Below are 57,671 nucleotides of genomic sequence, written 5' to 3'. Positions count from 1 at the left end.
GATGGAAAACAATATGTTTCATTCAAAGTGAAAGATAGTACTTCTATTAAAAGTTTACAAGTAGAAAAAAATGGTCAATTCGTAGAAGCTACTGTGTTAAGTGAAAATACAAAAGAGAATACTAGAGTTGTAGAATTTGAAGTTGCTGACTTGTCAAAAAAACTAAATGGCAAGGTGAAAATTAATATCCCAATTATTAATTATAATGCTTCATATGATATTCGTTTTGTATTTGATGGGAACAGTATTAAATAATTAAAAAATTTTCAAAAGGGAGAGTCGTTCCATTGAACAGGTATGTAAAAATTATTGTTGCTATGTTTTTAATGGTATTTACATTCGTATCAACATTACAACCACTTGCAGTTCAAGCAGCAAGCCAACTAGCTGACGGTGAATATTCAATCGGTTTCAAAGTTCTTAAGGACACATCAGATGAAGAATCTATGATGAATCAATACTCTGTAAGTCCAGGGACTTTAAAAGTGAAGGATGGGAAGAAGAAGGTATCCTTTACGTTAACGAATAGTTCATGGATTACGAAATTTGAAACAGAAAAAGCAGGTCAGCTCGTTGAGACAAATGTAATTAGTGAAGATAAAGAACAAAATACAAGAGTAGTAGAATTTGATGTGGAAGATGTAGAGAAGATATTAAATGCAAAAGTAAAAGTTGATATTGACGCGTTTAATTATCATCATTACTATGACATTCGTATTTCATTCGACCAAAATAGTATTACACCGATTCATGTAGAAAAACCAAATGAAAAAGAGGATCCAGCAAATAAGCCAGATCCAAATGAAAAACCGGATCCAAGTCAGAAGCCCGACCAAAAGCCTGACCCAGATCAACAACCCAATTCTAACACAATTAACGATGGGAATTATAGTATTCCATTTAAAGTGTTAAAAGATCAAACAGATGAAGAATCTAAGATGAATACTTACATGGTAAATCCAGGAGTATTAAAAGTAGAAAACGGTAAGAAAAAGGCAATTGTAACACTAACAAGTAGCTCATTAATTAAAAATTTCCAAACGGAAAAAGATGGCGCATTTGTTGATGCAAAAGTAGTGAGTGAAGATAAAGAAAAAGATACAAGAGTAGTAGAGTTTGAAGTGGACGATTTATCTAAAAAAATAAATACAAAAGTATTTATTGAAGTGGCATCACAAGGTTACAAGCAAACACATAATGTACAACTTTTATTTGAACAAGATAAACTTGAACAAATTAAAAATGAAGAAAAACAACCGGATGGAGATAAAAAGCCGGAAGTAGAAAAACCAGAAGTTGAAACAATGAAAGATGGAGAGTACAGCATTCCATTTAAAGTATTAAAAGATAAGACAGATGAAGAATCTAGAATGAAAGACAAGCTAATAAGTCCAGCAGTATTAAAAGTAGAAAACGGTAAGAAAAAAGCGACTGTAACATTAACAGATAACGCATCAATTAAAAATTTACAAACAGAAAAAGATGGTTCATTTGTTGATTCGAAAGTAGTAAGTGAAGATAAAGAGAAAAATACAAGAGTAGTAGAATTTGAAGTAGACAGTTTATCTAAAAAGTTGAATGCAAAAGTATTTATTGAAGTGGCATCACAAAATTATAAACAAACGCATGAATTACAACTTCAATTTAATCAAGATAAACTTGAGCCAATTAAGAACGAAGAAAAGCAACCAGATGGAGATAAAAAGCCAGAGGTAGAGAAACCAGAAGTAGAGAAGCCGAATGTTGAAACAATGAAAGATGGCGAATACAGCATCAGTTTCAAAGCTTTAAAAGATCAAACAGAAGAAATTTCAATGATGAACACGTATACGAAGAGTCCGGGCGTGTTAAAGGTGAAAGATGGTAAAAAATATGTATCATTCACATTAACGAATAGTGCATGGATTACAAAGTTTGAATTTGAGAAAAATGGTTCGTTCGTTGATACGAGTGTATTAAGTGAAGATAAAAAAGCTGATACACGCGTAGTGGAAGTAGAAGTAGATGATTTATCTAAAAAGTTAAATGCAAAAGTAAAAGTAGATATCGATTCAATGAATTATCATCATTTCTACGACATTCAATTTGCATTTGATAAAGATAGCGTTAAACCGTTAGACAACCAAGGCGGAAACGATAACCAAGGCGGAAACGACAACCAAGGCGGAAACGATAACCAAGGCGGAAACGACAACCAAGGCGGAAACGATAACCAAGGCGGAAACGATAACCAAGGCGGAAACGATAACCAAGGCGGAAACGATAACCAAGGCGGAAACAATAACCAAGGCGGGAACAATAACCAAGGCGGAAACGATAACCAAGGCGGAAACAACAACCAAGGTAACAACACAACCATTGATCCAAAAGCCCTTAAAGATGGTGAATACAGTATTGGCTTTAAAGTTTTAAAAGATAAAACAGAAGAAATTTCAATGATGAACACATATACAAAGAGTCCAGCTGTACTAAAAGTGAAAGATGGCAAGAAGTATGTATCGTTTACATTAACGAATAGTGCATGGATTACAAAATTTGAGTTTGAGAAGAATGGTTCTTTTGTTAACGCAAAAGTCTTAAGTGAGAATAAAGAGAAAAATACAAAAGTAGTAGAGTTAGAAGTAGATGATTTATCGAAAAAATTAAATGCAAAAGTAAAAGTAGATATTGATGCAATGAATTATCACCATTTCTACGATGTTCAATTTGTATTTGATGAAAATAGTATTAAAGCTTTAGGTAATCAAGGCGGAAATGATAACCAAGGTGGAAACGACAACCAAGGTGGAAACGACAACCAAGGCGGAAACGATAACCAAGGTGGAAACGACAACCAAGGCGGAAGTGACAACCAAGGCGGAAATAATCAACCAAAAGTAATAGTTGATCCCAAAAATTTAGTAGATGGTGAATATGATATTCCATTTAAAGTGTTAAAAGATAAAACAAATGAGCTTTCAAAGATGCATGACTATACTGTACATCCAGCAAAATTAATCGTTAAAGATGGTAAAAAGTACATTGAGATGACGTTAAAAAATAGTGCATGGATTACAAAATTCCAAACGGAAAATAACAGTCTTTTTGCTGATGCGAAAGTAGTAAGCGAAGATACAAATGCAAATACGAGAGTAGTGCAATTTGAAGTAAGTGATTTATTTGCAAAATTAAATGCAAAAGTAAAAGTTGATATCAACGAAATGAACTACCATCATTTCTACGATGTCCAAATTCAATTTGATACAAATAATATTGGTGCGTTAGGAACGATTAAAGAGGATCCAAAAAAAGATCCGAAAAAAGATCCGAACAATCCAGTAATTACACCGAAAGTAGATAATGTGAAAAAAGTAGATAATCCTGATTTTAACCGAAATGCAGATGATAAGAAGAAAAAAGAAGATCAAAAAAATGATTCAAAAAAAGAGAAAAACTCAAAAACGGCAGATACAGCACAACTAGGTTTATACATGGTGCTATTGCTTGGGTCACTTGCTTTACTAGTTCGTAAATATAGAGCAGGAAGATTGTAATTTTTGGAGTCTTGATGCATGTTCGCATGCATCAAGACTTGTTTCATATTATTTGGAAAGGAGTGGTGATTGAGAGTGAAGAAAATTGCTAGTGTACTAATGGCTATCATTCTATTAGTGAGTATAGCTGGATGCTCGGCGCCTAAAAAAGAAGCAGCAAAACAGGTAAAGAGTGAGAGAATTGTTGCAACGACAGTTGCTGTTACTGAAATTATGGATGCGTTAGAAGTAGATTTAGTTGGTATTCCAACAAGTACGAAAGATTTACCAAAGAGATATAAAGGTTTACCTGAAGTCGGGAATCCGATGAGTCCTGATATGGAAAAGGTAAAATCGTTAAAGCCGTCAGAAGTATTATCCGTGACAACACTTGAATATGAATTAAAGCCAGTTTTTGATGGTGTGGGCATGAAAGCAAACTTTTTAGATTTAACAAGCTTGAAAAATATGCAAAATTCCATTAGCGATTTAGGTAAGCAATATGGACGTGAAAAGCAGGCTGAAGCAGTTGTAACGAAGTTAGATAACAAGGTTACAGAGATTAAAACAGCAGTAAAGGGAAAGAAAGAACCGACAGTGCTTATTTTATTAGGTGTACCAGGGAGTTATTTAGTAGCAACAGAGCATTCTTATATTGGAGATTTAGTGAAACAACTAGGTGGTAAAAATATTGTGCAAGGTGAACAAGTAGAGTATTTAGCTTCTAATACAGAGTATTTGAAAAAAGCTGATCCGGATATTATTTTACGAGCAGCTCATGGTATGCCTGAAGAAGTTGTGAAAATGTTTGATAAAGAATTTAAAACAAATGATATTTGGAAGCACTTCGCTGCAGTTAAAAATAACCGTGTTTACGATTTAGAAGAGCGTTTATTTGGAACAACAGGTAATTTAGCAGCAATGAAAGCTTTAGATGAATTGAAAAAAATGATGTATCCGTGATGCATTTTAATATAAAGGAAGAGTGGAATGAATAAAAAAACTTGGAGTTTCCTCATTGTTACTGCATTACTTATTGTTATGACATCATTGTCAGCGATGAAAGGGAGTTTAGAAATAGGTATTGCTGAGCTTGTGCAAGGGATATTTACAGGGGGGAATGAAGATGTTGAAGTGATTAAAGATTTACGTTTCCCACGTATTATTATTGCACTATTTACTGGAGCAGCTCTGGCCGTTTCAGGTGTGCTTTTTCAAGCTGTTATGAAAAATCCACTTGCTGATGCTGGGGTAATCGGGATATCTTCTGGGGCAAGTTTTATGACACTTGTTATTATTACGTTATTCCCGCAATTCTTTTTCTGGACACCCGTATTCGCCTTTTTAGGTGGTGCGTTTGCATGTTATCTCGTTTATGCATTTTCATGGAAGTCAGGGTTAAGTCCGCTTCGCATTATTTTAGTTGGTATAGCTATTAATGCAATGTTCACTGGATTAAATGAATCGTTCATTACGATTTGCGGATACTTCATTAAGAGTATTAAGCAAACGACGACTTCTAACATAACGATGAAGACGTGGGGCGATGTAGAAATAATGGTTACATATGGAACAATTGGTCTTATTCTTGCTCTGTTTGTAGGAGCTTGGTGTAACTTATTATCGCTACAAGATAAGACTGCGAAAAACTTAGGTTTGCACGTGACGAGAGTTCGTCTTATTATTTCTGCTATTGCAGTACTTTTAGCAGCAGTATCAACAGCAATTGCAGGTGTTATTGCTTTCGTAGGATTACTCGTTCCGCACATTTCAAGACAACTAGTCGGTTCGGATCATAAAGTATTAATTCCATTTTCTGCTCTTGCAGGAGCGTTATTAATTTTGACGGCGGATACGATTGGAAGGTTAATTGTGCCACCTAACGAAATTCCAGCGGCGACGATTATGGCAGTGATTGGTGGCCCATTCTTAATATTCTTGCTTAGAAAGAGTGATAAAGTTCATGGAAATTAAAAATGTAACCTTTTCGTATGATAATGTAACGGATCGATTAAAGTCGGTTAGTAGTGAAATAGAAATTGGTAAAATTACAACAATTATTGGTCCAAACGGTTGCGGGAAATCGACATTACTTGGCGTCATGTCAAGAAATCACGACCCTCGTAGCGGAGAGATAATACTGGATGGAAAGGCGATTAGTCAATATAAACCGAAAGAGTTTGCTAGAAAGTTAGCCGTTGTCCATCAACAAAATGAAGCACCGGCAGATATGACGGTAGAGAAATTAACAAGTTATGGTCGTATGCCTCATAAAAATATTTTTTCCTCGCAAACTGATGAAGATAGAGAAGCAATCGAAGGGGCTTTAGCATGTACGAATTTACTAAGTAAACGTGATAAAGAGATTCATGCTTTATCTGGTGGAGAAAGACAACGTGTTTGGATTGCTATGACGTTAGCTCAGAAAACACCAATGCTCTTTTTAGATGAACCGACCACCTATTTAGATATTTATTATCAACTTGAAATATTAGAGCTAGTAAAAGAGTTAAATGAAGTACATGGATTGACAATCGTTATGGTATTACATGATATCAATCAGGCGATTCGCTATAGTGATCATATCATCGTTATGAAAGACGGCGAAATTGTTACGAAAGGTAAGCCGAATGATGTTGTGACAGAAAGTATGATAAAGACGATATACGGTGTAGATGTCGTTGTAAAGCAAGATGAAGATACAGGGTTGTATATGGTCCCAATGGGCATTTAAATATGCGAACAATCCGTTTTGAGGTGATGATTTGAGTAGTAAAAAAGAACGGAAGAAGAATTCTTTTTTTCAACGAATACTTACAGTTGTTTTTTTAGGTACCTTTTTCTATTCAGTATATGAATTAGGTGATATTTTCATGGATTACTATGAAAATCGTAAAGTAATGGCCGAAGCACAAAACATTTATGAAAAGAGTCCGATGGAAGAGCAATCACAAGACGGGGAAGTACGTAAACAGTTCAAAGCTCTGCAGCAAATTAACCAAGAAATAGTTGGATGGATTACGATGGATGATACACAAATTAATTATCCAATCGTTCAGGCGAAAGACAATGATTACTATTTATTTCGTAATTATAAAGGTGAAGATATGAGAGCAGGAAGTATTTTTATGGACTATCGTAATGATGTGAAATCTCAAAATCGAAATACTATTTTATATGGTCACCGTATGAAAGATGGTTCTATGTTTGGAAGTTTAAAGAAAATGTTAGATGAAGAGTTCTTCATGTCGCATCGTAAATTATATTACGATACATTATTTGAAGGATATGATCTTGAAGTGTTCTCGGTGTATACAACAACAGCTGATTTTTATTACATTGAAACGGATTTTAGCAATGATACGGAATACACATCATTTTTGGAGAAAATTCAAGAAAAATCGCTGTACAAAACGGATACAAAATTGACAGCGAGTGATCAAATCGTAACACTTTCGACGTGTGACTATGCACTTGATCCGGAAGCAGGAAGGTTAGTCGTGCATGCGAAACTAGTAAAGAGACAGTAAAAAAAGTATAGAATATGAGAAGTGGTAACGCTTCTCATATTCTATACTTTAAAAAAGAAATATGTTTACTGTGCTGCAGCCATTGGCATACGTACAACTTCAACATTGTAGTAAGTGATCTTATTATCAAGAATATATTCTGGCATCCCGCCTTGATGTGAGTGAGCATCTTTAAATGCTGAGCTCTTCGTCCAACCTTGGAAATCTTCTTTTGCATTCCAGCGTGTGCTAATTGTTACTTCATCATAATCAACTGTATTTTGCGTTAAAAGAACTTCTAATCCTAAAAAGCCTGGCATCGTTTCGACTTGACCTACTTTATTAAAACGCTCAATTAATTTATGTCCATTTCCCTTTGTAATTTTAGCTGTATTTGTAACAATAATCATGTTTTATTCCTCCTATAAATGTAGCCTTTATTTTCGAGAACTCACATACATTAAATGATAATGAAAATCATTATCATTGTCAATGGTAAATGTGAAATAAATAAGTTTTTTTATTATTTTGGACAGTAAGATTTCCATTTCAAAATGTAGTACATATGTGGCGGTTAAGCGAGTTGTACTAGCAAAGCGATAATATGGTATAGTGAAACGAGGTTATTTTTTAGCCTCGTTTTTTATATGCTTCCTACGAATTAGAAAGCATGCAAATGGAAAGGAAGTTATTATATGCGATCAGAAGTAACTGTAAAAATAAAACCGAAATTTATAAAAGAAATTAAAAGTGGATATCCGCTTATTTTAAAAGATGCAATTCAAAATTTAAATGATGTTCAGGAAGAAGGAACAATCATTAAAGTAGTAGATGAGAAGAACAATTTTATCGGAAAAGGTTATTATGGAAAACAAAATAAAGGATACGGCTGGATTTTAACGAGAAAAGAGAGTGAACAAATTAATCAATCTTTCTTTGAAAGTAAAATAAAATCTGCCTTACATAAACGAAAGCAATTTTACAAATCAAGTGATACGACAGCATTCCGTGTCCTAAATGGTGAAGGTGATGGCCTTGGAGGCTTAATTATCGATTATTATGACGGCTATTATGTAGTAAGTTGGTATAGTGAAGGGATTTATACTTTCAGAGATGAGATTATAGCAGCTCTTCAGAAAGTAGCAAACTTTAAAGGGATTTATGAGAAAAAGCGTTTTGATACGAAAGGGAAATACATTGAAGGCGATGATTTCGTAGCAGGAGAGCGCGGCGAGTTCCCACTTATCGTAAAAGAAAATGGTGTGAACTTTGCGGTGTATTTAAACGACGGAGCGATGGTTGGTGTATTTTTAGATCAGCGTAACGTTCGAAAACAAATTCGTGATAAATATGCGACAGGGAGAACAGTGTTGAATATGTTCTCTTATACAGGTGCTTTCTCTGTATTTGCAGCGCTTGGCGGAGCGAGCAAAACGACGAGTGTGGACCTGGCAAATCGTAGTTTAAGTAAAACGATTGAGCAGTTTAGTGTAAATGAAATAGATTATGAAGCACAAGACATTATTGTAGAAGATGTATTTCTTTACTTCAAATATGCAGCTAAGAAAAAGATGAAATTTGATATGGTTGTACTTGATCCTCCAAGCTTTGCACGCTCAAAAAAATATACATTTAGTGCAGCGAAAGATTATAAAAACTTATTAAAAGAAACAATTGCGATTACAGAAAATAATGGAATTATTGTTGCCTCTACAAATTGTAGCGCATTTGATATGAAAAAGTTTAAAGGATTTATCGATACGGCATTTAAAGAAATGAATGGCAAATATAAAATATTAGAAGAACATTCTTTACCAGAAGATTTTCGTACCATTGATCAATTCAAAGAAGGAGACTATTTAAAAGTAGTTTTCATTGAGAAAATTAAAGGGTAATAAAGAAAAAGGAGCTCGAGTTTACTTGAGCTCCTTTTCTTATTGAACGATATTTTGTACTCTACCGACTTGCCCGTCCTGCAATCGCACTTTAATGCCATGAGGATGGGAAGGGGAGTTTGTTAAAATATCTTTTACAATTCCACGTGTTAATTTGCCTGTTCGTTGATCTTGTTTTAATACAATATCAACTTCAAGACCGGGTGCGATATTAGAACGTTTTTGTCCGTTCATTTATACACCTGTACGTCTACGCTGATTGTTTGTTTTCTTCGTTTGTTGGTTTTGTAATTTTTTCGTTGCTTGGCTTTGATTTGTATTATTTGCACCATTTCCATTTCCTTGCTTTTTCTTTGCAAGTTGTTCACGCATTAAATCAGCTAAGCTTACTTTTTTGTTTTCTGACATGATAAGTCTCCTTTATATAAAGTTAATTATGAACAATAGTAGTGAATTTTATCATATCATTGTTATGGAAGGAAGGGAAGTTGGTTTGAAAATTCATATAATTGTTTCCAGTCTGTAGTAGTTACGATACAATTGAATTGTTAACGTTTGTAAAAAGGGGATAGACATATGTCACATCATATTTTATTAGTTGAAGACGATATTTCAATTCAAGAGATGGTGGAAAAGTATTTAATAAAAGAGGGCTTTCAAGTTACAATCGCATCTGATGGAGAAGAAGGCGTGAACACATATTTAAAAGGTTCATTTGATTTGATTATCCTCGACATTATGATGCCAAAGCTAGATGGCTTAGAGGTTGTGCGAATCATTCGGGAAAAAAGTGCAGTTCCGATTTTAATGATGTCGGCAAAAGATACAGATGTTGATAAAGCTGTTGGATTAGGACTGGGAGCAGATGATTACATTTGTAAGCCATTTTCTATGATTGAATTGGCTGCACGTGTAAAAGCGGGTATTCGGAGGTCTACGAAATATTCGGCTACAGAAACAACAGAAAAGATGATTCAAATTGGTGATTTAGCAATTGATCCAATTAATTTTACGGTTGAAAAAAACGGAAAGCCCCTCAAACTTACTTTAAAAGAATTTGAGATTTTAAAGCTATTCGTAAAGAATCAAAATCGTGTATTTACGAAAGCGCAAATATATACGTTAGTTTGGAACGAAGAGTATTACGGTGACGATAACGTTATTAATGTTCATATGAGAAGATTGCGTGAGAAAATCGAAAGTGATCCATCTAATCCAGAATATATTAAAACTTTATGGGGCATCGGCTATAAATTGGAAGTGATGTAATATGGTCAATTTGTTAATAGGTATTATTTTCATATTGTTATGTATCATTTACATACAATATAAAATGAGAAAAAATAGTAGTAAAAATTTACGATACACATATGAAAAGTTAGAAAGTATTGTAAATGGACAAACAGGTGAGAAGTTACTCGTTATGACAGATGATCTACAATTACAAAAATTATTAGTAGCAATTAATCAACTATTAGATGCAAAACAAAAAACGAATGCAGATCATGCAAAAGTAGAAATTTCGATGAGAAAAATGCTTTCAAATATTTCACATGATTTAAAGACGCCACTAACAGTTATTCTTGGATATACAGAAATGTTAAATAAGGATAAAACGATGAATAAAGAAGAACAGCAAATATTACTTGAAAAGGTGCATGTGAAAACACTAGAAGTAATGGAACTGATTCATAAGTTTTTTGATTTAGCAAAATTAGAATCTGGTGACAAAGCAATTGAGATGACGAAAGTAAATATGAATGAAGTTTGCCGCGAGAAGATTTTATCTTTTTATGATTTAGTGACTGCGAAAGGATTTCAAGTTCATATTGATATACCAGAAAGAAATATATATGCACTTGGAAATGTAGAAGTATTAGGTAGAGTATTGAATAATTTAATATCAAATGCAATTACATATGGAGACGATGGAAAGACACTTGGTGTGACGTTAAGAGATGATGAAACGAGTGTGTATATAGATGTATGGGATACAGGGAAAGGAATTGATGAATCTCATATTGATAAAGTGTTTGAGCGTATGTACACACTTGAAGATTCCAGAAATAGATTGTACCAAGGAAGCGGTTTAGGGTTAACGATTACGAAAAGGCTTGTGGAAGCGATGGATGGAAAAATACATCTTTCTAGTAAGCCATATGAAAAAACGATTTTTACAGTTGTATTAAAAAAGATGCTGTTTTAGCTTGTAGAGAATTAGATTCTACAAGCTTTTTTTCAGCGTAAGGAATTTGTAAGGAATGGGTAAGAAAAAAGAGATTTCCATTGTCTATTATAGAAATATAAAGTATTGCGAAAGGGGAAAATGACATGACATATATATTAAAAACGAATCAGTTAACGAAAGTGTTTAAAGGAAAAGAAGTTATTTCTAGCGTTAACATGCATGTGAAAAAAGGAGAGATATACGGTTTCTTAGGACCAAATGGTGCAGGTAAAACAACGATTATGAAAATGATCACAAATTTAATAAAACCGACGAGCGGTGATATTGAAATTTTCGGTGAGAAGTTAACAGATACATCTTATGAATTGTTAAAGCGTATGGGGACCATTATCGAATATCCAATCTTTTATGATAAATTAACGGCGAAGGAAAACTTAGAATTACATTGTGAATATATGGGGTATTACGACAAGAACGCAATTGATCATGCTTTACATTTAGTAAAACTGCACGGTATAGATGATAAAAAAGTAAAAGATTTTTCATTAGGGATGAAGCAACGACTTGGTATTGCAAGGGCGATCATGACAAAGCCAGAACTACTCATTTTAGATGAGCCAATTAACGGTTTAGATCCAATAGGTATTAAAGAATTACGAGACTTATTTAAAATGCTTTGCAAAGAATATGGCATTACGTTATTAGTCTCTAGTCATATTTTAGGTGAGATGGAACTAATGGCGGATACAATTGGTGTAATTCAAAATGGAAAACTAATAAAAGAAGTTTCAATGAAGAGCATTAACGGAAAACAAACAGAGTACATTGAAATTACTGTTCCTGATGTGAAGCGTGCAGCTTATATTTTAGAAGATAAACTCGGTATAAAAAATTACAAAATAATGAGTGGAAACATGATTCGTGTGTATGATACGTCAGCGACGCAACAAGCTATTTCAAAAGCACTTATTATGAACGATGTAGAAATTGAAAGTATTAATAAGAAACATAGTTCCTTAGAAGAATATTTCTTAAATGTAATGGATGGAGAGGGCATTCATGCTTAATGGATTGTTAGTGAATCTAGTAAGTGGGTTAATTGTAATGTTCATAAGTGGGATTTTATATTATAGAAAACCTGAGCGGAAATGGTCGTTAATTTTACTAGTGATAGGGATGTTAAGCGTAGTTACGGCTGGAATTAGAATGTTAGTAGCATAGAGATAGTTATGTCAGTAATGGAGGCGTGGTTTATATGTTTAAATTAATGAAACTTGAATGGAGAAAACATCAATTATCTAGTTACTTTAAAGGGGTAGCCATTTGTATTATAGCAATTTTTGCTGCGGTAAGCCTTATGGGGTTGGGAGCGAAAGGTGAAGCAGATGCGGCGCTCACTGATTTCACAAAATATATGACTTTAGCAAATATTTTTATAAGGATAACATTTCTTATTTTTAGTGCGGTCATTTTATCGCGTTTAGTAATTGATGAGTATAAGAATAAAACAATACAACTACTATTTATGTACCCATTGCAAAGGAAAAAGTTAATGAGAGCGAAATTAACAATTGTTTTTAGTTTTTGTTTTATTAGCATGATTGTCGCTACGTTCACTATTAGTTTGCTCATATTTTTTATGAACCCAATGATAGGGCTAATTGAAACACCTATTACGATTGGTGAAATAATAGCTACTGTTCCAGCTACCTTTATAAGTGCATTTATGATATCTGGTATTAGTTTAATTCCTTTATTTTTTGGGATGAGAAAGAAATCTACACCGACAACGATTACTTCTGCAGTAATAATTGGGATGCTAATGAATAGTAACGTTGGTCCTGGAAACGGTCAAGTAAGTATGTATGATTTTATATTTATCCCAATTGTACTCTGTTTATTAGGAATTTTTATTAGTTATCTTTCGTATCGTAAAATCGACAAGATTGATGTGGCATGAAGCAAGCCTAAAACAAAAACGAACTGGGGTATGAATGTTGAAAAAAATAATAGTAATTGCAATTTTATTTCTGACAATTGCTAGTGTGGTTTTTGGCTTTAAGGTATTTCAGGGGAAAGATTTTAAGAAAGAAAAGTCTTTTGAGATAGATCATATAAAAGAAATAGAAGTGGACAATGAAGACTGGGATATTGAATTTAAAGGTACAGATGCTAACAAAATAGTGATTTTGGCTCAAGGTAAACGAGTAGATAAAGAGATAGATCCTGTCGAAATAGAACATGAAGGGAATAAAGTTATAGTTAAGCAAAAACAAAAGGCGACCAGATTTTTTAATGGTTTTACGTTTAGGAAGAAAAATAGTATATCTATAGCTATTCCGAAGAAAGAAATAGATAAAATTGTATTAAATAATAAATCGGGTGATGTAAAAATAAGCGATATAGAAGTGAAAAATATCGTGACAAAAGGCAAGTCTGGAGATGAAATGATTACAGGACTATCGGCAGAGAAGGGTGAATTTACATCCGAAAGCGGAGATTTAATGTTAAAAGATAGTTCATTACAAGAAGTAAATATAACTTCTACTACTGGCGATAATTATGTGAAAAATATAAAAAACGAAAATATGAACATCACTTCAACATCTGGGGAAGTATTACTGAAAGATATGAAAGAAGGAAAATCGTTATTTGTAGAAACAAAATCAGGAGATATTGGCGTACGGTATAAAGGTGTTCCGACATCTTTAAAACTTACGGCTAAAAGTAATTCGTCTGACGTAATGGTGAATGTAAATGGACTTAAGAAAGATAAAAATACAGAAAAAATAAAAGCGGGAACCATTGGTGATGCAAAAAACGAAGCGAAGTTTTCAAGTGAAACAGGAGTCATTTATATTGATTAAGTCTTATGAGAAAGGAGGACACTATCATGCTACGTCTTATGAAGCTAGAAATGAAGAAGTTTAAGCTTGGATGGTATGTAAGGGGAGTGATTATTGCAAATATCGCTATACTGGCATTATTGATCTCTATGAGCATCATTTCTCAAATAGAAGGAGATCCAGAAATAAGAGATCCACAGATGATTTTGTTAGCGGCTAGTACATTAGTAAGAGCAACATTTATTATTTTTGGTAGTGTCTTAATCGCAAGGTTAATAATTGGCGAATATAAAAATAAAACAATACTACTTATGTTTTCTTATCCTATTAACCGAAAGAAAATGATGGCTAGTAAGTTGGCTATTACAGCGATAGTAACATTTATAACAGTTATTGTATCTAACATTTTAGTAGTAGGAATTTTCTTTGGGATAGATAGCTATTTTTCAATTCTTCCTAATTCATTCACAGTAGATCAATTGGTGCAAGAAGGAATAAAACTAGTTCCTTTAGCCATTGCAACTGCGGGAATGAGTTTAATCCCTCTATATTTCGGAATGCGTAAACGTTCAGTGCCAACTACAATTGTTTCATCTCTTATCGTTGTCTCAATTGCAATGAATAGCAACCCAGAGTTTCCCACAGCAACTTTTCTTCCCCTTCAACTAGCACTTGCAGCAATTGGAGTGGTGATTGCATATTACGGAATTAAAAATATAGAGAAGGAAGATATAACTGTATGATAAGAATACGTAAAAAAGAGTTGGCGTTACACCAACTCTTTTTTGTATATGTATGCTTCGTTACTACTCTGTAAATTTGGAGTGTTTGCTTAAATACGCTTGTACTTCTGGAGAAATATTAAAGTTATTAGGACTTTTATATTCGATAGTAAACTCTCCGTCTTTATTTGTTTCAAAGGCGATTGCATAGCTATTCATTTTAGCATCGTAAGAAGTGTTTTTGACTTCTGCATCTAGATTAAAATATTTTGTAATATAATCTTTTGATTCCGTAATTGCTGCTTGTTTTCCCCAAGGGGTACCATAACTTGTGAAATAAAGAGATGCGCTGATAACTCCAATAATAGAAGTTAGTAAAACAGTTCCCATAACTATTTTTTTATTTTTTGTATTCAATTTGGTTGCTCCTCTTCATAATATGTATTCATTTTAACGTATTTTTCCATAAAACAACCATTTGGTAAAAATAGTTTCACATGAAACAAGTTACAGAAAAAGACAAGATGTGTAAACACCTTGTCTTTTTCTGTAGTTACATTTTAGGAGCTTCCATTCCAGCTGCAGCCCATTCTTCTTTTGCAGGACCATATACGCCAGGGACTGTTAAGCCGGCTTGTCGCATTAAAACCGTCATTTGTCCGCGATGGTGATTTTGATGATTAATAAGTGTCATTAAAAATATAGAATTCGGCATAGGACGACCAAAGAAGTCATTAATAGTAGCTAAGTCTTTATCCGTCCATTCGCCTTGAAGAGCTTCAACAAAAGCTGCATTCACTTTACGGTATTGATCAGCAATTGTTGTTGCAGAAGTTGGTACAGGATAATCTTTCGTTTCTCCTTCAAACTTAAGCCCTGTGCCAGATAGTATAACTGGAATTGCCGTCACGATATGCCAAGCAACTCTGCCTAACGTCCAGTGTCCAGGTGCAATTTCTTGTGACAAAGATTCATCTGTTAATGCATTGAGCATCTTTTGAGTAGACTCAGCCTCGTATGTCCATGATTGCAAGAAGCCTTCAATAGTTTGGTACATGTTATCCCTCCTCGTTATGTTCATAGGTTACATTCGTGAAAAAAAGATAGTTTCCTTTTGACCTTATAAGAATGAATAAAAAAGGAGACTTCTTCCCACTATTCTTCCTCATCCACTATAAGAAATAAGGTGCTCCAAGTACGAGAACATCAAGCTGTTTTATTAAGAAAAAGAATTTCGTTTGAGCAAGAAGGCGAAAGTACAAGCAAAAGGAGTGAGAATCACATGTAATAATTATTAGAATGTACGGAGTAAAGTTGTTCTAGGTTATTTATAGGTGTTTTTTTATGTGTTGCTTATACTTAAAAGATTGAATTTGAAGGAAGGGATCAGCATGTATTCATGGAGCAATAATATAAATGGATATTGTGGGTGTAATAATCAAAATGGTGTACATGTTGATTCATGTTGTTTTAGTTGCGATGGGACAGTGCCTAAGCTAGGCCCAACAGGTCCGACGGGAGCAACAGGTGACACAGGTCCAACAGGAGCGACAGGAATAACGGGAGCAATGGGTCCAACAGGAGCAACGGGAATAACAGGTTCAACGGGTCCAACAGGAGCGACAGGAATAACGGGAGCGACAGGCCCAACAGGAGCGACGGGAATAACAGGTCCAACAGGAGCGACAGGAATAACGGGAGCAACGGGTCCAACAGGAATAACAGGAGCAACAGGTCCAACAGGAGTGACAGGAGCAACGGGAATAACAGGGGCAACGGGTCCAACAGGAGCGACAGGCCCAACAGGATCAACGGGTCCAACAGGAGCGACGGGAATAACAGGTTCAACAGGTCCAACGGGAGCGACGGGAATAACAGGATCAACGGGTCCGACGGGAATAACAGGTTCAACAGGTCCAACGGGAGCGACGGGAATAACAGGATCAACGGGAGCGACGGGAATAACAGGTCCAACGGGAGCGACGGGAATAACAGGTTCAACGGGTCCAACAGGATCAACGGGTCCGACGGGAGCAACAGGTCCAACAGGATCAACGGGATCAACGGGTCCAACAGGTTCAACAGGAATAACAGGAGTGACAGGAGCAACGGGTCCAACAGGTTCAACAGGAATAACAGGATCCACCGGCCCAACGGGAATAACAGGTACAAGTATCACAGCGACGTATGCATTTGCAAATAATACGTCGGGAACAGCGATATCGGTACTTCTTGGTGGAACGAATGTCCCGCTTCCAAATAATCAAAACATCGGTCCAGGAATTACTGTTTCTGGTGGAAGTACAGTATTTACGGTTGCGAATGCTGGGAATTATTATATTTCATACACAATTAATATAACGGCTTCATTATTAGTCAGTTCACGGATTACAATTAATGGAGCACCACTTGCTGGGACGATTAATTCTCCTGCGTTAGCAACTACATCATTTAGTGCAACAATCATTACAACTCTTGCAGCAGGAGATGCTATTAGTTTGCAACTATTTGGTTTGTTAGCTGTTGCCACATTATCAACAACTACACCAGGAGCTGTGTTAACGATAATAAGATTAAGCTAAATAATAACTCTCTTACTTTTTTAAGATTAGGAGAGTTGATACATATAATAAGAAGTTAATGAAGTAAAGCATAGTTATACAAAAGTCAGAATATTATGATTGTAACGTTATGGTGACTATAATATAATGAAAACAACTTCATGAATGAACATTCATTTATTTTTATGTATTTGAAGGGGGAATGAAGGTGGAAAAACCATGGTTGAAAAGTTATCCAGAAGAAATTCCAAGTGCGATTTCTTATGATATTCAGCCGCTTCATGGATATGTGGAACAGGTGGCTTCACGTTATCCAGAAAAGAAAGCGCTTCACTTTTTAGGGAAGGATATTACATTTTCAGACTTCCACGATAAGGTGAAGAGGTTTGCAAATTATCTTCAAAAACTCGGTGTGGAAAAGGGTGATCGAGTTGCTATTATGTTGCCAAACTGTCCGCAATCTGTAATTGGTTATTATGGTACATTACTTGCGGGAGGTATCGTAGTACAAACAAATCCGCTATATACAGAAAGAGAATTAGAATACCAGCTTCATGATTCGGGAGCAAAAGTAATTCTTTGTCTCGATTTAGTGTTTCCAAGAGTAACGAATGTTCAATCTGCTACAAAAATTGAACATATTATCGTAACTCGGATTGCGGACTTTTTACCCTTCCCTAAAAATTTACTTTATCCATTTGTACAAAAAAAGCAGGCAAATCTTGTTGTGGATGTGTCGGAAAGCGAAACGATTCATCTATGGAAATCAGTAGAACGAGAAAGTAATGTTAATGTTGAAGTGCCTTGTGATCCTGAAAATGATCTAGCTCTTTTACAGTACACTGGAGGAACAACTGGATTTCCGAAAGGCGTTATGTTGACGCATAAAAACCTTGTTTCGAACACTTTAATGGGAGCTCATTGGCTATATAATTGTAAAGAAGGGGAAGAAGTAATTCTTGGTGTCCTTCCGTTCTTTCATGTGTATGGGATGACAGCTGTAATGAATTTAAGTATTATGCAAGGATATAAAATGGTGCTGATTCCGAAGTTTGATATGAAAATGGTTTTTGAAGCGATAAAAAAACATAAAGTCACACTATTTCCAGGGGCACCGACCATTTATATTGCTCTATTAAATAGTCCCCTCTTAAAAGAATATGATATTTCTTCTATTCAAGCTTGTATTAGTGGATCTGCCCCGCTTCCTGTAGAAGTACAGGAAGAGTTTGAGAGAGTTACAGGTGGGAAATTGGTAGAAGGTTATGGATTAACGGAGTCGTCGCCAGTTACACATGGGAATTTTTTGTGGGAAAAACGCGTGCCAGGAAGTATTGGTGTGCCGTGGCCAGATACAGAGGCAAACATTATGTCGCTTGAAACTGGAGAGGCTTTACCTCCGGGTGAAATTGGTGAAATTGTTGTAAAGGGTCCTCAAATTATGAAAGGGTATTGGAATAAGCCAGAAGAAACAGCAGCTGTATTACAAGACGGATGGCTTCATACAGGGGATGTTGGTTACATGGATGAAGATGGATTTTTCTATGTGAAAGATCGTAAGAAAGATATGATTGTTGCGAGTGGATTTAATGTGTATCCTCGCGAAGTAGAAGAAGTATTATATGAGCATGAAAAAGTGCAAGAAGTAGTGACGATTGGAGTTCCCGATCCATACCGGGGAGAGACAGTTAAAGCATTTGTTGTGTTAAAAGAAGGTGCGGAGTGTTCTGAGGAAGAATTAAACCAGTTTGCGCGTAAATATTTAGCGGCTTATAAAGTGCCGAAAGTATATGAGTTTAGAGATGAACTGCCGAAAACGACAGTCGGAAAAATTTTACGCCGTGTCCTAATAGATGAAGAGAAAAGAAAAAATGAGGATGAGCAAACGGGCTAAGGCCCTTTCTTTTTGAAAAAATAGGATTGACACTTTTCTAAATAGTCAGTATTATAAGAATATGAATGACTATTCATTCAGTCATCTTCTTGAAGGGGACAGTAAAGTGAAGAAAAATAGACCGAAATACAATCAAATTATTGATGCGGCAGTCATTGTGATTGCGGAGAATGGGTACCACCAAGCGCAAGTTTCTAAAATAGCAAAGCAAGCTGGGGTAGCTGATGGCACGATTTATTTATATTTTAAAAATAAAGAAGATATATTAATATCCTTATTCCAAGAGAAGATGGGAGATTTTGTCGAAACAATTCGTCAAAAAACAGCAGGAATTGAAAGCGCTGTATCGAAGTTATTCATGTTGGTAGAAACGCACTTCTTGCTGTTATCACAAAATGATCCTCTTGCTATCGTTACGCAATTAGAGCTAAGACAGTCCAATCAAGACTTACGCCTGAAAATAAATGAAGTATTAAAAGGCTACTTACAAGTTATGGATGAGATTTTGGAGACAGGTATAAAGCAAGGTGAATTCCAAGCGGATTTAAATGTTCGCGTGGCAAGACAAATGATCTTTGGAACAGTAGATGAAGTTGTGACCAATTGGGTAATGAGCGATCATAAGTATGATCTGGTCGCACTTTCAAAAACGGTACATGGGCTACTTATTGCAGCTTGTGGTTATCGTCAATAATGGGAGGGATCATGTTGAAATTCCTATCTGTAAGAGTTGAAGATCATATCGCGGTGGCGACGTTAAATCATGCGCCGGCAAACGCGATGTCTTCACAAGTTATGCATGACGTTACTGAATTAATTGATCAAGTGGAGAAGGATGATAACATTCGTGTTGTTGTTATTCACGGTGAAGGGCGCTTCTTCTCGGCGGGAGCAGATATTAAAGAATTTACATCTGTTACTGAAGCGAAGCAAGCGACAGAATTAGCGCAGCTTGGACAAGTTACGTTTGAGCGTGTTGAAAAATGTTCAAAACCAGTTATCGCGGCAATTCATGGAGCGGCACTTGGCGGCGGCCTTGAGTTTGCTATGTCTTGCCACATGCGCTTTGCAACTGAAAGTGCAAAACTTGGTTTACCTGAATTAACACTTGGATTAATTCCTGGATTTGCAGGTACACAGCGATTACCACGTTATGTTGGGAAAGCGAAAGCTTGTGAAATGATGTTAACAAGTACACCGATTACTGGTGCAGAAGCATTAAAATGGGGACTTGTTAACGGAGTTTTTGCTGAAGAAACATTTTTAGATGATACGCTTAAAGTTGCAAAACAGATTGCTGGAAAAAGCCCAGCGACGACTCGTGCTGTACTAGAGTTATTGCAAACGACGAAATCGTCTCATTATTATGAAGGTGTACAACGCGAAGCTCAAATCTTTGGTGAAGTATTTACGGGTGAAGATGGAAGAGAAGGTGTAGCAGCGTTTTTAGAAAAACGTAAGCCTTCATTTAATGGCAGGTAGTTCAATTATTTTTTTAATATAAATTAACAGAAAATTAAAATTGATAGAATCTTTCTGAAAAACAAGGGGGTAAATGGAATGAACATCTACGTACTCATGAAACGAACATTTGATACAGAAGAAAAAATCGTAATTAAAAACGGTGCAATTTACGATGGCGAAGCGGAATTCATCATCAACCCTTACGACGAATATGCGATTGAAGAAGCAATTCAAGTAAGAGACGCACAAGGTGGCGAAGTTACTGTTGTAACAGTCGGTGGCGAAGATAGTGAGAAAGAACTTCGTACGGCATTAGCGATGGGCTGCGATAAAGCTGTATTAATTAATATTGAAGATGATGTGGAAAATGGTGACCAGTTCACGACAGCAAAAGTACTTGCTGAATATTTAAAAGATAAAGATGTAGATTTAATTTTAGGCGGGAACGTTGCAATTGATGGTGCATCTGGACAAGTTGGTCCACGCGTAGCAGAAGCGTTAAATATTCCGTACGTAACGACAATTACAAAACTTGAAATTGACGGTACAAACGTGAAGATTGAGCGTGATGTTGAAGGTGATACGGAAGTGATTGAAACTTCATTACCAGTTTTAGTAACAGCACAACAAGGTTTAAATGAACCTCGTTATCCATCGCTTCCAGGTATTATGAAAGCGAAGAAAAAGCCACTAGAAGAAGTAGAATTAGATGATTTAGATTTAGAAGAAGATGATGTGGAAGCAAAGACAAAAACGATTGAAATCTATTTGCCTCCTAAGAAAGATGCAGGAAAAGTGTTACAAGGCGAGCTGCAAGATCAAGTAAAAGAACTTGTATCGTTGCTCCATACAGAAGCGAAAGTAATCTAATAAAATACGAAATTATATATGCAGGAGGGAAAATCTATGGCTCGTAAAGTATTAGTAATGGGTGAGGTTCGTGATGGATCGCTACGTAACGTTTCGTTTGAAGCGGTAGCAGCAGCAAAAACAATTGCAGAAGGCGGTGAAGTAGTAGGTCTTCTAGTTGGAGACAGCGTTGCCTCTTTTGCAAATGAATTGATTCATTACGGTGCAGATCGCGTTGTGACAGTTGAAAATGATAAATTAAAATCATATACATCTGATGGTTATGCACAAGCATTTTCAGCTGTATATGCTGAAGAAAAGCCAGAAGGTATTGTATTTGGACATACAGCACTTGGTAAAGATTTATCACCAAAATTAGCAGCGAAGCTCGAAGCTGGTCTAGTTTCTGATGTAACTGCTTTAGAAGTTGAAGGTGGAAATGTTATCTTTACTCGTCCAATTTACTCTGGTAAAGCATTTGAGAAGAAGATTGTAACGGACGGTATCTTATTTGCGACAGTACGTCCAAATAACATTGCAACGCTTGAAAAAGATGAGTCTCGCAGTGGTGACGTATCTTCTATTACAGTAGATGTGAAAGACCTACGTACAATTATTCAAGATGTCGTCCGTAAGACGGCAGAAGGTGTTGACCTTTCTGAAGCAAAAGTTATTATCGCTGGTGGACGCGGTGTGAAGAGTGAAGAAGGATTCAAGCCATTAAAAGAGTTAGCTGACGTATTGGGCGGCGCTGTTGGAGCATCTCGTGGTGCTTGTGACGCTGAGTATTGCGATTACTCATTACAAATTGGTCAAACTGGTAAAGTTGTTACGCCAGACTTATACATTGCATGCGGTATTTCTGGTGCGATTCAGCATTTAGCTGGTATGTCTAACTCAAAAATAATCGTTGCAATTAATAAAGACCCAGAAGCAAGTATCTTCAAAGTAGCTGACTATGGTATTGTTGGCGATCTATTTGAAGTCTTACCTCTTTTAACAGAAGAGTTTAAAAAGTTAAAAGTACATTCATGATTTGAGTACCCTTGAGTTCCAAGTGAAGTACCCCTATATATAGAAAAGGTGAGAGATCCCCTGTCTCTCATCTTTTTAGTATTTAATCCGTATTTTTATATAGTATAAAGGAACACTTTTTTGTTACAATACATAACGATACATATTATTCGCCACGTATATAAGTTAATGATATACTCTTGGTAGAATATACTTGAAGGAGGAAATAAAATGGCAATTGTAAATGCAAATGACCAAAGCTTCGCAGCTGAAACTAGCGAAGGTGTTGTATTATTAGATTTCTGGGCACCTTGGTGTGGACCTTGTAAAATGATCGCTCCTGTATTAGAGGAAATTGATGCAGAATTAGGCGAAAAAGTAAAAGTAGTAAAAGTAGACGTGGATGAAAACCAAGAAACTGCTCGTCAATTCGAAGTAATGAGCATTCCAGCTCTTTTCGTATTAAAAGACGGTAAAGTAGTTGATCAAGCGTTAGGTTACAAACCGAAAGAAGCGTTAGTAGAATTAGTTTCTAAACACTTCTAAAATAAAGGGCTACCATTTGGTAGCCTTTTTTATTTTCCTTTTTTACACCTTTCCGTTACAATAAAAGAACGTATGTTGGGTGTTTTGGCATAGTATGTTTTCATGTGAAAATAAAGATGCTAAGCATGTAGAAATGGAGGGTAACGAGTGCACGAACATTTAAAAGAAAAATTGGCTATTTTACCAGATCAACCTGGTTGTTATTTAATGAAAGATAAGCAAGGAACGGTTATATATGTCGGAAAGGCAAAAGTGCTTAAAAATCGTGTGCGCTCGTACTTTACTGGTTCGCATGATGGAAAAACACTGCGGCTTGTAGGAGAAATTGTAGATTTTGAATATATTGTAACTTCCTCAAATCTAGAGGCTCTCATTTTAGAGTTAAACTTAATAAAAAAACATGATCCAAAATATAATATTCAATTAAAAGATGATAAAACATATCCTTTTATTAAAATTACAGCTGAGAAACAGCCGCGATTACTTATTACGCGAAATGTAAAAAAGGATAAGGGAAAGTATTTTGGTCCTTATCCGAATGCACAATCAGCTCATGAAACGAAAAAGCTGCTAGATCGTATGTATCCGCTTCGTAAGTGCTCAAATATGCCAGATAAAGTTTGTTTATATTATCATATGGGTCAATGTTTAGCGCCTTGTGTGAAAGAAGTGACGGAAGAACAAAACAAAGAAATTGTAGATGAAATTATTAAGTTTCTAAATGGTGGGCATAAAGAAGTTCGTTCAGAATTAGAAACAAAGATGTATGAAGCTTCAGAGAAACTAGAATTTGAACGTGCAAAAGAGTTGCGGGATCAAATTGCTCATATCGATGCGATTATGGAAAAACAAAAGATGATTATGAGTGACTTAGTGGATCGTGATGTGTTTGGGTATGCAGTTGATAAAGGATGGATGTGTGTTCAAGTTTTCTTCGTTCGAAAAGGAAAGTTAATTGAACGTGATGTTTCTATGTTTCCAATCTACGATGAACCAGAAGAGGGATTTTTAACGTTTATCGGTCAATTTTATGAGAACAGCAGTCATTTTAAGCCGAAGGAAATTGTCGTTCCAGGAAGTATAGACTCAGAGTTAGTAGAGCGCTTTTTAGAAGTTGAAGCGACACAGCCGAAACGTGGTAAGAAAAAAGATCTTGTAGAATTAGCAAATAAAAATGCGAAGATTGCTCTTGAAGAGAAATTCTACTTAATTGAACGTGATGAAGAGCGAACGATTAAGGCGGTAGATCATTTAGGGAAGCAGCTCGGGATTGAAACACCTTATCGTATTGAGGCGTTTGATAACTCAAATATTCAAGGGACAAATCCTGTTTCTGCAATGATTGCTTTTATCGATGGGAAACCAGCTAAGAAAGAATATAGGAAATATAAAATTAAAACGGTTCAAGGGCCAGATGATTATGAGTCTATGAGAGAAGTTGTGAGACGCCGTTATACAAGGGCGCTGAAAGAGAGTTTGCCTTTACCAGATTTAATCATTATTGATGGTGGAAAAGGGCATCTGGCAGCTGTAAGTGATGTTCTAGAAAACGAACTCGGTTTATATATTCCGATGGCAGGGCTTGTAAAAGATGACAAACATAAAACTTCCCATTTAATTATTGGAGATCCACCTGAACCTGTGATGCTTGAGCGAAATAGCCAAGAATTTTATTTATTGCAGCGCATTCAAGATGAAGTGCATCGATTTGCGATTACATTCCATCGTCAATTACACGGGAAATCTGTCATTCAATCAGCACTGGATGATATTCCTGGAATTGGAGATAAACGAAAAAAGATATTGTTGAAACATTTTGGTTCATTAAAGAAGATGAAAGAAGCTTCTTTAGCTGAATTTGTCGAAGCAGGTATGCCGAAAAATGTCGCAGAGACGATTTATACTTATTTAGCGTATAAGAAGACGTTGTAGTTTACAACGTCTTCTATTTTTTGGTATAATTTCTGAAGATTTAAAATAAACCTAACTGAATGAAAATACAAAAAAGTCAACTAAACTTATATGTCTAGTTGACTGTAGGTAATGCTACACTTCAATGAGATCTTTTATATCCCATTTCACAAGAAATGTAATAGAGTCTGAACGTTTTTTCTTTTCTTCATAGGACTCTGCAACGACGTTTCGTTGCTTTTGAATTTGTTCAGCGATGAATCCAGCTTCTAATTGATAAGAAGAATGTCTGTTTTGTTTTTGACGTTCAGCGATGAGTGTGCCTTTAAGTTGGAACTGCATTTCACGACGCTTATGTTCAATAATGCTTAAAGTGCCCCAGCCAGCTTTTTCAAAGAACTGAATGACTTCTTCAATTGTTTCTAGTGGATATTTTCTTGCAAGGTTTCTACCAGACCAGTATAAAATACCATCTAAATCGTTACCGATTAAATCAGGTAGTAATTCTTCACGTAGCAATTCATAAGCGAAGGCGTTCAATGAAACATCTTCTAAAGATGTTGTATCGATTGTATTTTTACTCACAATATTCCCCTCTTTCTATAGGGATTATTATATAACATTTCTCATTTATAAAAACAGATTTTTCTTTGGGGAAATCTGAATATATAAGAAGGGAAAAAGAATTGGCAAATTATATGCAAATTATGTATACGTTTTCTTGACGCTTCGACAAAAATAGGGGTAAAATGAACTTGTTATCAAATTATGCTGAAATATTTCGAATAATTTTTTCAGTTTTTCTTATGCCAATAGTGAAAAAACATTATTGTTGTAAATTAATCTGAAAACAGCAGTCAAACATTCAAGGGGGTAATGGGGACATGAAAGGCCGCGAGTATACGTTTCGTAAGTGGCACTCATTAATGGGGGTCATCCCGGTTGGTGTCTTTTTGACGCAACATCTAATTGTAAACAACTTTGCAACAAGAGGAGCAGAGGCTTTTAACAAAGCTGCAGGCTTTATGGAGCTCCTTCCATTCCGGTATGCGCTAGAGATTTTCATCATCTTTTTACCGATACTGTACCATGCTATATATGGCTTATATATTGCATTTACAGCTAAGAACAATGCGGTTTCTTACGGTTATTTCCGTAACTGGATGTTCGTCTTCCAAAGAATTTCAGGTATCGTTACACTGATTTTCATTTCTTGGCACGTCTGGGAAACTCGTATTCAAGCAATGCTAGGTAAAGAGGTAAACTATGATATGATGGCAGATATTTTAAACAATCCAGCTATGTTTGCATTCTACTTAGTTGGTGTTGTTTCAACAATTTTCCACTTTGCAAATGGACTATGGACATTCTGCATAAGCTGGGGAATTACAGTATCTCCACGTTCACAAAGAATCTCTACTTATGTAACATTAGCTATTTTCTTAGGTCTATCTTATGTAGGTGTGAGTGCATTATTAGCGTTCATCGATCCACAGCTAGCAAATCAGTAAGGAGTGGGAGAGCATGAAAGGGAAACTTATAGTAGTCGGCGGTGGCTTGGCCGGCTTAATGGCAACGATTAAAGCGGCGGAAGCAGGAGTAAATGTTGAACTATTTTCTTTAGTACCAGTAAAACGTTCACATTCTGTATGTGCCCAAGGTGGAATTAACGGTGCCGTAAATACGAAAGGTGAAGGGGATTCTCCATGGATCCACTTTGACGATACAATTTATGGTGGGGACTTCTTAGCGAACCAACCGCCAGTTAAAGCAATGTGTGAAGCAGCACCTGGTATTATTCATTTAATGGACCGTATGGGTGTTATGTTCAACCGTACGGAAGAAGGACTTCTTGATTTCCGTCGTTTTGGTGGAACACAACATCACCGTACAGCATTTGCTGGTGCAACAACTGGACAGCAATTACTATACGCATTAGATGAGCAAGTACGTCGTCACGAAGTAGCAGGACTTGTAACGAAATATGAAGGTTGGGATTTCTTACGAGCTGTTGTTGATGACGAAGGTGTGTGCCGAGGAATCGTTGCACAAGACTTACAAACAATGGAGATTAAAAGTTTCCAAGCTGATGCCGTAATTATGGCAACAGGGGGCCCTGGTATCATCTTTGGAAAATCAACTAACTCTATTATTAATACAGGTACAGCAGCTTCTGCTGTATATCAACAAGGCGCATATTATGCAAACGGCGAGTTCATTCAAATTCATCCAACGGCAATTCCTGGAGACGATAAATTACGTCTTATGAGTGAATCGGCACGTGGTGAAGGTGGCCGTGTTTGGACATATAAAGATGGTAAACCATGGTACTTCCTAGAAGAAAAATATCCGGCTTACGGAAACCTTGTACCTCGTGATATTGCAACGCGTGAAATCTTTGACGTTTGCGTAGAGCAAAAACTAGGTATTAACGGTGAAAACATGGTGTACTTAGATCTTTCTCATAAAGATCCGAAAGAACTAGATATTAAACTTGGTGGAATTATTGAAATCTATGAGAAGTTTACAGGTGATGATCCTCGTAAACTACCAATGAAAATCTTCCCAGCAGTTCACTATTCAATGGGCGGACTATGGGTTGATTATAAGCAGATGACAAGTATTCCAGGTTTATTTGCAGCAGGTGAGTGTGATTATTCTATGCATGGTGGTAACCGTCTAGGTGCGAACTCACTATTATCAGCAATTTACGGTGGTATGGTAGCAGGACCGAACGCGATTGAGTATATGAAAGGTCTTTCTAAATCGTCTGATGCTGTTTCATCTACTGTATATGAGCAAAATGAATTAATCGAAACAGAGAAATTTAACAATATTTTAATGCTTGATGGTAACGAAAATGCATATGTTCTTCATAAAGAGCTTGGAGAATGGATGACAGATAACGTTACAGTAGTTCGTGAAAATAAAAAGCTACTAGAAACTGATGCGAAAATTGAAGAGTTAATGGCGCGTTACAAACGCATTAACATTAACGATACAGCGAGATGGAGTAACCAAGGTGCTTCATTTACACGCCAACTTGCAAATATGTTTGAGTTAGCACGTGTTATTACAATTGGCGCATATAACCGTAATGAGAGCCGCGGGGCGCATTACAAACCTGAATTCCCAAATCGTGATGATGCAAACTTCTTAAAAACTACGATGGCGAAATTTGAAGGAGAAGGAAATGCACCAGCATTCCATTACGAAGAAGTGGATGTTTCATTAATTAAACCACGTAAACGTGACTATTCCTCAAAACATGATGTAGCTGCTAAGGGTGAAGAGAAGGGGGATAAGCAACATGTCTGAGAAAACAATCCGCCTCATCATTACGAGACAAGATGGACCAGACGCTCAAGCGTTTGACCAAGAGTTTGAAATTCCATATCGTCCAAATATGAACATTATTTCGGCACTGATGGAAATTCGTCGTAATCCTGTTGATTCAAAAGGAAACCAAACGACTCCGATTGCATGGGATATGAACTGTTTAGAGGAAGTATGTGGCGCATGTTCGATGGTTATTAACGGAAAACCACGTCAATCATGTACAGCTCTTATTGATCAGTTAGAACAACCAATTCGCTTAAAGCCGATGAAGACATTCCCAGTTGTACGTGATTTACAAGTTGACCGTAGTCGCATGTTTAACGCTCTAAAACGCGTTAAAGCTTGGATTCCAATTGATGGTACGTATGACTTAGGACCAGGACCAAGAATGCCTGAGAAGAAACGTCAATGGGCTTATGAGCTTTCAAAATGTATGACATGTGGTGTTTGCTTAGAATCATGTCCAAACGTAAATAGTAAATCTGACTTTATTGGACCAGCACCGTTATCACAAGCTCGTTTATTCAACTCACATCCGACGGGTGAAATGCATAAAGCAGATCGCTTACGTGCAATTATGGGAGATGGAGGACTTGCAAACTGTGGTAACTCTCAAAACTGTGTGCAATCATGTCCGAAGGGTATTCCATTAACAACTTCAATTGCGGCATTAAACCGAGATACAACAATTCAATCGTTTAAAGATTTCTTTGGTAGCGACAATAACTATTAATAAATATTGCCTCTTCATGTTGAAGAGGCAATATTTATAACTTTATTTTTCTGTTTATTCTGTTTATTTTGAGGGCGAAAAGGAGAGGAAACAATGAAGAGGATTTCTTATATTGAAGACTTTGAGCGATGGGAAAGTGGTTTTTCATTTTACAATCCTGTAAAAGTTCGTTTTGGTGAAGTAGATATGTTTGGGCATGTAAATAATGTCGTTGCCTTTACCTATTTTGAAGAAGCACGTATCGCATTGTTTAAAGAACTTGGATTTATGCAAGAATGGACGCATGAATCTTCAGAAACGATGATCGTTGTTGCAGATTTACAATGTAATTTTATTAAGCAAATATATTTTGATGAACAGTTGAAGGTGTATGTAAAAGCGGGATCGGTTGGGAATTCTTCTTTAGATTTGCATTACATGGTGAAGAATGCAGAAGGAGAAGCTTGTTTAGTCGGCCGTGGAATGATGGTTCAAGCATCGAAAAAAACGGGAAAAGGCGAACCGTGGCCTGAAGAATGGAAGAAAAAATTACTACAATGATAGAGTGAAAGAAAAATAAGAGAGCAATTTGCTCTCTTATTTTTTGTCTTTCATTGCTTCTTCTAATGTTAAATGATGTTTATATATGTATGTAGCGTATGGATTACCAACGTAGCGCAAATGCCACGGTTCATATGAATATTCTGTTGTTTCTGTTTTATCTTCTAAATAACGAATGACAAAGCCAAATTCATGGGCATGTTTTGCAACCCATTTTCCTTCGGCTGTCTCTCCAAAAATAGGCTCTAATTGGAATTTAGCAGATTTTGAACTAATATCCATTGCTAAACCAGTTTGATGTTCACTCGTACCAGGAATGGCACTTACTGAATCAGCTTCAGCTTTTCCTTGACGTCTAACGTATGTATCATGTAATGATTTTTGGCGTTTGTATGAACGATAACCAGATACAGCTGTAAGTTCAAGGCCTTCTTTCTTTGCCGCTTCAAACATATTTTCAAGCGCATCTGCAGCATCTTTACGCAGCAATGTTTTTTCTTTATCTTTTGGACTAGTAAATGGTACGTTTGGTCTTGTTAAGTCTTCAGGTATGTATCCGTCTGGTAGTTTTCGATGTTTATTCACTAAGACAAGATTAGACTCTGGATTTGTTACAACGGAAAAATCATTTTCTAGCTTCTTTGCAGTATGATCAGCTTTTGGAAAAGCAGGAATCTCTTCTTTTTGGTGATTACTATGCTGTTGACTTTCGACAGCTTTCGCCTCATTTTGTAGTGGTGATTTAGAACTAAAGTAAGCGAAAGAAGTGATACCGATTACAATAGTAGTGGCAGAAATAATGATTATCTTTTTCATGATACCTTGTAATCACAGTCCTTTCTTAATAAAATATGTATCGTTTTTTATTATAAGTCTAGTTTACTGAAAAAGAAATATAAGAGTCGTAACGTAATAGAAATGCAAAGAAAATGTCAGAAAATGTGTGAAATTGTAGTATTTTTTCATATAATTCATTTCTTATCTTTCATGAAATTCATTTTTTATGTAATATATATACATAAGAAGATGTAGCGATTATCGAGAATGAAGAACTTCTTGTATAGACTAGGAGTGAATGGGAATGGATTTTGCAACAATTATTGGGCTCATTTTAGGATTTGTAGCGGTAGTAGTAGGGATGGTCGTCAAGGGCGCTGACATAACAGCCTTATTGAATCCTGCCGCAGCATTAATTATTTTTATCGGTACATTTGCTGCAGTATGTATAGCATTTCCGATGAATCAACTAAAAAGGGTTCCAAAATTATTTAAAGTTCTTTTTGGTTCAAATAAAAAGGATTTAAGTTATGAACAGTTGCTAGAATTATTTGTTCATTGGACATCAGAAAGTAGAAAATACGGTATTTTGTCTTTAGAGCAACAATTAGACAAAATTCAAGATGAATTTCTTTTGCGTGGTATGAAATTTGTGATTGATGGCGTATCCGCAGAAGATCTAGAACAGATTTTAGAAGCTGAATTAGAAGCAATTGAAGAAAGGCATGCAAAAGGAGCGGCAATTTTTTCTCAAGCTGGTACATATGCACCGACATTAGGGGTTTTAGGTGCTGTTATTGGTCTTGTAGCTGCACTTGGCAATTTAACTGATATTGAAAAGTTAGGTCACGCTATTTCGGGTGCTTTTATTGCAACGATTTTTGGTATTTTTTCAGGCTATGTATTATGGCATCCATTTGCAAATAAACTAAAGCAAAAATCTGCAGCTGAATTAGAGAAAAAACGTTTAATTATTGATTGTTTATTAATGTTACAAGAGGGTACATATCCGTTTATTATGAAGAACCGCATTTTAGGTGCACTTTCTGCAACTGAACGTAAAAAGCTAGAAAAAGGAGCAGAAAAAAATGCGGAGTAAAAAAAATAGAAGAGGTAAAAAGAAAAAACACGAAGAACATATCGATGAAACTTGGTTAATCCCTTATTCTGATATGTTAACGTTGTTATTTGCATTGTTCATCGTTTTATTTGCGATGAGTAGTATAGATGCTGCGAAGTTCAAACAGATGGCAGTAGCATTTCGAAGCGAATTAGCAGGTGGAACAGGAAATAAAGAGTTTTTAAGTGATCAGAAGCCAAATGATGAAAAGGAATTATCAGCAAGTAGCCTTGAGGCAGAACAAGCAAAAAAACAAGAAGAAGCTAGAGAAAAAGAAAAAAAAGAAATGGATGAATTGAAAGCATTACAAAAAAAGATTGATCAATATATTAATGAGAAACAATTATCCTCTTCTTTTCAAACTAAATTAACTGAAAAGGGATTAATGGTGACAATATTAGAGAATGTGCTGTTTGATTCGGGGAAAGCAGATGTGAAGTTAGAATCACTAGGGATTGCAAAAGAGATGTCTAGCTTACTTGTTTCAGCGTCACCTCGTGAGATTACAGTATCTGGTCATACGGATAATGTCCCTATTGCCAATGCGCAGTTTGCATCGAACTGGGAATTAAGTACGCAGCGTGCAGTTAATTTTATGCAAGTATTACTCCAAAATAAAGAATTACAACCAGAAAAATTTAGTGCGATTGGTTACGGAGAATACCGTTCAATTGCTCCAAACGATACACAAGAAGGAAAGGCAAAGAATAGGCGTGTGGAAGTGTTTATCTTGCCTTTAACAGAGAAGGGAAAATAAAGAGGATGGCGAATGCCATCCTCTTTATTTTGCATCAAATGATTTTAAGTTGTCGCGACGGATTTTATCTTTTTCTGCATCTGATTTTTTGAAATCATAATCATATAAAGCGCCTTCCCAATCACCATACATTGGATTCGGGAAAATAATAAATTTCTCACCAAATTGTGCTTTCGAATCTGATACTGCTTGATTGCGGTCTTTTACAGACTTCCCATCAAAACCAGTGAAATCAGATAAGTTATCACCGAAGAATAAGAAGATATCATGTGTTTGCGAAACGAGTTCACGGCGTTTTTCTTTTCCTTTTTCTTTCGGATCTTGTAGTAATATATGTTCTTTCGTTGCTTGAGGAGCACCTACACGCTCAAGATTTTTAATTGTTGCATCTAGTTGGTTCGTTTTACGATTTGAGATGTAATAAATATCTACACCTTTAGACTCCGTATATTTTAAGAAATCAATTGCGCCTGGAAGGGCTTCAGCTTCGGCCTTATTAATCCAATCATCCCATTTGTAAGGATAGCCTTTTCCTGTTTTTACGCTCATTGCTTGATGAGGGCTGTTGTCTAAAACAGTTTCGTCTAAATCAAGTACGATAGCAGGCTTTTTCTCTGTCCCTTTTGCAAGAGCTGCATCAAGCTTCAATTGACCGATATTGTACCCTTGGTAGTAAAGTGCTTTCGTTTCACCGGCTGTTTGATACCATAAATCAGCCATTAATTGCTGTTCTGTTAATTTTACTTTTTCTTCTTTTGCCACTGTTTTCTCTGGTGTTCCTGAACATGCTACAAGCGATGTAGATAGAACCGCTACAGATAATAAAGTGGTAATACCCCTCTTCATCTTCATATGTATCCTCCTTGATGTTAGAAAATCATCTTATATTATATATTAAAATATAAAAATTTTTTATGAACATTTGCATATTATCTTTTGTATATATAGTAGTATGTCCTATATTAGAAAGATGAGAAAAATAATGGAAATCGTTTTGACAACTTTTATTGTCGAAATGACAATTATAATTGACAAATGACATGATATTATTTACAATTTTAACTAAATAGAACAAATGATGGATTAAGGAGATGTTACATACTAAGAGGATGAAGTGTAGTGCTATATTTTATCCTGAATAAACATAGTCTTTGAAAGAGAGTATGAATGATATTAAAGGGGAGGCTTTATACTTTGAGTTTACAAATTCAGAACTTAACGAAACTATTTGGGGAATCTAAAGCAGTGAACGGTTTGCAAATTTCGTTACCAAGAGGTGAAGTACTAGGATTACTTGGACGTAATGGTGCAGGGAAAACAACGACAATCAAAATGCTTCTCGGATTATTAACGCCAAATGAAGGCTCTATTACATGGGATGGAAAAACATTTGGGACTAGTGGGGTAACGATTGGGTATTTACCAGAAGAAAGAGGTTTATATACAAAAAGTAGAGTAATAGACCAGTTGCGATATTTTGGTAGATTAGAAGGAATGTCGAAAAAAGAAGTAGATCTTGCTATTGATCACTGGTTAGAGCGATTAGCAATACCGGAATATAAATTTAAAACGGCAGGAGAGCTTTCAAAAGGAAATCAGCAAAAAATCCAATTAATTGCTGCTCTTCTTCATAATCCTGAACTTCTCATTTTAGATGAACCATTTAGTGGACTGGACCCAGTTAATGCTGGAATGTTAGCTAGCATTATTGAAGAACAAGTACAGAGCGGAAAGACCATTATTTTATCTAGTCATCGTATGGAACAAGTAGAGGCTTTTTGCCAACATGTATGTATTTTGAAAAAAGGCGAAGCAGTCGTAAAAGGCCAGTTAAGTGATATTAAAAAAGAGTACGGTTTCCGTAATTTAACGATTGAAGATACAGAAGAGAACGCGAAGGGATTAGAAGCTATTCATGTATCCTATGAAAAACAACAAGGCCTTCTTTATGTGCAAGTACAAGATGATGCAGAAGCTCTAAAGATTTTACAACAGTTGCAAGAACAAGGTGTTACCTTACGACAATTTAAAATGTTAGAGCCGACGTTAAACGAAATCTTTGTAGAGAGGGCGAAATAACGATGCGTAAATTTTCTCACGTATTTTCATTTTATTTCAGGGAAGCATTTTTATCTAAAAAATCATTAATTACGAGTGCGATTTTATTTTTAGTTGTGTTTGGACTTTTCGCATTTAATCATTTCACTGCTGATAACGATAAAGGAAAAGATAAATTTGCGGTAATAACGGAAAGCGATACTTATAAAGTGCAAGAAAGTGATGTAACAAAGTTACTTCCGTCTGCTAAAGTAACTGTAGAAAATAAGGATAAATTTAATGAGCTACGTAAGCAAGTGGAAGATGGGGATTTAGACGGTTTATTCCATATTACAGAAAAGAATGGTATTCCGGAAGTGACGTATATGTATAGTGGTTTTCCGAGTCAATCAACTGCTACACTTATGGCAAGTTATTTAAAGGAACAGTATACAGCGGTAATGATTGAAAAAAATAATGTATCTGCCGAAGTAGCAAAACAGTTACAGATGGAAATTCCGTTAAAACAAGAAGCAGTAAAGGATCATGCATCTTCCTTTGGAATTGGTTATGTTTTCTCCTTTGCTTTATATATGTTTATTATTGTGTTTGGAACTGCAATTGGGACGACGATAGCCTCTGAAAAGTCATCTCGTGTTATGGAGTTAATGCTTCCGAAAGTAAAACCATTAACAATGCTACATGCCAAAATTTTAGCAATTGTTTCTAGCGCTTTACTATTACTAGTTATTGCTTCCTTCGGTTTTCTTGTACCATATTTATTAGGTTGGATAGATTTAGAAAACGCATCTTTAATAGGACTTACACTAGACTTTTCTAAATTGGATGCGGTAGTAATTAGTATGTTCGTTGTATATTTTGTTACGGGCTACTTACTATATGCAATGTTATATGCAGCGGTTGGGGCTGTTGTATCAAAAATTGAGGATGTGCAATCTCTTTCGTTCCCAATTACTATGTTAGGTATAGCAGCATTTTTCATTAGTATTAAATCATTATTTGATCCTAATAGTACATTAGCTGTAGTTAGTTCATATATTCCATTCTTTACACCTATGGTTACATTTTCAAGACTTGTAGCTGGTGAAGCAGGTGCTGTAGAAATTGGTGTGACATTAGTAATTTTATTGGTGACTATCGTTATCATCAATATGCTTACAAGTCGCATTTACGTAAATGGCGTAATGAATTACTCAGATAAAGTGAAATTTAAAGATTTAGCGAAGTTTATAAAGCGTCAATAATGAGAGAAAAGTATGATTTCCTATTGGAATCATGCTTTTTCTTTATGTATAAATTAAAAATAGTATATAATAATAAGAGTCGTCTTTTAATAGAATGAATACAAAGGAGGGTGTGCAGATGGGGATTAGTAGTCGTTTTACAGTAGGTGTTCATATGTTAACGTTACTTGCGATAGATCGAAACTCTCGCTGTACCTCTGAATGGATTGCTGGTAGTGTGAATACAAATCCAGTTGTGATTCGTCGCATTACAGGAATGTTGAAGAGAGCAGGACTTGTTGATGTACAAGCTGGTAAAGGTGGTACGACACTTGCTCGTGATTTAGAAGAAATTACATTACTTGATGTATATAAAGCAGTGGAAGTTGTAGAAGAAGGACAACTATTTTCCTTCCATGAAAATCCCAACATTGAATGTCCAGTAGGAGCTAATATTCAATCAGTATTAGAAATTATTTTAATGCAAGCGCAAGAAGCGATGGAAAACGTACTTGCAAATGTAACGGTAGATCAATTAGTTACAAACTTAAAGTCTAAAATGAAAGAGTAAAAAAGCGAGCAACCTCATAATGAGGGCTCGCCTTTTTTTATTCAGAAATATTGAAAATTCTATTTTTCAGTATTTAAAATGAATTTACCAACAATAGCTGCTACGATACCACCAAGAATTGGTGCTACGATGAATACCCATAGTTGAGAAAGTGCTTCTCCGCCAGCGAATAGAGCTGGTGCGATACTACGAGCTGGGTTAACAGAAGTTCCAGTTAACGGAATTCCTAATAAGTGAACTAAAACTAATGTGAAACCAATTACTAATCCTGCTAGAGAAGAACTTCCTTTTTTACCTGTTACAGCAACGATAACTAAAATGAATACGAAAGTTAAAATAAATTCAACTAGAAATGCTCCAGATAAACCAAGAGTTCCAAAACCATTTTGTCCTAAATTATCTAAAGGTGTTTTAGCAGAGCGTAAAATCGTTACTAACGTTGCAGTTCCTAATAAACCACCTAAAATTTGAGCTAATACATAATAACAAAGTTCCATAGCGTTCATTCTTTTGTTGATGAACATAGCTACTGATACTGCTGGGTTAATGTGACATCCAGAAATTGTTCCGATGCTATATGCCATAGCCACAATAGATAGACCGAAAGCCATAGCGATTCCTAATGTTCCAATTCCTTCAATTCCGCCGCCAATGACAGCTACTCCAGTTCCGAATAATACAAGTACAAATGTACCAATAAATTCAGCGATTGCTTTTTTTAACATAATTTACCTCCTAATATTGCGCATGAAACGTATTATAACATAGGTTTTAGTATAAACAGCTAATGAAATACTATTCTGATAAGGCGAAATAGGGGGACAATAAAAAAAGAGTATAGTTCTTTGTTAGAGAACTATACTCTTTTTTATGCAGTTTTTTTCTGCTTAACGACTGGAGCAGAACGGTTTAAAACGCTATTTGCAACCATTCCTAACATAATAATAATCATTCCTAGTAGGGAAAGACCACCCGGAAATGAACCATTCAAGAAAACAATTTCGCCAAGCACGGTAAAGACCATCGTTCCAGCTTGCGTTGCTTCAACAGCTCCAAGTAGAGAGAGGTTATCTTTGGCTAAGTCAGTAGCAAAGAAAAATGTCATCGTCGCAATCACGCCAGAACATAATGCTAACAAAAATCCTTGCAACATTTGGCTGGATGTTGGAATACCAGTAGTAGAAAATCCGTATATACCAAGTAAAATTGTTATAGGTAGACTTCCTATTGCCATTCCTAATACACGTTGGAACGTATCAAGACGTCCGCCAACAAGTTCCATCATTTTTCGGTTGCCGAATGGATATAAGAAGGCTGCTACTACGACAGGTAAAAAACCTGAAATGAACTGAGTCATTGTAATATGACCTGCTGCAGTCGCTTGCATACAAATTACACCAAGTAAAATAAATAATGCGACATATAAACTACGAAGTGGAATTTTTCCGCGTACAAGTTTTGTGCCTGATTTCGTTTCTAATTTAACGAAGAATAATGGTGATAAAAGTAAACCTGCTAATATAGTAACTTGCCAAGTTCCAGCAACGAGCCAAGCTGGAGAAAAGACAGCTGCGAAACTTAATAAAGAATAGAAACCAATACCAGCAACGGAACCCCATCCGATCCACGCTAATGGATGTTTCTTTAATTCTTCCCATAAACCCCTTAAGTTTTTGCGAAATAAAACGATAAGGAATAAAATAGGGAGAGCAAATAAAAAACGGAAGGAAGCTGTCCAGGCCCAGCTTGTTCCAGATACATTCATCGCTCGATTAATAATAAAGGTTGCGGAAAAAAAGGCTGATGATAAAAGGCCTAATAAAATTGCGCGCATGAAGTATAGCACTCCTTTCGGAATTTGATGATTATGTATAGTATAATATACTTAAAAATAATAAAAGTAAACTATTTTATACTTTAAGGTGGTTTTATAGATGAAAGAACATGAAGATATGCAAACGAAAGAAGTCATTCAGCAAGTAGGTCAGCTGTTAAGACAAATTCGAAATGAACAAAAATTAAGTTTAGAAGAATTAGCCCAAAAAACTGGGGTTAGTAAATTAACATTAGGAAAGATTGAAAGAGGCGAAACGAATCCGACGCTAGCTGTCATTTGGAAAATAACGAAAGGGTTATCGATTCCTTTATCGAGATTGATGGTTGTTGGAGAACCTGTAGCTGTGGCGCGCTGCGGAGAAGGATTTGCAGTAGATGTAGGACAAGCATGGCATTTAGAAACGATGTTCCGCTATACGAAAGAAACGGGGATGGAAATGCATCGTGCTTGTTTAAGATCGAATAGTATATATGAACCAGAAGCTCATCATGAAGGTGCTATTGAGCTTGTAACAGTAATGAAAGGGAAAGTATTGATTCAAGTAGAAAGCGATGTATACGAATTAAATGAGTTTGACTCTATTCAATTTGAAGCGAATAAAAAACATAGTTATAGAAATGAAGAAGATGAAGTAGCAGTATTACATTTAACGATGAAATATTCTTCATAAAAAAATCACCTATAGAATTCTATAGGCGATTTTTTATATTTAGATTAAGTATATGCAGGATGCCACTAGTAAGAGCGTGGCATAAGTAATAAACAAATAAAATAAACTAAAAACCCCGTCCCAAAACATAAAATAGCAATGACCCAAAGTATGCGAATGAGAGTAGAGCTAATATCAAAATATTCCCCTAAACCACCGCATATACCAAATAGCATTTTATCAGTTTCGGATTTACATAACCTTTTTGACATCTTCCAATCCACTCCTTTTTATCCCGCTTTAACGAGCAGTAAGAACTCCACCTAAAAATTCAGCGAAAGCAAAGAAGTTAGGTGGGGGTTAACTACCCGTAAAAGCCCGATTGGTTTAACTAATGATCAGTGGGGGGGATGCCCCCCACTGATCAAAGTTTCACTTTATAGCAAGCTATATACTTCTATTCTATATGGAAATTTATGAGAAGACTATGCCGTTGTATTACATTTTTTTTAGGGAACAGTCGTATTAATTGTCTTAATTTTCAGTTGATATTAAAATTATAGTAAGAGGTAACTTTTAATAAAGGGTGGGGGAAATAGAGATGACAGTATATTGGCTGACTAATGTAATGCTTGAATCGGGGTATACATATGAAGAGGGGAGAATTTCCCAAACAGAAACAGAGTTATGTAGTTTACTCATTGAAGATGGACGAATTAAAAAAATGATAGCAGGGGCTGTTCAAGAGGAAGGAGTATTAATTCTTGATGCTAATCGTTTATTGATTTTGCCAGCTTTCGAAGAGATGCATATTCATATTGATAAGACATATTATAGTGGCCCTTGGAAAGCTTGTATGCCAGCAGAGAATATTTTTACGCGTTTTAATGAAGAAGAAAAAATTCTGCCGAAGCAATTAGCAACTGCTCAAGATAGGGCGGAAAATATGTTAGCGTTATTGCTTCGAAATGGTGCAACGAATATAAGAACGCATTGTAATGTTGATCCGATTATTGGACTTGGTAATTTGGAGGCGACGTTAGCGGCGTTGGAAACGTATAAAAATCAGGTTTCTGGTAGAATTGTTGCTTTTCCGCAACATGGATTATTGCGTAGTAATTCTGTACAACTTGTGAAAGATGCGATGCGTATGGGTGCGCATCTAGTCGGTGGAGTGGATCCAGCTACAGTGGATAATGATATTGAAAAATCATTACATACCATTATGGATATCGCAGTAGAATTTAATGCGGATGTTGATATTCATCTGCATGATGCGAATAATCTTGGGACGTTTACGATGAAGCGATTGGCAAGTTTAACAGAAGAAGCGGGATGGCAAGGTCGCGTAACAATTAGTCATGCACTTGGACTTGGTGGTGTTACGGATAAAGAAGTTGAAGAAGTGGCGGAAAGACTAGCTGCTTTAAATATTGATATTACTTCAACGGTGCCAATTGGGAAACAAGTAATCCCAATTCCGTTATTAGATAAAAAAGGTGTGAAAGTTTCATTAGGAAATGATAGTATTACTGATCATTGGTCACCGTTTGGCACAGGTGATATGCTGCAAAAGGCAAATCGATTAGCGGAACGTTTTGGCTGGAGTGACGAAAGGTCTTTAGGAAAAGCCCTTCGCTTTATTACGGGAGGAAAAGAAACGTTAAACAATGAAGGGAAGCGAGCATGGCCGAATATAGGAGATGAAGCGAGTTTTGTTTTGACGAATGCAACATGTACTGCTGAAGCGGTAGCGCGTCAAACAGAGAAACGTTTAGTCGTGCATAAAGGGAATATTGTTGTTGGAAGTTTAAATGAGGTGGAATTAAATAATCTTGTGTAAAAGAATCGTGTAAATGTTTTGAGGAGGGTTCTAATTGTGAGTGTAGAACCCTTCTTTGTTATGCTTGCAATATATTTCTTATAGGGAAGCTAGAAAGGATGAAAAATTTGGACAATCAACATAACCAAAATCATATTATGGGAACTTTGCAATGGTTTATATTTTTATTAGCGAATTCAATCGCACTACCAATTGTCGTTGGCGGATTATTTCATCTTACAACGGAAGAAATATTTTATTTAATGCAGCGTACGTTTTTTGTAGTTGGTATATCTTCTTTTTTACAAGGGTGGCTTGGACATAGACTACCAATTGCGGATGGACCAGCTGGATCGTGGGTTGGAGTATTTACCGTACTTGCTTATGCAACGGCCGGGCAAGATCAATTACATAGTACGTTGCAAACTTTAGAATTAGGAATGATAATTTCCGGTGTTATTTTAATAGGATTAGGAGTCACTGGTTTTATCGGACGTATTTTATTTTTATTCACGCCGCTTGTGACAGGGACGTTTTTACTTTTATTATGTTTACAATTAAGCGGTGTATTTCTAAAAGGAATGCTAGGAATTACTGCTACTGTTTCTCAAATCGATGGATTTACAGCGATAATTGCGTTTAGCATATTTCTTTTCGTTATTATACTATCTAACTTCGGAAAAGGTTTTGTCAAAAGTTATGCGGTTTTAATAGGATTAATTAGTGGGTGGATTCTTTTTCTCATTGCAGGAAAAATGACGATTCCATCTCAAGTAACTCATTTTGTGCAACTTCCGCAAATATTTGCTTGGGGACTTCCAAAGTGGAATACAGGTATGGCTGTATCCAGTTTTGTTATGGTATGTATTTTAGTTTCAAATACAGTGGCAGCTATTATAGCAATTAATCAAGCTACCATTCAAAAGGGGACTATTGAACAAAAACAGTTGAAGGGTGGTACGTGGGTTGGAGGGATTTCGCATATCATTTCTTCTGTATTTTCAACTGTAGGTGTCGTGCCGTTACCAGCAACGGCAGGATTTATACGTTTAACGAAACAAAAATATATACGATCGTTCTTACTAGCATGTTTGTTACTAGTCGTAATGTCGTTGCTTCCAAATATTATTCGTTACTTAGCATCGTTACCACCCGCTGTCGCATCTGCGGTTTTAATGGCTTCGTTCGTACAGTTAATTGGAATTGGGTTTCATAATATAAAACAAGTGCCAATGAGCGAAAGGAATGTAACGGTTTTAGGAGTTTCTGTATTATTTGGAAGCGGTGTTATGTTTTTACCGTCTGGAGCACTCCAATCACTGCCGTCTGTTATGCAATATATATTCGGAAATGGTTTGTTCGTAGGTACAGTTGTCAGCATATTACTAGAACAAATATGGCGTAATGAAAAGTGAGTGGATACAAAGAGTGTCTGCACTGTATAAAAGTCTAAAATAACATGTGAAATAAAGCCTATTTTCATTCACCACCCGCACATTTCGTTCATACAATATCTTGACTAAATAAACACCCAACTTACACATACACGGCTCTGGCTTAAGCAAGGAGGTTTATACCAGTTGAAGGAAAAAGCGTATCAATCTAAACCGTTACTCACAAAGAGAGAGAGAGAAGTATTTGAATTACTGGTTCAAGATAAAACAACGAAGGAAATTGCAGGTGAACTTTTTATCAGTGAAAAAACAGTACGCAACCACATCTCAAACGCAATGCAAAAGCTAGGAGTTAAAGGACGTTCACAAGCAGTTGTTGAGCTTCTTCGCATGGGAGAGCTCGAACTATAAAAAGAAAGCCGACTTTTATATGAAGAGTCGGCTATTTTTCTGTTTATATTTTGAACTTAAAAAGGTATTTCAGACTTTGAAAAGGAAGATATGTTTAAGAAAGAAACGTTAAGAATAACTACTTTAGAACATGATGAGGCATTCAGGGTAGGTATCTTTGTCATTCACAAATAAGAAGGTGCAAATATGAAGTTGTATTTTAAGGATATGGAGATAGGTGAAATTAAAGATGTTTTTGGAGACATGCCATGGATGTATGGAACAATTCGTCTATATGAAAATAGTAAACCGTTCCAAAAATATTTTCGTGAGATGGTAGACGAAGATAGTGGATTTGATTTTGAAAGCATAGATCCTGAATTTTTATATGAAGGAAATTGGTCTGTTTTTGATGAGGATAATCAGCGGTATTTAGGGATTGATATACCTGCTATTCATATGGAGGATAACACGATTGCGTGGCGTTGGAGATAAAAGTTATAAGGTTGTGAAAATCTTCGTACGAAAGAATTCAAACGATAACAACAAGTTGACTTTTATACAAAAGGTCAGCTTGTTGTTATCGTTTTTTTCGCTTGCTATATGAATGATAAGAACACTCCATACATAAATAGGTAGTAAGGAGGGGATATGTTGAAAAGGATATTGTTAGTTTCAACAAGCGCTCATGATATGAATGGACACCCGACTGGTTTGTGGCTGGAAGAGCTCGCAGCTCCTTATAATGTATTTAAAAAAGCTAAGTTCGATGTTGATATTGTGTCGATAAAGGGCGGTAAAGTACCTATTGATAGAGTGTCTATTCCGAACGGGATACCTCGTGAATTTAAGTATGTCGCTTCTTTATTGCAAAATACGAAGCCGATCTCGACGGTTCATTTTTCGGATTATGATGCGGTTTTATTTGGTGGTGGGCACGGGGCAATTGTAGATTTTCCAGGTAATCCATATGTTGCAAATTTGATTGAGAATATGTACAACAATAACCGGATTGTAGCGGCTGTTTGTCACGGAGTAAGTTCTTTAGTCGGTGTGAAAAATAAAGATGGCTCGTTTTTTGTTGCTGGTAAGCGTATAACAGGTTATACAAACGATGAGGAAAAAGCTGTGCATTTAGAAAAGCGAGTGCCGTTTTTATTAGAAAGTAAATTGAAAGAAGAAGGAGCTTTGTTTTATGTTGCTCCAAATTTCACACCGCATGTAGTAGTAGATGGGCGTTTAATTACAGGGCAAAACCCGCAGTCTAGTATGGAAATAGGGAAAGCTATAAGAAGAGCTGTAAATAAATTATAGAAAAGGTGCTCGCTTTAATTTCTGCTCATCTCTTCTTATTAATAGGAATGTCTTCTTTCCAAAAAAAGATGGAGCAATAAATACGCACTTTATTATAGAAGAAACCGACTTTCATATAGAAGGTCGGTTATTTTTCTGTGTTGCAAATTATGAAAAAAAGGAGCAAAATAAAAAAGGTCCTAGTCTATACAGGTACAAATGAAAATTTTCATACAGAAGCAGTTTAAGTTAGCGAACTTAAAGTGTGTAAAATATAATGATAAAATAAGATGATGAATGAGAAAACGGGTGATGAAGTTGAATAGAGCAATCGGTGTTATCGATTCAGGAGTTGGCGGTTTAACAGTAGCGAAGGAATTAATTCGTCAGTTGCCGAAAGAGCGTATTATATATTTAGGGGATACGGCACGTTGCCCTTATGGTCCACGTTCTCGAGAAGAAGTGCGTCAATTTACGTGGGAAATGACGGAGCATTTACTAGATTTAAATATCAAAATGTTAGTTATTGCGTGTAATACAGCAACTGCGGTTGTATTAGAAGAGATGCAGAAACAATTACCAATTCCAGTGGTAGGAGTTATTCACCCAGGATCACGTACAGCTTTAAAAGTGACAAACACGTATCATGTTGGGATTATTGGAACGATTGGAACGGTGAAAAGTGGTGCATACGAAGAAGCGCTAAAGTCTATTAATAACCGTGTTATGGTAGAAAGTTTAGCGTGTCCGCCTTTCGTTGAGCTTGTAGAGAGTGGGAATTTTGAAAGTGAAATGGCGTATGAAGTTGTACGAGAAACGTTGCAACCGCTGAAAAATACTGATATTGATACACTTATTTTAGGTTGTACACATTATCCAATTTTAGGTCCTGTTATTAAAAAAGTAATGGGAGATAAAGTACAACTCATTAGTTCAGGTGATGAAACAGCGCGCGAAGTAAGTACAATTTTATACCATAGTAAAATGTTGAATGAGGGAGAGGAACAAAGTGATCATCTCTTCTTAACGACAGGAAAAATAGGCCTATTTAAAGAAATTGCATCAAAATGGTTCGGTCAACCGATTGAAAATGTAAAACATATTTATTTAGAAAAAGAATAATAGTAGAATTCGTATAAGTGAGCTCCTGAGAAATCAGGAGTTTTTTTGTTTATAGGAAGCACAGCTTGTTCTAAAAAGTGAAACAGCTCGTATACATAATAGTACAAACTTAGATTTTAGGGGGGAATGGCATGCCTAAATCCACTTTTAAATGGGTTGTTGGTGCTACTGTGAGCGCTGTTTTACTAACAGGGTGTGGCTTTATAAATCAGGAGAAAGCAACGGAACAAATTGATCCGCCAAAACAAGTTACGTATACAGAGGGTGGAAAGAAAGAAGTATCTAAGAAAGTTAAGCAAGGGCAAATGGTGAATAGAGAACTATACCTTGTTGATAAAAATGGCTATGTTGTACCTCAAACGCTAGCTATACCTACTCCGAAAGCAAATGAGGTTATTCAGCAAACGTTAGAGTACCTTGTGAAAGATGGACCGGTAACGAATGTATTACCGAATGGGTTCCGTGCAGTCATTCCAGCGAATACGTCGATGACCCTAAATTTGAAAAAAGATGGGACGGCAGTCATTGATTTCTCTAAAGAAATGAAAAACTATGCAAAAGAGGAAGAGCGTCAGATGGTTGAGTCAATAGCCTGGACGTTGACGCAATTTAAAGAAATAAAACAAGTGCAGTTCCAAATAAATGGTGAGAAATTGGCAAAGATGCCTGTTGGTGGTACACCGATTGGTGAAGGGGTGAGCCGTGCTAACGGTATCAACTTCGATGATGAACAAGTAGCGGATGTAACAAATACAAAACCGGTTACACTTTATTTTATGGCACAAAATAATAATAAGCAGCAATACTACGTACCAGTAACACGCCGCGTTGTAGAAGGAAAAGAAAATGATTATGCAGCAATTATAGATGAACTTGTAAAAGGACCGATTCATCAATCGCTTCTGAATGATTTTAATCCAGGAGTTAAGTTGATTACGAATCCGAAGTTACAAGATGGAAATCTTACATTAAACTTTAATGAAAATATATTTATAAACCCAGATAAAAATATGGTTTCAAATTACGTATTGAAGTCGTTAGTTTTATCTTTAACAGAAAAGAAAGGCGTGAAAAGTGTTTCTATTGAAGTAAATGGTAAAGCGAATCTTATAGATGAAAAGGGCGGAAAGTTAATAAAACCTGTCGATCGTCCAGAAAACGTGAATACAGGTAGTTTTTAATCTTCAATAATTTGATATACTTAAGTAAGAAAGGGGAATTGCTTTTTGGGTTCCTCTTCTTTTATTGTATACATATCATACATTTAAATTTGGCTATACTAACAAGTAGTTATGAGGAGGTTATTTTTATGCGAGTAGATGGTAGAGAGAAAACAGAATTACGCCATATACATATTCATACGAATTATTTAAAACATCCAGAGGGATCAGTATTAATTGAGGTTGGGGATACAAAGGTAATTTGCTCGGCGACAATTGAAGAGCGTGTCCCACCGTTTATGCGTGGAGAAGGAAAGGGCTGGGTAACAGCTGAATATGCGATGATTCCACGTGCAACAGAACAACGTACAATTAGGGAATCAAGTAAAGGGAAAGTAACAGGACGTACAATGGAAATCCAGCGCTTAATTGGACGAGCATTACGTGCGGTAGTTGACTTAGAAGCACTTGGTGAGAGAACGGTTTGGATTGATTGTGATGTTATTCAAGCGGATGGTGGAACGAGAACTGCTTCTATTACAGGTGCATATGTAGCAATGGTATTAGCATTTGAGAAGTTATTACAAGCAGAAAAAGTATCTAAAATTCCAGTAAAAGATTATTTAGCAGCAACGTCAGTAGGAATTGTTGAAGAGCAAGGTGTTGTTTTAGATTTAAACTACGCAGAAGATTCTAAAGCAGACGTTGATATGAACGTAATTATGACTGGAAAAGGTCAGTTTGTTGAAGTGCAAGGAACTGGAGAAGAGGCGACGTTTAGCAGAGCGCAGTTAAATGAATTACTTGATGCTGCGGAACAAGGTATCTTCCAACTAATCGACATGCAAAAAGAAGCGCTAGGTGACATCGTATCTCATATAGAGTAGAGGTGGAAAGTATGAAACAAGTTGTTGTAGCGACAAAAAATATGGGGAAAGTACGTGAATTTGCTGAGTTATTTGAGCGATTTGATTTAGAAGTCAAATCATTGCACGATTTTCCTTATATTGAAGAAGTCGAAGAAACTGGTGAAACATTTGAAGAAAATGCAATCTTAAAAGCGGATAGTCTGAGTAGACAGCTGAATGCGATCGTAATCGCGGATGATTCAGGTCTTATTGTAGATGCTTTAAATGGAAAACCGGGCGTGTATTCAGCTCGTTTTGCTGGAGAGCCGAAAGATGATCAAGCGAATATTGATAAAGTGTTACAAGAATTAAATGAAATAGCGTTTGAAAAGCGTAAAGCTCGTTTCTACTGTGCATTAGCAGTGGCTTTCCCTGAAGGTGATAAAAAGCCTGTCATTGTAAACGGGACGTGCGAAGGGTATATTTTAGAGCAGCGCCGTGGGGAAAACGGCTTTGGATATGATCCGATTTTTTATGTGGAAGAATATAAAAGAGCGATGGCGGAACTAAGTTCAGATGAGAAAAATGCCATTAGCCACCGTGGACGTGCTCTTCGTAAGCTAGAAGAAAAAATCCCTGAATGGTTTTTAGGAGAATAAGGGAGAGAGATTGATGAAAGCTTTAATCGTAAGCGATAGTCATAGCTCCGTGAAGGAATTACAGCAGTTGAAAGAAAACTATGAAGGAAAAGTAGATGTCATGATTCATTGCGGTGATTCAGAGCTAACGCCTGCTCATGAAGAGCTGCAAGGTTTCCATGTTGTAAAAGGGAACTGTGATTATGCTAACTTTCAAGATGAAATTGTAACTGATGTAGATGGCATTCGTTTCGTAGTTGTGCACGGACATCGTCATAACGTGAAAATGACATTACAAACATTAGCGTACCATGCGGAAGAGGTAGGGGCGCAAGTTGCATGCTTCGGACACTCTCACGTATTAGGTGCAGAATTAATCGATGGCGTTTTATTTATTAATCCAGGCAGTATTTTATTGCCACGTCAGCGTGTAGAAAAGACATTTGCTTTATTAGAAATGGATGAAAATCAAATGGAAGTTCGTTTTGAAACATTAGACGGACAACTAGTTGAACAAGCAGTTTTTAAAAGAGGATAAGAAAAATTATCCTCTTTTAAAAAAGGTGTTGACTTTATGTATGGTTATGCATATAATAAATATTGTCGATAGGGCAACAGCGCTAACGAAGGAAAATAAAATAAAATATGCGGGTGTAGTTTAGTGGTAAAACAAGAGCCTTCCAAGCTCTGGTCGAGAGTTCGATTCTCTTCACCCGCTCCATGTCCCAGTAGCTCAGCCGGATAGAGCATACGCCTTCTAAGCGTACGGTCGGGAGTTCGAATCTCTCCTGGGACGCTAAAAAAACCTTGTTATCTTTTGATAACAAGGTTTTTTGTTTGTTTAAAAATTGATGTATGTGCAAGAGGTGTAAAAAATATAAAGTAACATATGATAATTATTATATACAACAGATTAAAGTGCATTAAGAAAGAGCGCTATTTATGCGCCCTATTTCTCTTGTTTAATTTAAAGAATCAATAGGCTTATGAGGAAACTTCATATCTATATTATCCCAATTGTTCACTTAGAATGTTATAAAACTTTTTACCATTCTAGTACGATTAAGCAGCCGTTATCGGAACTTATCCCCGACAGTGTGTTACAATTAATAGAAGCGGAAAACGAGAATCTCCAATTGACTGGACGTGTGATTGGTTGGACAGTTTAAGAAGGTTGTATAAAAAAGGGAGATGGCGCAAAGATGGCGAGATCAAATGAGAATGATTTAACGGAGAAATTGGCAGAAGGTCACCGGAAATATGGTGATGGCAACTTTACAGTACAGAACATCGGTGATGAAACTAACCCAGATTGGACTGTCGTAAAAAATGTGAGGAAGGGATCGGCAGGCATTCGTGAAGGAGAAGATATATTAAGACTGCGATCAAAATATATAAAATAGTACGGAAATGAGCGGGCCGAGAGTTCGAACCTCTCTTGGGACGCTAAGAAAACCTTGTTATCTTTTGATAACAAGGTTTTTTGTTTGTTTTAAATTAATTATTAATAAACTTCTCAAAGACAAAACCATAATCTTTCACGTTATATTGTTTCTTCGTATCAACGAGCCAGTTAAAGGCGATCTCGTTCATTTCTTTAAATTGTTCTGCTAAATTTACTTGTGCGTTTGAAATACGGCTGAAAGCGTTAGATGCCATATCTAGACTTTTATGTGCATACTGCAATGTAATATCGTTGTCGTATGAAATTTCTTCTATTTTAAGTAAAGCCTTATATAAATCTTTTAATTCTTCAATATGTTTTTTATGAACATCAATTGAATAATGCTCATCTCCCATCTGGAACTTAATTTCTACGTCTAAATCAATCGTTCCTGCAGTTTCAAGTGCTACGTTTTTAATTTGATACTTACTATAACTAAAGCGGCGTAGTGTACGTTTTTTACTTGTTGCGCTTGTACCATCTAGGTGGATTAATCCTTTGTTTGTGAAACAATATTCATCTGATTTTGATTTGATTAGAAAATAAATTTTCTCCCCATCTTCATGCATCACGTAATCATCAGCATCAACTTTATCGTAATCTTTCGGTGTAATGACAGAACCTACATCGCTTAGCCCTAATACATCTGCAGCCATTTTTTTAAACATACATAATCCCCCTTGTAAAATAAATTCTTAATTGTATAAAAATATATTAACATGATTTTCATCGGTTGTTTTCTTGTAATACGAAAATATATGAAGGTAAGTTAAGAAAAGTAACGAATAATTATTTCAACCCTAAGTTATTTAGTAAATCTATCAGTTTAAGAGTGGATTCTCCGAAAAATAATCAAGAGAAAAAAGTTAATTTTGCAAGTAATTATAGAGAAATTCCGTGAAAACCTCTCAAGTAATATGAGGTTTTTTTCTATCCATTTTGAAATCTTACAATTCTGTAAGGTAACTGTAAGGAAGTTCGATGGTAACAAATTGCTAATCCTCTATAATGAAGGTAACAACGATAAAACGAGGAGGAAGAAATGATGAAAGGGTTAATCGTAACGGGTTTAACAGTTGCTTTTGGATTTGTAGCATATGAGAAATTAACGTATGTAGTTGATGTTGTAAAACATTTAATCGCTTAGTAAAAAAACTGCCATGAGAGGGAAAGGGAATGAGTGAATGAATGGAATGGTTATTTGGAATTATAGGTACTTGTAGTGTAGTGTTATTGTTCTTTGTCCCGAGCGGTATACTTAGTTCGACAACGAGTTTGTTCTTCTTAAGTTTGTTTGCTTGTACGATGCTTATTATTATGTTTTTAATGAAGCGAAGTAAACCAATCTTCTATTTTAGCATGATTGTTATGGCAATTATTGTTCTCCAAATTATTACCCTTGTTATATACCCCACTATTATAAAAGCTTTCCATTAATGATGAATCCTCTGCTTTAATTGCTGAGGATTTTTATTTGTACATTTTTAATTTTTAGTAAGGATTTGTTTATATCGAAATATAAAAATTAAATATTTCCATATTTCAAACAAAGGGTTTTGGGATGTTGTGTTCTTATTACTCATTTGATATATTTACTTTAAAGATAATTAAAATCTAGAAAAAGAGGCGGACGTATGGATAAAAAAGAAAATACGGTCGTATTGTTTCCACAACTATCAGAGCGATATATTGATGAAGGTTTTTTAGCACTGAAAGAGCGGAAATTCGAAGATGCATTGCGCTGCTTTGAAATATTACGTCAGTATAATGCAGAAACGGAACAAACGGAACTCGCTTCTGTTATTTGTTTGTTAGAATTAAAACATATGGAAGAAGCGAAAGACAAATGTGAACAGTTACTTGAAACAGGAGCTGTATTATTTGGTGATATTCTTGAAACATATGTGACGATTTTAGTTCAAACAAATGATTATGAAGGTGTCATTGAAATCGTTGAAAAGGTTTTGCAAACGAAAGATGTAATGCCTGAGCAAAAGGAAAAATTAGCACAGCTCGCTTTATTTGCAGAAGGTATGTTAAGTGAAGTAGATGCGTCACTAGTCGATTCGAATTTTGAATTGGATGAGTTTACTAATGAAATGTTTGGAGAAAACTTTGGGCAAAAGCTAAGAGCGATTCAGCAACTTTCGTTAAAAGACTTGGATCTTGCATTACCTATTTTAAAGAAATTTTTAATAGACGAAAAACAGCACCCTTATTTGAAAACTTCTATTTTATATAAAATGATAGAAAATCAAATAGAAGAAGAGATAGAGGTAGAAAAGTTTGGAAATACGATCAAGGTGATTCCAGCATTTACAGGTCATAATGAGGAGCAATCCAATAACATTATACATACATTATCAAGCCGATTAGAGCAAAATTATCCCGATATATTTGATGCGATGGTTACATATTGGAAAGAATTGCGAATTAGCGTTTTCCCATTCGCTCTATTAATGGATAAAGTGGAGATTTGGGCTGCTGTTTTAGAGAGAATTGGAAGAAAGCGTTTCGGATTGACTATTGATGAAGAAGAGCTTATGACAGCGTATAATATTGAATTAGAAGAGTTTCATATTGCCTATCAATGGTTATTACGTGTTGAAAGAGAAGGATATTTGCCCGTATAATTATGAAAAAGAATCGTTCGGTTCTTGAAACGAGCATATTCTATGTTATAATGTAAGGGTTGCAAAAGGCAGAAATCTGCCTGTTTGTAAGAGAAGAGAAGTGTAATTCTCTTACTTAATATGTTTCATATTATTCTCGAACAAAATATACCGTAGTTGTCTTTTAGGCAATTAGTAGATTGGAACATTATATCTGAAAGCTTTTGCTAGAGGATTATTTGTACTTTTGTTATTTCAAAAAAGAGATAATGAAGATTTTAATCTATAGAGGTATGTGCATACATTATTATAGTTGGAGGGAAAGAATAAATGGCTGCAAAATGGGAAAAATTAGAAGGTAACGTAGGCGTTTTAACAATCGAAGTTGATGCTAAAGAAGTAAACAACTCTATCGACGCTGCGTTCAAAAAAGTAGTACAAACAATTAACGTACCAGGTTTCCGTAAAGGGAAAATGCCTCGTCCGTTATTCGAACAACGCTTTGGTATCGAATCTTTATACCAAGATGCTTTAGATATCATCTTACCAAAAGCATACGGTGAAGCGATCGATGAAGCTGGTATCTTCCCAGTTGATCATCCTGAAATCAACATCGAGAAGTTCGAAAAAAATGCTAACCTTATCTTCACTGCAAAAGTTACAGTGAAACCTGAAGTTAAATTAGGTGAGTACAAAGGTTTAGCAGTAGAAAAAGTTGAAACAACTGTAACTGACGAAGATGTAGAGAACGAATTAAAATCTTTACAAGAGCGTCAAGCTGAACTAGTTGTTAAAGAAGAAGGAACTGTTGAAAACGGTGATACAGCTGTAATCGACTTCGAAGGTTTCGTTGATGGCGAAGCATTTGAAGGCGGAAAAGGCGAAAACTATTCTCTTGCAATCGGTTCTGGTACTTTCATCCCTGGTTTCGAAGAGCAAGTAATTGGTCTTAAATCTGGTGATTCTAAAGAAGTTGAAGTATCATTCCCAGAAGAGTACCACGCTGCTGAATTAGCTGGTAAACCAGCTACATTCAAAGTAACAATTCACGAAATCAAAACAAAAGAACTTCCTGAGTTAAACGACGAGTTCGCTAAAGAAGCTGACGAAGAAGTTGCAACTCTTGATGAATTAAAAACAAAACTTCGTACAAACTTAGAAGAAGGCAAAAAGCACGAAGCTGAGCACAAAGTACGTGACGAAGTAGTAGAATTAGCTGCTGCTAACGCTGAAATCGAGATTCCAGAAGCTATGATCGACACTGAGTTAGATCGTATGGTTCGTGAATTCGAGCAACGTTTAAGCCAACAAGGTATGAACCTTGAGCTTTACTACCAATTCACAGGTACTGACGCTGACAAGTTAAAAGAGCAAATGAAAGAAGACGCTCAAAAACGCGTAAGAATCAATCTTGTTCTTGAAGCTATCATTGAAGCTGAAAACATCGAAGTTACTGAAGAAGAAGTAACTGCAGAAGTTGAAAAAATGGCTGAAATGTACGGTATGCCAGTAGACGCTATCAAGCAAGCTCTTGGAAGCGTAGACGCTTTATCTGAAGACCTTAAAGTGCGTAAAGCTGTAGACTTCTTAGTAGACAACGCTGCATAATAAAATAACAAGGCGCGATTTTAATCGTGCCTTGTTTTATAAATATAGAAATATATTTATAAAACTTTTCGATGAAGAAGGAAAACTTCCTTTACAAGTCGAATATACATATTTCAAAAGTTTTAAAATTTTTTTATTTGTACATAACTAGTCATATTATTTGTATTTCTCGCCACGTAGTGACATAATATGTATTTACATACGATACATTTATCGTGTACATACGAAGGCAAGAGGTTAGCACTTTGTAAGGGGTGTGAAAATATGTTTAAATTTAATGATGAAAAAGGTCAATTAAAATGTTCTTTCTGTGGTAAAACACAAACGCAAGTTCGAAAGTTAGTTGCAGGTCCAGGTGTTTACATTTGTGACGAGTGTATCGAACTTTGTACTGAAATTGTACAAGAGGAGCTTGCGAAGGACGAAGAAGTAGAATTCAAAGATGTACCGAAACCGGTAGAAATTCGTGAAATCTTAGATGAGTATGTCATCGGACAAGATAACGCGAAAAAAGCACTAGCGGTAGCGGTATATAACCATTACAAACGCATTAATTCTAACAGTAAAATTGATGATGTAGAATTAGCGAAGAGTAATATTTCACTTATTGGGCCAACTGGTAGTGGTAAAACATTATTGGCACAAACATTAGCGCGTATTTTAAATGTTCCATTTGCAATCGCGGACGCAACATCTTTAACAGAAGCTGGTTATGTAGGGGAAGATGTAGAAAACATCTTACTAAAATTAATCCAAGCAGCTGATTATGATGTAGAGAAAGCGGAAAAAGGAATCATTTATATTGATGAGATTGATAAAGTGGCACGTAAGTCCGAAAATCCATCAATTACACGTGATGTATCTGGTGAAGGTGTACAGCAGGCACTTCTGAAAATTTTAGAAGGTACTGTAGCGAGCGTTCCACCTCAAGGTGGTCGTAAGCATCCGCATCAAGAGTTCATTCAAATTGATACAACGAACATCCTATTCATTTGTGGTGGAGCGTTTGATGGCATTGAGCCAATTATTAAACGTCGCCTTGGTGAGAAAGTAATTGGATTTGGTGCTGAGAAGAAAAATGCTGATGTAAATGAGAAGCATGTTTTATCTCACGTTTTACCAGAGGATCTTTTAAGATTCGGTTTAATTCCGGAGTTTATCGGTCGTCTTCCAGTTATTGCGAACCTAGAGCCGCTTGATGAAGATGCTCTTGTAGATATTTTAACGAAACCGAAAAATGCACTTGTTAAGCAATTCCAAAAATTATTGGAGCTTGACGATGTTGAGTTAGAGTTTGAAGAAGGTGCACTAGTTGAGATTGCGAAAAAAGCAATTGAACGTAAAACAGGTGCTCGTGGACTTCGTTCTATTATTGAAGGCTTAATGCTTGATGTAATGTTCGAACTTCCATCTCGCAAAGATATCGAGAAGTGTATTCTGACGAAAGAAACAGTAGCTGATAATGAACCACCGAAATTGGTGTTACAAGATGGTACTGTACTTGATACAAAAACATCTGCATAGTGCGAAGAAGAAACAGCAATTTTTATAATTGCTGTTTTTCTTTATGTTTAGCTATGTTCCTCCGCGGAAATACTAAATGATAAAACATTGCGGGAGGAAATAAATTATGAGCTGGACAAATATATTTTTACTTGTTCAACTTGTTTTTGGTGTAATTGTCGGATTGTATTTTTGGCATTTACTTCGAAATCAGCGAACACAAAAAGTTTCAATTGATCGAGAATCGAAAAAAGAATTAGAACAGCTTCGTAAAATGCGTGAGATTTCTTTAACAGAGCCGCTTGCGGAGAAGGTACGTCCTACATCCTTTTTAGATATTGTAGGGCAAGAGGACGGGATTAAGTCGTTAAAAGCGGCTCTTTGTGGTCCAAATCCGCAACATGTAATTATATATGGTCCGCCAGGTGTCGGGAAGACAGCGGCAGCACGTCTTGTATTGGAAGAAGCGAAACGCAATCCGAAATCTCCATTTCGTACGAATGCAACATTTATCGAACTTGATGCGACGACAGCAAGATTTGATGAACGTGGTATTGCAGACCCATTAATTGGTTCAGTCCATGATCCGATTTATCAAGGGGCAGGTGCAATGGGGCAAGCGGGTATCCCACAGCCGAAAAAAGGGGCTGTAACAGATGCGCATGGTGGTATTTTGTTCATTGATGAGATTGGTGAATTACATCCAATTCAAATGAACAAAATGTTAAAGGTGCTAGAAGATCGGAAAGTATTTTTGGAAAGTGCGTACTATAGTGAAGAAAATTCTATGATTCCAACGTATATACATGATATTTTTCAAAAAGGTTTGCCAGCCGATTTTCGCTTAGTTGGGGCGACGACACGTTCGCCAGAGGAGATTCCTCCTGCTATTCGGTCACGCTGTTTAGAAGTGTTTTTCCGTGAGTTAGATACAGAAGAGATTCAAAAAGTAGCGAAGAATGCAGCTGATAAAGTGGAAATGCGAATAGGTAAAAATGGTGTTGAAATGATTGGGATGTATGCAAGAAATGGACGAGAAGCGATTAACCTTGTACAAATTTCTACTGGTATGGCAATAAATGAAGAACGTTCTTTCATTAAAGATGAGGATATAGAGTGGGTTGTTCACTCTAGTCAACTTACACCGAAATATGAAAAACGTATTTATCCTATTCCGAGAATCGGTCTTGTAAATGGACTTGCTGTATACGGACCAAATACAGGCGCGTTATTAGAAATTGAAGTAACAGCAATCAAGGCGAAAGATAAAGGGTCGGTAAATGTTACCGGGATTGTGGAAGAGGAAAGTATTGGTAGTCAAACGAAATCCATTCGCCGTAAAAGTATGGCGAAAGGTTCTGTAGATAATGTATTAACAGTACTTCGTTCTCTAGATGTGTTGCCAGAAGGTTACGATATACATATTAATTTTCCAGGTGGTATCCCAATTGATGGGCCTTCGGCAGGTATTGCTATGGCAACAGGTGTATATTCAGCGGTGCATCGTACGTATGTGAATAATGAAGTAGCGATGACCGGTGAGATAAGTATACACGGGGAAGTGAAACCTATTGGTGGTGTGTACGCAAAAATAAAAGCCGCGAAAAAAGCAGGTGCTAAGAAAGTCATCATTCCTGCTGAAAACATGCAACCGTTTTTGTATACAATAAAAGGAATTGAAATCATTCCTGTTCGTAAGTTAAAAGAAGTATTTGAGCTAACATTTATGCAGGAAAATATGCATCGAGACCTTGATATACATACTACTGTAGACGAAACAGATGCACAATCAATGTGAGAATGAGCGATAATAAAATTTGCCAGACTTCGTTTAAGTTTGTATGCTTAAGCGGAGTCTTTTTTCCTTTTTAAAAGGGAGAAAAAACGAGGGATTTACAATTGCGGAAAATCTCTGCAATTGCATCTAGATGTATTGTAATATAAAATAGTTGAACAGGAGTTTAATTTATTATGGAGGTGCTATGTCTAGTATGAATACGAATGAAAGAATCGTACCCCTCCTACCATTAAGAGGCGTTCTCGTATATCCAACGATGGTTCTGCATCTTGATGTAGGACGTGATAAATCGATACAAGCACTAGAGCAGGCGGCAATGGATGAAAATATCATCTTTTTAGCGATGCAAAAAGAAATGAATATCGATGATCCGAAAGAAGATGACATATATAGTGTAGGTACAGTGGCGAAAGTGAAGCAAATGTTAAAATTGCCGAACGGTACGCTTCGTGTCCTTGTAGAGGGTTTACATAGAGCTGAAGTAGTAGAGTTTATCGAAGAAGATAATGTAGTGCAGGTTTCTATCAAAACGGTAACGGAAGAAGTGGAAGATGATCTAGAAGAGAAAGCTCTTATGCGTACATTACTGGAGCATTTCGAACAATATATTAAAGTTTCGAAAAAAGTTTCAAATGAAACATTTGCAACGGTAACTGATGTGGAAGAGCCAGGAAGATTAGCTGATTTAATTGCTTCTCACTTGCCGATTAAAACGAAGCAGAAACAAGAAATATTAGAGATTGTATCTGTGAAGGAACGATTACATACACTTATTTCAATTATTCAAGATGAACAAGAGTTACTTAGTTTAGAAAAGAAAATTGGACAAAAAGTGAAACGTTCAATGGAGCGCACGCAAAAAGAATATTTCTTACGTGAGCAAATGAAGGCGATTCAAACTGAACTTGGTGATAAAGAAGGTAAGGGCGGGGAAGTTGAAGAACTTCGTGAGAAAATTGAACAATCAGGAATGCCTGAAGAAACAATGAAGGCTGCACTGAAAGAATTAGACCGTTATGAAAAGTTACCAGCAAGTTCTGCGGAGAGCGGTGTTATTCGTAATTATATGGATTGGTTATTAGCACTTCCGTGGACAGAAGCGACAGAAGATATGATTGATCTTACTCATTCTGAAGAGATTTTGAACAAAGATCATTACGGGCTTGAGAAAGTAAAAGAGCGCGTACTTGAATATTTAGCTGTGCAGAAGTTAACGAATTCATTAAAAGGACCTATCCTTTGCTTAGTAGGACCTCCTGGGGTCGGGAAAACATCGTTAGCGCGTTCGATTGCAACATCATTAAATCGTAATTTTGTCCGTGTATCCCTTGGTGGTGTACGTGATGAATCTGAAATCCGTGGTCACCGTCGTACGTATGTTGGAGCGATGCCAGGACGCATTATTCAAGGTATGAAAAAGGCGAAAACAGTTAATCCAGTCTTTTTATTAGATGAGATTGATAAAATGTCTAACGACTTCCGTGGAGATCCATCAGCGGCATTACTTGAAGTGTTAGACCCAGA

The 57,671-nt window shown here is 36.1% G+C and carries 62 protein-coding genes and 2 tRNA genes (2 of these 64 running past the window's edge); 52 read left to right on the top strand and 12 right to left on the bottom strand.

The genetic code is table 11. The features are described from left to right. The 6 genes from ACLBWW_RS04255 to srtB all read left to right on the top strand — a co-directional run. A protein-coding gene (locus tag ACLBWW_RS04255) for an NEAT domain-containing protein (protein WP_098706370.1) crosses the window boundary here: on the top strand, window positions 1-255 show its 3' portion. Its footprint begins 204 nt before the window's first position; 255 of the gene's 459 nt are visible here — the last part of the coding sequence; the start codon falls outside the window, past its left edge; its stop codon occupies window positions 253-255. 32 nt (window positions 256-287) lie between these two features. Then, entirely contained in the window at window positions 288-3,533 is a 3,246-nt protein-coding gene (locus ACLBWW_RS04250) for an NEAT domain-containing protein (protein WP_447613912.1), read from the top strand. Between the two features lie 69 nt (window positions 3,534-3,602). Next, window positions 3,603-4,475 (top strand): heme ABC transporter substrate-binding protein IsdE, encoded by an 873-nt coding sequence (gene isdE, locus ACLBWW_RS04245; protein WP_142333957.1) that lies wholly within the window; start codon window positions 3,603-3,605, stop codon window positions 4,473-4,475. Window positions 4,476-4,502: 27 nt separating this feature from the next. Next, entirely contained in the window at window positions 4,503-5,486 is a 984-nt protein-coding gene (locus tag ACLBWW_RS04240) for a FecCD family ABC transporter permease (RefSeq protein ID WP_098131713.1), read from the top strand. Beyond that, the gene (locus tag ACLBWW_RS04235) at window positions 5,476-6,246 is read left to right on the top strand and encodes an ABC transporter ATP-binding protein (protein WP_048544303.1); all 771 of its coding nucleotides are present in this window, start codon (window positions 5,476-5,478) and stop codon (window positions 6,244-6,246) included. Before ACLBWW_RS04240 ends, ACLBWW_RS04235 begins: the two co-directional genes overlap by 11 nt. Before the next feature lie 31 nt (window positions 6,247-6,277). Continuing rightward, a complete protein-coding gene (gene srtB / locus ACLBWW_RS04230; RefSeq protein WP_048544301.1) occupies window positions 6,278-7,042 on the top strand; it encodes a class B sortase in 765 nt (254 codons plus the stop codon). A gap of 65 nt (window positions 7,043-7,107) precedes the next feature. Here the strand turns inward: srtB and isdG are convergent, their stop codons facing one another. Continuing rightward, window positions 7,108-7,431, bottom strand: a complete 324-nt coding sequence (isdG, locus tag ACLBWW_RS04225; protein ID WP_000587825.1) for a heme oxygenase — start codon at window positions 7,429-7,431, stop codon at window positions 7,108-7,110. A gap of 285 nt (window positions 7,432-7,716) precedes the next feature. Here isdG and ACLBWW_RS04220 point away from each other — a divergent pair, with 285 nt between their 5' ends. Next, window positions 7,717-8,916: a class I SAM-dependent rRNA methyltransferase gene (locus ACLBWW_RS04220; RefSeq protein WP_048544299.1), complete on the top strand. Its 1,200-nt coding sequence runs from the start codon at window positions 7,717-7,719 to the stop codon at window positions 8,914-8,916. A 39-nt stretch (window positions 8,917-8,955) separates the two neighbouring features. Here the strand turns inward: ACLBWW_RS04220 and ACLBWW_RS04215 are convergent, their stop codons facing one another. Next, the gene (locus ACLBWW_RS04215) at window positions 8,956-9,150 is read right to left on the bottom strand and encodes a YwbE family protein (RefSeq protein ID WP_001014310.1); all 195 of its coding nucleotides are present in this window, start codon (window positions 9,148-9,150) and stop codon (window positions 8,956-8,958) included. Next, entirely contained in the window at window positions 9,151-9,324 is a 174-nt protein-coding gene (locus ACLBWW_RS04210; protein WP_048544295.1) for a hypothetical protein, read from the bottom strand. A gap of 168 nt (window positions 9,325-9,492) precedes the next feature. Here ACLBWW_RS04210 and ACLBWW_RS04205 point away from each other — a divergent pair, with 168 nt between their 5' ends. The 7 genes from ACLBWW_RS04205 to ACLBWW_RS04175 all read left to right on the top strand — a co-directional run bounded on the left by ACLBWW_RS04205 (window position 9,493) and on the right by ACLBWW_RS04175 (window position 14,693). Next, window positions 9,493-10,185, top strand: coding sequence for a response regulator transcription factor (locus ACLBWW_RS04205; protein WP_000018032.1), 693 nt, complete (start codon window positions 9,493-9,495; stop codon window positions 10,183-10,185). A gap of 1 nt (window position 10,186) precedes the next feature. Next, complete coding sequence (locus ACLBWW_RS04200; protein ID WP_098123511.1) at window positions 10,187-11,122, top strand: HAMP domain-containing histidine kinase; 936 nt, start codon at window positions 10,187-10,189, stop codon at window positions 11,120-11,122. A gap of 125 nt (window positions 11,123-11,247) precedes the next feature. Next, a complete protein-coding gene (locus ACLBWW_RS04195) occupies window positions 11,248-12,171 on the top strand; it encodes an ABC transporter ATP-binding protein (RefSeq protein ID WP_000221077.1) in 924 nt (307 codons plus the stop codon). Next, window positions 12,164-12,325, top strand: coding sequence for a hypothetical protein (locus ACLBWW_RS04190; RefSeq protein WP_048544288.1), 162 nt, complete (start codon window positions 12,164-12,166; stop codon window positions 12,323-12,325). The genes ACLBWW_RS04195 and ACLBWW_RS04190 overlap by 8 nt, the downstream gene beginning before the upstream one ends. Before the next feature lie 34 nt (window positions 12,326-12,359). Beyond that, a complete protein-coding gene (locus ACLBWW_RS04185) occupies window positions 12,360-13,064 on the top strand; it encodes an ABC transporter permease (protein WP_098641680.1) in 705 nt (234 codons plus the stop codon). Between the two features lie 34 nt (window positions 13,065-13,098). Then, the gene (locus tag ACLBWW_RS04180; RefSeq protein ID WP_116443094.1) at window positions 13,099-13,971 is read left to right on the top strand and encodes a DUF4097 family beta strand repeat-containing protein; all 873 of its coding nucleotides are present in this window, start codon (window positions 13,099-13,101) and stop codon (window positions 13,969-13,971) included. A 26-nt stretch (window positions 13,972-13,997) separates the two neighbouring features. Further along, on the top strand, window positions 13,998-14,693 hold the full coding sequence (locus ACLBWW_RS04175; protein WP_048544284.1) for an ABC transporter permease: 696 nt from the start codon (window positions 13,998-14,000) through the stop codon (window positions 14,691-14,693). Between the two features lie 63 nt (window positions 14,694-14,756). Here the strand turns inward: ACLBWW_RS04175 and ACLBWW_RS04170 are convergent, their stop codons facing one another. Further along, window positions 14,757-15,089 carry a YfjL-like protein gene (locus ACLBWW_RS04170; RefSeq protein ID WP_048544282.1) on the bottom strand — a complete coding sequence of 111 codons (333 nt, stop codon included), beginning with the start codon at window positions 15,087-15,089 and terminating at the stop codon, window positions 14,757-14,759. A 136-nt stretch (window positions 15,090-15,225) separates the two neighbouring features. Further along, window positions 15,226-15,729 carry a DinB family protein gene (locus tag ACLBWW_RS04165; RefSeq protein ID WP_046958777.1) on the bottom strand — a complete coding sequence of 168 codons (504 nt, stop codon included), beginning with the start codon at window positions 15,727-15,729 and terminating at the stop codon, window positions 15,226-15,228. Between the two features lie 334 nt (window positions 15,730-16,063). Here ACLBWW_RS04165 and ACLBWW_RS04160 point away from each other — a divergent pair, with 334 nt between their 5' ends. The 8 genes from ACLBWW_RS04160 (at window position 16,064) to uvrC (ending at window position 24,932) form a co-directional block, all read left to right on the top strand. Continuing rightward, the gene (locus ACLBWW_RS04160) at window positions 16,064-17,254 is read left to right on the top strand and encodes a BclA C-terminal domain-containing protein (RefSeq protein WP_447613911.1); all 1,191 of its coding nucleotides are present in this window, start codon (window positions 16,064-16,066) and stop codon (window positions 17,252-17,254) included. Window positions 17,255-17,441: 187 nt separating this feature from the next. Then, complete coding sequence (locus ACLBWW_RS04155; protein WP_046958779.1) at window positions 17,442-19,127, top strand: long-chain-fatty-acid--CoA ligase; 1,686 nt, start codon at window positions 17,442-17,444, stop codon at window positions 19,125-19,127. A 106-nt stretch (window positions 19,128-19,233) separates the two neighbouring features. Further along, entirely contained in the window at window positions 19,234-19,821 is a 588-nt protein-coding gene (locus ACLBWW_RS04150; protein WP_000742213.1) for a TetR/AcrR family transcriptional regulator, read from the top strand. A gap of 11 nt (window positions 19,822-19,832) precedes the next feature. Further along, a complete protein-coding gene (locus ACLBWW_RS04145; RefSeq protein ID WP_048541264.1) occupies window positions 19,833-20,609 on the top strand; it encodes an enoyl-CoA hydratase in 777 nt (258 codons plus the stop codon). A 78-nt stretch (window positions 20,610-20,687) separates the two neighbouring features. Beyond that, entirely contained in the window at window positions 20,688-21,461 is a 774-nt protein-coding gene (gene etfB / locus ACLBWW_RS04140; RefSeq protein WP_001029035.1) for an electron transfer flavoprotein subunit beta, read from the top strand. Window positions 21,462-21,497: 36 nt separating this feature from the next. Continuing rightward, window positions 21,498-22,475 carry an electron transfer flavoprotein subunit alpha gene (gene etfA, locus ACLBWW_RS04135; RefSeq protein WP_000101968.1) on the top strand — a complete coding sequence of 326 codons (978 nt, stop codon included), beginning with the start codon at window positions 21,498-21,500 and terminating at the stop codon, window positions 22,473-22,475. Window positions 22,476-22,685: 210 nt separating this feature from the next. Next, entirely contained in the window at window positions 22,686-23,000 is a 315-nt protein-coding gene (trxA, locus tag ACLBWW_RS04130; RefSeq protein ID WP_001018943.1) for a thioredoxin, read from the top strand. 147 nt (window positions 23,001-23,147) lie between these two features. Beyond that, window positions 23,148-24,932, top strand: a complete 1,785-nt coding sequence (uvrC, locus tag ACLBWW_RS04125) for an excinuclease ABC subunit C (RefSeq protein ID WP_098887784.1) — start codon at window positions 23,148-23,150, stop codon at window positions 24,930-24,932. Window positions 24,933-25,046: 114 nt separating this feature from the next. On the opposite strand, the gene ACLBWW_RS04120 is transcribed toward uvrC, so the two are convergent. Beyond that, window positions 25,047-25,496, bottom strand: coding sequence for a YslB family protein (locus tag ACLBWW_RS04120; protein ID WP_000042225.1), 450 nt, complete (start codon window positions 25,494-25,496; stop codon window positions 25,047-25,049). 299 nt (window positions 25,497-25,795) lie between these two features. Between ACLBWW_RS04120 and sdhC the strand changes: the two genes are divergently transcribed. From sdhC to ACLBWW_RS04100, 4 genes are all read left to right on the top strand, one after another. Next, complete coding sequence (gene sdhC, locus ACLBWW_RS04115; RefSeq protein ID WP_000678354.1) at window positions 25,796-26,422, top strand: succinate dehydrogenase cytochrome B558; 627 nt, start codon at window positions 25,796-25,798, stop codon at window positions 26,420-26,422. Window positions 26,423-26,435: 13 nt separating this feature from the next. Further along, a complete protein-coding gene (gene sdhA, locus ACLBWW_RS04110) occupies window positions 26,436-28,229 on the top strand; it encodes a succinate dehydrogenase flavoprotein subunit (RefSeq protein WP_048541272.1) in 1,794 nt (597 codons plus the stop codon). Then, window positions 28,222-28,983 (top strand): succinate dehydrogenase iron-sulfur subunit, encoded by a 762-nt coding sequence (gene sdhB, locus ACLBWW_RS04105; protein ID WP_001291827.1) that lies wholly within the window; start codon window positions 28,222-28,224, stop codon window positions 28,981-28,983. The genes sdhA and sdhB overlap by 8 nt, the downstream gene beginning before the upstream one ends. 93 nt (window positions 28,984-29,076) lie before the next feature. Further along, the gene (locus ACLBWW_RS04100; protein ID WP_000822749.1) at window positions 29,077-29,523 is read left to right on the top strand and encodes an acyl-CoA thioesterase; all 447 of its coding nucleotides are present in this window, start codon (window positions 29,077-29,079) and stop codon (window positions 29,521-29,523) included. 36 nt (window positions 29,524-29,559) lie between these two features. Here the strand turns inward: ACLBWW_RS04100 and ACLBWW_RS04095 are convergent, their stop codons facing one another. Then, window positions 29,560-30,339, bottom strand: a complete 780-nt coding sequence (locus ACLBWW_RS04095) for a M15 family metallopeptidase (protein WP_048541274.1) — start codon at window positions 30,337-30,339, stop codon at window positions 29,560-29,562. Window positions 30,340-30,604: 265 nt separating this feature from the next. Here ACLBWW_RS04095 and motA point away from each other — a divergent pair, with 265 nt between their 5' ends. Beyond that, window positions 30,605-31,399: a flagellar motor stator protein MotA gene (motA, locus tag ACLBWW_RS04090; protein ID WP_048541276.1), complete on the top strand. Its 795-nt coding sequence runs from the start codon at window positions 30,605-30,607 to the stop codon at window positions 31,397-31,399. Beyond that, on the top strand, window positions 31,389-32,177 hold the full coding sequence (motB, locus tag ACLBWW_RS04085; RefSeq protein WP_001256743.1) for a flagellar motor protein MotB: 789 nt from the start codon (window positions 31,389-31,391) through the stop codon (window positions 32,175-32,177). Before motA ends, motB begins: the two co-directional genes overlap by 11 nt. A gap of 24 nt (window positions 32,178-32,201) precedes the next feature. Here motB and ACLBWW_RS04080 read toward each other — a convergent pair whose 3' ends face one another. Then, a complete protein-coding gene (locus ACLBWW_RS04080) occupies window positions 32,202-33,029 on the bottom strand; it encodes a 5'-nucleotidase, lipoprotein e(P4) family (protein ID WP_048541278.1) in 828 nt (275 codons plus the stop codon). A 342-nt stretch (window positions 33,030-33,371) separates the two neighbouring features. Here ACLBWW_RS04080 and ACLBWW_RS04075 point away from each other — a divergent pair, with 342 nt between their 5' ends. The 3 genes from ACLBWW_RS04075 (at window position 33,372) to ACLBWW_RS04065 (ending at window position 36,029) form a co-directional block, all read left to right on the top strand. Next, window positions 33,372-34,256: an ABC transporter ATP-binding protein gene (locus ACLBWW_RS04075; protein WP_048541284.1), complete on the top strand. Its 885-nt coding sequence runs from the start codon at window positions 33,372-33,374 to the stop codon at window positions 34,254-34,256. Window positions 34,257-34,258: 2 nt separating this feature from the next. Then, window positions 34,259-35,479 (top strand): ABC transporter permease, encoded by a 1,221-nt coding sequence (locus ACLBWW_RS04070; RefSeq protein ID WP_098123507.1) that lies wholly within the window; start codon window positions 34,259-34,261, stop codon window positions 35,477-35,479. A gap of 118 nt (window positions 35,480-35,597) precedes the next feature. After that, entirely contained in the window at window positions 35,598-36,029 is a 432-nt protein-coding gene (locus tag ACLBWW_RS04065; RefSeq protein WP_000512998.1) for an Rrf2 family transcriptional regulator, read from the top strand. A 59-nt stretch (window positions 36,030-36,088) separates the two neighbouring features. On the opposite strand, the gene ACLBWW_RS04060 is transcribed toward ACLBWW_RS04065, so the two are convergent. Both ACLBWW_RS04060 and ACLBWW_RS04055 read right to left on the bottom strand, forming a co-directional pair. Beyond that, window positions 36,089-36,754 (bottom strand): MIP/aquaporin family protein, encoded by a 666-nt coding sequence (locus ACLBWW_RS04060; RefSeq protein ID WP_000913204.1) that lies wholly within the window; start codon window positions 36,752-36,754, stop codon window positions 36,089-36,091. A gap of 143 nt (window positions 36,755-36,897) precedes the next feature. Then, entirely contained in the window at window positions 36,898-37,863 is a 966-nt protein-coding gene (locus ACLBWW_RS04055; RefSeq protein ID WP_048541288.1) for a DMT family transporter, read from the bottom strand. A 100-nt stretch (window positions 37,864-37,963) separates the two neighbouring features. On the opposite strand from ACLBWW_RS04055, the gene ACLBWW_RS04050 reads away from it, so the two are divergent. Continuing rightward, window positions 37,964-38,536, top strand: a complete 573-nt coding sequence (locus tag ACLBWW_RS04050; protein WP_048541290.1) for a helix-turn-helix domain-containing protein — start codon at window positions 37,964-37,966, stop codon at window positions 38,534-38,536. 65 nt (window positions 38,537-38,601) lie between these two features. On the opposite strand, the gene ACLBWW_RS04045 is transcribed toward ACLBWW_RS04050, so the two are convergent. Beyond that, on the bottom strand, window positions 38,602-38,787 hold the full coding sequence (locus ACLBWW_RS04045; protein WP_000044335.1) for a PspC domain-containing protein: 186 nt from the start codon (window positions 38,785-38,787) through the stop codon (window positions 38,602-38,604). A 329-nt stretch (window positions 38,788-39,116) separates the two neighbouring features. On the opposite strand from ACLBWW_RS04045, the gene ACLBWW_RS04040 reads away from it, so the two are divergent. The 14 genes from ACLBWW_RS04040 to ACLBWW_RS03975 all read left to right on the top strand — a co-directional run bounded on the left by ACLBWW_RS04040 (window position 39,117) and on the right by ACLBWW_RS03975 (window position 48,585). After that, the gene (locus ACLBWW_RS04040; RefSeq protein ID WP_048541292.1) at window positions 39,117-40,358 is read left to right on the top strand and encodes an amidohydrolase family protein; all 1,242 of its coding nucleotides are present in this window, start codon (window positions 39,117-39,119) and stop codon (window positions 40,356-40,358) included. 98 nt (window positions 40,359-40,456) lie between these two features. Continuing rightward, window positions 40,457-41,752 carry a purine/pyrimidine permease gene (locus ACLBWW_RS04035; protein ID WP_048541294.1) on the top strand — a complete coding sequence of 432 codons (1,296 nt, stop codon included), beginning with the start codon at window positions 40,457-40,459 and terminating at the stop codon, window positions 41,750-41,752. A gap of 165 nt (window positions 41,753-41,917) precedes the next feature. Continuing rightward, window positions 41,918-42,142, top strand: a complete 225-nt coding sequence (gene gerE / locus ACLBWW_RS04030) for a spore germination transcription factor GerE (protein WP_000659484.1) — start codon at window positions 41,918-41,920, stop codon at window positions 42,140-42,142. Window positions 42,143-42,328: 186 nt separating this feature from the next. Beyond that, window positions 42,329-42,616 (top strand): hypothetical protein, encoded by a 288-nt coding sequence (locus ACLBWW_RS04025; RefSeq protein ID WP_048541328.1) that lies wholly within the window; start codon window positions 42,329-42,331, stop codon window positions 42,614-42,616. 156 nt (window positions 42,617-42,772) lie between these two features. After that, window positions 42,773-43,435, top strand: a complete 663-nt coding sequence (locus tag ACLBWW_RS04020) for a type 1 glutamine amidotransferase domain-containing protein (protein WP_048541330.1) — start codon at window positions 42,773-42,775, stop codon at window positions 43,433-43,435. A 291-nt stretch (window positions 43,436-43,726) separates the two neighbouring features. Further along, complete coding sequence (gene racE, locus ACLBWW_RS04015; RefSeq protein ID WP_000774001.1) at window positions 43,727-44,536, top strand: glutamate racemase; 810 nt, start codon at window positions 43,727-43,729, stop codon at window positions 44,534-44,536. A gap of 131 nt (window positions 44,537-44,667) precedes the next feature. Further along, the gene (gerM, locus tag ACLBWW_RS04010; RefSeq protein WP_048541332.1) at window positions 44,668-45,717 is read left to right on the top strand and encodes a spore germination protein GerM; all 1,050 of its coding nucleotides are present in this window, start codon (window positions 44,668-44,670) and stop codon (window positions 45,715-45,717) included. A gap of 128 nt (window positions 45,718-45,845) precedes the next feature. After that, window positions 45,846-46,583: a ribonuclease PH gene (rph, locus tag ACLBWW_RS04005; protein ID WP_001261765.1), complete on the top strand. Its 738-nt coding sequence runs from the start codon at window positions 45,846-45,848 to the stop codon at window positions 46,581-46,583. Between the two features lie 11 nt (window positions 46,584-46,594). Next, window positions 46,595-47,203 (top strand): XTP/dITP diphosphatase, encoded by a 609-nt coding sequence (locus ACLBWW_RS04000; protein ID WP_048541335.1) that lies wholly within the window; start codon window positions 46,595-46,597, stop codon window positions 47,201-47,203. Window positions 47,204-47,216: 13 nt separating this feature from the next. Then, window positions 47,217-47,720, top strand: coding sequence for a metallophosphoesterase (locus tag ACLBWW_RS03995; protein ID WP_000645521.1), 504 nt, complete (start codon window positions 47,217-47,219; stop codon window positions 47,718-47,720). Between the two features lie 109 nt (window positions 47,721-47,829). Continuing rightward, a tRNA-Gly gene (locus ACLBWW_RS03990) sits at window positions 47,830-47,903 on the top strand. Between the two features lies 1 nt (window position 47,904). Continuing rightward, a tRNA-Arg gene (locus ACLBWW_RS03985) sits at window positions 47,905-47,978 on the top strand. 190 nt (window positions 47,979-48,168) lie between these two features. Next, window positions 48,169-48,351: a hypothetical protein gene (locus ACLBWW_RS03980; protein ID WP_088110404.1), complete on the top strand. Its 183-nt coding sequence runs from the start codon at window positions 48,169-48,171 to the stop codon at window positions 48,349-48,351. Window positions 48,352-48,384: 33 nt separating this feature from the next. Further along, window positions 48,385-48,585 (top strand): hypothetical protein, encoded by a 201-nt coding sequence (locus tag ACLBWW_RS03975; RefSeq protein ID WP_000124458.1) that lies wholly within the window; start codon window positions 48,385-48,387, stop codon window positions 48,583-48,585. 94 nt (window positions 48,586-48,679) lie between these two features. Here ACLBWW_RS03975 and ACLBWW_RS03970 read toward each other — a convergent pair whose 3' ends face one another. Continuing rightward, on the bottom strand, window positions 48,680-49,294 hold the full coding sequence (locus ACLBWW_RS03970) for a PH domain-containing protein (protein ID WP_000473869.1): 615 nt from the start codon (window positions 49,292-49,294) through the stop codon (window positions 48,680-48,682). Window positions 49,295-49,814: 520 nt separating this feature from the next. Between ACLBWW_RS03970 and ACLBWW_RS03965 the strand changes: the two genes are divergently transcribed. The 6 genes from ACLBWW_RS03965 to lon all read left to right on the top strand — a co-directional run. After that, window positions 49,815-50,063 carry a hypothetical protein gene (locus tag ACLBWW_RS03965; protein ID WP_001983650.1) on the top strand — a complete coding sequence of 83 codons (249 nt, stop codon included), beginning with the start codon at window positions 49,815-49,817 and terminating at the stop codon, window positions 50,061-50,063. Window positions 50,064-50,260: 197 nt separating this feature from the next. Beyond that, a complete protein-coding gene (locus ACLBWW_RS03960; RefSeq protein ID WP_447613910.1) occupies window positions 50,261-51,259 on the top strand; it encodes a hypothetical protein in 999 nt (332 codons plus the stop codon). Between the two features lie 309 nt (window positions 51,260-51,568). Further along, the gene (tig, locus tag ACLBWW_RS03955; RefSeq protein ID WP_000729261.1) at window positions 51,569-52,846 is read left to right on the top strand and encodes a trigger factor; all 1,278 of its coding nucleotides are present in this window, start codon (window positions 51,569-51,571) and stop codon (window positions 52,844-52,846) included. A 264-nt stretch (window positions 52,847-53,110) separates the two neighbouring features. Next, a complete protein-coding gene (gene clpX, locus ACLBWW_RS03950; RefSeq protein ID WP_000472285.1) occupies window positions 53,111-54,370 on the top strand; it encodes an ATP-dependent protease ATP-binding subunit ClpX in 1,260 nt (419 codons plus the stop codon). A gap of 106 nt (window positions 54,371-54,476) precedes the next feature. Next, complete coding sequence (gene lonB, locus ACLBWW_RS03945) at window positions 54,477-56,147, top strand: ATP-dependent protease LonB (protein WP_447613909.1); 1,671 nt, start codon at window positions 54,477-54,479, stop codon at window positions 56,145-56,147. Window positions 56,148-56,331: 184 nt separating this feature from the next. Then, window positions 56,332-57,671, top strand: the 5' portion of a protein-coding gene (gene lon, locus ACLBWW_RS03940) for an endopeptidase La (protein ID WP_098131725.1). The gene runs 991 nt beyond the window's last position; 1,340 of the gene's 2,331 nt are visible here — the first part of the coding sequence; its start codon is at window positions 56,332-56,334; the stop codon falls past the right edge of the window.

The sequence above is a fragment of the Bacillus sp. M5A3_1b genome, assembly GCF_053345335.1.
This window is presented reverse-complemented; position numbering and strand designations above follow the sequence as displayed.

Coding starts and splice junctions, on each gene's coding strand:
- etfA (WP_000101968.1), top strand. CDS start 21,498: ATGGCTCGTAAAGTATTAGTAATGGGTGAGGTTCGTGATGGATCGCTA.
- ACLBWW_RS04235 (WP_048544303.1), top strand. CDS start 5,476: ATGGAAATTAAAAATGTAACCTTTTCGTATGATAATGTAACGGATCGA.
- ACLBWW_RS03970 (WP_000473869.1), bottom strand. CDS start 49,294: ATGTTTAAAAAAATGGCTGCAGATGTATTAGGGCTAAGCGATGTAGGT.
- sdhC (WP_000678354.1), top strand. CDS start 25,796: ATGAAAGGCCGCGAGTATACGTTTCGTAAGTGGCACTCATTAATGGGG.
- etfB (WP_001029035.1), top strand. CDS start 20,688: ATGAACATCTACGTACTCATGAAACGAACATTTGATACAGAAGAAAAA.
- ACLBWW_RS04060 (WP_000913204.1), bottom strand. CDS start 36,754: ATGTTAAAAAAAGCAATCGCTGAATTTATTGGTACATTTGTACTTGTA.
- ACLBWW_RS03995 (WP_000645521.1), top strand. CDS start 47,217: ATGAAAGCTTTAATCGTAAGCGATAGTCATAGCTCCGTGAAGGAATTA.
- gerM (WP_048541332.1), top strand. CDS start 44,668: ATGCCTAAATCCACTTTTAAATGGGTTGTTGGTGCTACTGTGAGCGCT.
- ACLBWW_RS04095 (WP_048541274.1), bottom strand. CDS start 30,339: ATGAAAAAGATAATCATTATTTCTGCCACTACTATTGTAATCGGTATC.
- ACLBWW_RS04050 (WP_048541290.1), top strand. CDS start 37,964: ATGAAAGAACATGAAGATATGCAAACGAAAGAAGTCATTCAGCAAGTA.
- lonB (WP_447613909.1), top strand. CDS start 54,477: ATGAGCTGGACAAATATATTTTTACTTGTTCAACTTGTTTTTGGTGTA.
- isdG (WP_000587825.1), bottom strand. CDS start 7,431: ATGATTATTGTTACAAATACAGCTAAAATTACAAAGGGAAATGGACAT.
- ACLBWW_RS04205 (WP_000018032.1), top strand. CDS start 9,493: ATGTCACATCATATTTTATTAGTTGAAGACGATATTTCAATTCAAGAG.
- motA (WP_048541276.1), top strand. CDS start 30,605: ATGGATTTTGCAACAATTATTGGGCTCATTTTAGGATTTGTAGCGGTA.
- trxA (WP_001018943.1), top strand. CDS start 22,686: ATGGCAATTGTAAATGCAAATGACCAAAGCTTCGCAGCTGAAACTAGC.
- ACLBWW_RS03965 (WP_001983650.1), top strand. CDS start 49,815: ATGGAATGGTTATTTGGAATTATAGGTACTTGTAGTGTAGTGTTATTG.
- ACLBWW_RS04215 (WP_001014310.1), bottom strand. CDS start 9,150: ATGAACGGACAAAAACGTTCTAATATCGCACCCGGTCTTGAAGTTGAT.
- ACLBWW_RS04025 (WP_048541328.1), top strand. CDS start 42,329: ATGAAGTTGTATTTTAAGGATATGGAGATAGGTGAAATTAAAGATGTT.
- ACLBWW_RS04160 (WP_447613911.1), top strand. CDS start 16,064: ATGTATTCATGGAGCAATAATATAAATGGATATTGTGGGTGTAATAAT.
- ACLBWW_RS04000 (WP_048541335.1), top strand. CDS start 46,595: ATGAAACAAGTTGTTGTAGCGACAAAAAATATGGGGAAAGTACGTGAA.
- ACLBWW_RS04185 (WP_098641680.1), top strand. CDS start 12,360: ATGTTTAAATTAATGAAACTTGAATGGAGAAAACATCAATTATCTAGT.
- ACLBWW_RS04035 (WP_048541294.1), top strand. CDS start 40,457: ATGAAAAATTTGGACAATCAACATAACCAAAATCATATTATGGGAACT.
- ACLBWW_RS04145 (WP_048541264.1), top strand. CDS start 19,833: ATGTTGAAATTCCTATCTGTAAGAGTTGAAGATCATATCGCGGTGGCG.
- ACLBWW_RS04200 (WP_098123511.1), top strand. CDS start 10,187: ATGGTCAATTTGTTAATAGGTATTATTTTCATATTGTTATGTATCATT.
- ACLBWW_RS04190 (WP_048544288.1), top strand. CDS start 12,164: ATGCTTAATGGATTGTTAGTGAATCTAGTAAGTGGGTTAATTGTAATG.
- clpX (WP_000472285.1), top strand. CDS start 53,111: ATGTTTAAATTTAATGATGAAAAAGGTCAATTAAAATGTTCTTTCTGT.
- tig (WP_000729261.1), top strand. CDS start 51,569: ATGGCTGCAAAATGGGAAAAATTAGAAGGTAACGTAGGCGTTTTAACA.
- rph (WP_001261765.1), top strand. CDS start 45,846: ATGCGAGTAGATGGTAGAGAGAAAACAGAATTACGCCATATACATATT.
- ACLBWW_RS04065 (WP_000512998.1), top strand. CDS start 35,598: ATGGGGATTAGTAGTCGTTTTACAGTAGGTGTTCATATGTTAACGTTA.
- racE (WP_000774001.1), top strand. CDS start 43,727: ATGAAGTTGAATAGAGCAATCGGTGTTATCGATTCAGGAGTTGGCGGT.
- ACLBWW_RS04055 (WP_048541288.1), bottom strand. CDS start 37,863: ATGCGCGCAATTTTATTAGGCCTTTTATCATCAGCCTTTTTTTCCGCA.
- ACLBWW_RS04165 (WP_046958777.1), bottom strand. CDS start 15,729: ATGTACCAAACTATTGAAGGCTTCTTGCAATCATGGACATACGAGGCT.
- ACLBWW_RS04020 (WP_048541330.1), top strand. CDS start 42,773: ATGTTGAAAAGGATATTGTTAGTTTCAACAAGCGCTCATGATATGAAT.
- ACLBWW_RS04100 (WP_000822749.1), top strand. CDS start 29,077: ATGAAGAGGATTTCTTATATTGAAGACTTTGAGCGATGGGAAAGTGGT.
- sdhA (WP_048541272.1), top strand. CDS start 26,436: ATGAAAGGGAAACTTATAGTAGTCGGCGGTGGCTTGGCCGGCTTAATG.
- ACLBWW_RS04180 (WP_116443094.1), top strand. CDS start 13,099: ATGTTGAAAAAAATAATAGTAATTGCAATTTTATTTCTGACAATTGCT.
- ACLBWW_RS03975 (WP_000124458.1), top strand. CDS start 48,385: ATGGCGAGATCAAATGAGAATGATTTAACGGAGAAATTGGCAGAAGGT.
- ACLBWW_RS04210 (WP_048544295.1), bottom strand. CDS start 9,324: ATGTCAGAAAACAAAAAAGTAAGCTTAGCTGATTTAATGCGTGAACAA.
- ACLBWW_RS04240 (WP_098131713.1), top strand. CDS start 4,503: ATGAATAAAAAAACTTGGAGTTTCCTCATTGTTACTGCATTACTTATT.
- ACLBWW_RS04220 (WP_048544299.1), top strand. CDS start 7,717: ATGCGATCAGAAGTAACTGTAAAAATAAAACCGAAATTTATAAAAGAA.
- ACLBWW_RS04040 (WP_048541292.1), top strand. CDS start 39,117: ATGACAGTATATTGGCTGACTAATGTAATGCTTGAATCGGGGTATACA.
- ACLBWW_RS04070 (WP_098123507.1), top strand. CDS start 34,259: ATGCGTAAATTTTCTCACGTATTTTCATTTTATTTCAGGGAAGCATTT.
- motB (WP_001256743.1), top strand. CDS start 31,389: ATGCGGAGTAAAAAAAATAGAAGAGGTAAAAAGAAAAAACACGAAGAA.
- ACLBWW_RS04175 (WP_048544284.1), top strand. CDS start 13,998: ATGCTACGTCTTATGAAGCTAGAAATGAAGAAGTTTAAGCTTGGATGG.
- ACLBWW_RS03960 (WP_447613910.1), top strand. CDS start 50,261: ATGGATAAAAAAGAAAATACGGTCGTATTGTTTCCACAACTATCAGAG.
- sdhB (WP_001291827.1), top strand. CDS start 28,222: ATGTCTGAGAAAACAATCCGCCTCATCATTACGAGACAAGATGGACCA.
- ACLBWW_RS03980 (WP_088110404.1), top strand. CDS start 48,169: ATGAGGAAACTTCATATCTATATTATCCCAATTGTTCACTTAGAATGT.
- ACLBWW_RS04195 (WP_000221077.1), top strand. CDS start 11,248: ATGACATATATATTAAAAACGAATCAGTTAACGAAAGTGTTTAAAGGA.
- ACLBWW_RS04045 (WP_000044335.1), bottom strand. CDS start 38,787: ATGTCAAAAAGGTTATGTAAATCCGAAACTGATAAAATGCTATTTGGT.
- ACLBWW_RS04080 (WP_048541278.1), bottom strand. CDS start 33,029: ATGAAGATGAAGAGGGGTATTACCACTTTATTATCTGTAGCGGTTCTA.